Origin of the sequence: Pseudomonas sp. 22526 (genome assembly GCF_052044735.1) — a bacterium.
Taxonomy (GTDB): Bacteria; Pseudomonadota; Gammaproteobacteria; order Pseudomonadales; family Pseudomonadaceae; genus Aquipseudomonas; species Aquipseudomonas piscium.
Window position 1 is genome coordinate 167213 of sequence record NZ_JBQENK010000009.1, and the last position, 55277, is coordinate 222489.

54 protein-coding genes and 1 pseudogene (1 of these 55 cut by a window edge) are annotated in these 55277 nt (G+C 63.9%); 25 read left to right on the forward strand and 30 right to left on the reverse strand.

From position 1 onward, the window contains the following. Positions 1-27 precede the first annotated feature (27 nt). From ACTJKT_RS15795 to ACTJKT_RS15810, 4 genes are all read right to left on the reverse strand, one after another. Entirely contained in the window at positions 28-1926 is a 1899-nt protein-coding gene (locus ACTJKT_RS15795; RefSeq protein ID WP_440787719.1) for an FTR1 family protein, read from the reverse strand. Between the two features lie 252 nt (positions 1927-2178). Next, positions 2179-2811, reverse strand: coding sequence for a LysE family transporter (locus ACTJKT_RS15800; RefSeq protein ID WP_007926706.1), 633 nt, complete (start codon positions 2809-2811; stop codon positions 2179-2181). A 163-nt stretch (positions 2812-2974) separates the two neighbouring features. Continuing rightward, complete coding sequence (locus ACTJKT_RS15805; protein WP_440787720.1) at positions 2975-3556, reverse strand: mechanosensitive ion channel domain-containing protein; 582 nt, start codon at positions 3554-3556, stop codon at positions 2975-2977. After that, positions 3556-5466, reverse strand: coding sequence for an ATP-binding cassette domain-containing protein (locus ACTJKT_RS15810; protein ID WP_063433363.1), 1911 nt, complete (start codon positions 5464-5466; stop codon positions 3556-3558). The genes ACTJKT_RS15805 and ACTJKT_RS15810 overlap by 1 nt, the downstream gene beginning before the upstream one ends. A 50-nt stretch (positions 5467-5516) precedes the next feature. On the opposite strand from ACTJKT_RS15810, the gene ACTJKT_RS15815 reads away from it, so the two are divergent. Further along, the gene (locus tag ACTJKT_RS15815) at positions 5517-5981 is read left to right on the forward strand and encodes a TIGR02444 family protein (protein ID WP_440787721.1); all 465 of its coding nucleotides are present in this window, start codon (positions 5517-5519) and stop codon (positions 5979-5981) included. Here ACTJKT_RS15815 and ACTJKT_RS15820 read toward each other — a convergent pair. Continuing rightward, the gene (locus tag ACTJKT_RS15820) at positions 5978-7174 is read right to left on the reverse strand and encodes an AlgP family protein (protein WP_440787722.1); all 1197 of its coding nucleotides are present in this window, start codon (positions 7172-7174) and stop codon (positions 5978-5980) included. The genes ACTJKT_RS15815 and ACTJKT_RS15820 overlap by 4 nt on opposite strands. A 193-nt stretch (positions 7175-7367) precedes the next feature. Here ACTJKT_RS15820 and ACTJKT_RS15825 point away from each other — a divergent pair, with 193 nt between their 5' ends. Continuing rightward, on the forward strand, positions 7368-8033 hold the full coding sequence (locus ACTJKT_RS15825; protein WP_440787723.1) for an FKBP-type peptidyl-prolyl cis-trans isomerase: 666 nt from the start codon (positions 7368-7370) through the stop codon (positions 8031-8033). 63 nt (positions 8034-8096) lie between these two features. Here the strand turns inward: ACTJKT_RS15825 and ACTJKT_RS15830 are convergent, their stop codons facing one another. From ACTJKT_RS15830 to ACTJKT_RS15865, 8 genes and pseudogenes are all read right to left on the reverse strand, one after another. Next, complete coding sequence (locus ACTJKT_RS15830; protein ID WP_009051433.1) at positions 8097-8555, reverse strand: Rsd/AlgQ family anti-sigma factor; 459 nt, start codon at positions 8553-8555, stop codon at positions 8097-8099. A gap of 208 nt (positions 8556-8763) precedes the next feature. Then, positions 8764-9285, reverse strand: a complete 522-nt coding sequence (locus ACTJKT_RS15835; protein WP_440787724.1) for a disulfide bond formation protein B — start codon at positions 9283-9285, stop codon at positions 8764-8766. A 163-nt stretch (positions 9286-9448) separates the two neighbouring features. Beyond that, positions 9449-10687, reverse strand: a complete 1239-nt coding sequence (locus ACTJKT_RS15840; protein ID WP_440787725.1) for a heme biosynthesis protein HemY — start codon at positions 10685-10687, stop codon at positions 9449-9451. After that, positions 10684-11823, reverse strand: coding sequence for a uroporphyrinogen-III C-methyltransferase (locus ACTJKT_RS15845; protein WP_440787726.1), 1140 nt, complete (start codon positions 11821-11823; stop codon positions 10684-10686). The genes ACTJKT_RS15840 and ACTJKT_RS15845 overlap by 4 nt, the downstream gene beginning before the upstream one ends. 17 nt (positions 11824-11840) lie before the next feature. Further along, positions 11841-12608, reverse strand: coding sequence for a uroporphyrinogen-III synthase (locus ACTJKT_RS15850; RefSeq protein ID WP_440787727.1), 768 nt, complete (start codon positions 12606-12608; stop codon positions 11841-11843). Continuing rightward, a complete protein-coding gene (gene hemC, locus ACTJKT_RS15855; protein WP_440787728.1) occupies positions 12605-13546 on the reverse strand; it encodes a hydroxymethylbilane synthase in 942 nt (313 codons plus the stop codon). The genes ACTJKT_RS15850 and hemC overlap by 4 nt, the downstream gene beginning before the upstream one ends. 140 nt (positions 13547-13686) lie before the next feature. Further along, entirely contained in the window at positions 13687-14433 is a 747-nt protein-coding gene (locus tag ACTJKT_RS15860; RefSeq protein ID WP_016703190.1) for a LytR/AlgR family response regulator transcription factor, read from the reverse strand. Continuing rightward, positions 14430-14585 (reverse strand): annotated as a pseudogene (locus tag ACTJKT_RS15865) (sensor histidine kinase); the annotation flags it as partial. The pseudogene ACTJKT_RS15865 and the gene ACTJKT_RS15860, both read right to left, overlap by 4 nt. Before the next feature lie 440 nt (positions 14586-15025). Here ACTJKT_RS15865 and argH point away from each other — a divergent pair. Further along, positions 15026-16420 (forward strand): argininosuccinate lyase, encoded by a 1395-nt coding sequence (argH, locus tag ACTJKT_RS15870; protein WP_440787729.1) that lies wholly within the window; start codon positions 15026-15028, stop codon positions 16418-16420. Positions 16421-16489: 69 nt separating this feature from the next. On the opposite strand, the gene ACTJKT_RS15875 is transcribed toward argH, so the two are convergent. Next, a complete protein-coding gene (locus ACTJKT_RS15875) occupies positions 16490-17146 on the reverse strand; it encodes a glutathione S-transferase family protein (protein WP_440787730.1) in 657 nt (218 codons plus the stop codon). A 125-nt stretch (positions 17147-17271) separates the two neighbouring features. On the opposite strand from ACTJKT_RS15875, the gene ACTJKT_RS15880 reads away from it, so the two are divergent. The 3 genes from ACTJKT_RS15880 (at position 17272) to ACTJKT_RS15890 (ending at position 21026) form a co-directional block, all read left to right on the forward strand. After that, positions 17272-17568, forward strand: a complete 297-nt coding sequence (locus ACTJKT_RS15880) for a hypothetical protein (RefSeq protein ID WP_025807054.1) — start codon at positions 17272-17274, stop codon at positions 17566-17568. Positions 17569-17754: 186 nt separating this feature from the next. Beyond that, positions 17755-18000 (forward strand): TIGR02647 family protein, encoded by a 246-nt coding sequence (locus ACTJKT_RS15885; protein ID WP_097306515.1) that lies wholly within the window; start codon positions 17755-17757, stop codon positions 17998-18000. A 176-nt stretch (positions 18001-18176) separates the two neighbouring features. Further along, positions 18177-21026: a class I adenylate cyclase gene (locus tag ACTJKT_RS15890; RefSeq protein WP_440787731.1), complete on the forward strand. Its 2850-nt coding sequence runs from the start codon at positions 18177-18179 to the stop codon at positions 21024-21026. A gap of 17 nt (positions 21027-21043) precedes the next feature. Here ACTJKT_RS15890 and rnk read toward each other — a convergent pair whose 3' ends face one another. The 3 genes from rnk to cyaY all read right to left on the reverse strand — a co-directional run bounded on the left by rnk (position 21044) and on the right by cyaY (position 22175). Next, complete coding sequence (rnk, locus tag ACTJKT_RS15895) at positions 21044-21457, reverse strand: nucleoside diphosphate kinase regulator (RefSeq protein WP_007926672.1); 414 nt, start codon at positions 21455-21457, stop codon at positions 21044-21046. A 147-nt stretch (positions 21458-21604) separates the two neighbouring features. Then, positions 21605-21838: a DUF1289 domain-containing protein gene (locus tag ACTJKT_RS15900; protein ID WP_053263079.1), complete on the reverse strand. Its 234-nt coding sequence runs from the start codon at positions 21836-21838 to the stop codon at positions 21605-21607. A 4-nt stretch (positions 21839-21842) separates the two neighbouring features. After that, positions 21843-22175 (reverse strand): iron donor protein CyaY, encoded by a 333-nt coding sequence (gene cyaY / locus ACTJKT_RS15905; RefSeq protein ID WP_097306512.1) that lies wholly within the window; start codon positions 22173-22175, stop codon positions 21843-21845. 239 nt (positions 22176-22414) lie between these two features. On the opposite strand from cyaY, the gene lptM reads away from it, so the two are divergent. From lptM to ACTJKT_RS15935, 6 genes are read left to right on the forward strand one after another with little or no spacing between them, the layout of a single operon-like run. Next, positions 22415-22567: an LPS translocon maturation chaperone LptM gene (lptM, locus tag ACTJKT_RS15910; RefSeq protein ID WP_007926668.1), complete on the forward strand. Its 153-nt coding sequence runs from the start codon at positions 22415-22417 to the stop codon at positions 22565-22567. A 9-nt stretch (positions 22568-22576) separates the two neighbouring features. Beyond that, entirely contained in the window at positions 22577-23824 is a 1248-nt protein-coding gene (gene lysA / locus ACTJKT_RS15915; protein WP_440787732.1) for a diaminopimelate decarboxylase, read from the forward strand. Positions 23825-23828: 4 nt separating this feature from the next. Next, positions 23829-24659: a diaminopimelate epimerase gene (dapF, locus tag ACTJKT_RS15920; protein ID WP_440787733.1), complete on the forward strand. Its 831-nt coding sequence runs from the start codon at positions 23829-23831 to the stop codon at positions 24657-24659. Between the two features lie 13 nt (positions 24660-24672). Beyond that, positions 24673-25398, forward strand: a complete 726-nt coding sequence (locus tag ACTJKT_RS15925) for a DUF484 family protein (RefSeq protein WP_440787734.1) — start codon at positions 24673-24675, stop codon at positions 25396-25398. 2 nt (positions 25399-25400) lie between these two features. Then, positions 25401-26297 (forward strand): tyrosine recombinase XerC, encoded by an 897-nt coding sequence (gene xerC / locus ACTJKT_RS15930; protein WP_016703181.1) that lies wholly within the window; start codon positions 25401-25403, stop codon positions 26295-26297. Then, on the forward strand, positions 26297-27001 hold the full coding sequence (locus ACTJKT_RS15935) for an HAD family hydrolase (RefSeq protein ID WP_106698886.1): 705 nt from the start codon (positions 26297-26299) through the stop codon (positions 26999-27001). The genes xerC and ACTJKT_RS15935 overlap by 1 nt, the downstream gene beginning before the upstream one ends. A gap of 137 nt (positions 27002-27138) precedes the next feature. Here ACTJKT_RS15935 and sutA read toward each other — a convergent pair whose 3' ends face one another. From sutA to glnK, 4 genes are all read right to left on the reverse strand, one after another. Continuing rightward, entirely contained in the window at positions 27139-27462 is a 324-nt protein-coding gene (sutA, locus tag ACTJKT_RS15940) for a transcriptional regulator SutA (protein ID WP_007926654.1), read from the reverse strand. A gap of 102 nt (positions 27463-27564) precedes the next feature. Continuing rightward, entirely contained in the window at positions 27565-27990 is a 426-nt protein-coding gene (locus tag ACTJKT_RS15945) for a secondary thiamine-phosphate synthase enzyme YjbQ (protein ID WP_016703180.1), read from the reverse strand. A 211-nt stretch (positions 27991-28201) separates the two neighbouring features. Beyond that, positions 28202-29539, reverse strand: a complete 1338-nt coding sequence (locus tag ACTJKT_RS15950) for an ammonium transporter (RefSeq protein ID WP_097306507.1) — start codon at positions 29537-29539, stop codon at positions 28202-28204. A 35-nt stretch (positions 29540-29574) separates the two neighbouring features. Beyond that, positions 29575-29913, reverse strand: coding sequence for a P-II family nitrogen regulator (gene glnK, locus ACTJKT_RS15955; protein ID WP_002555808.1), 339 nt, complete (start codon positions 29911-29913; stop codon positions 29575-29577). A gap of 417 nt (positions 29914-30330) precedes the next feature. Here glnK and ACTJKT_RS15960 point away from each other — a divergent pair, with 417 nt between their 5' ends. From ACTJKT_RS15960 to ACTJKT_RS16000, 9 genes are all read left to right on the forward strand, one after another. Further along, positions 30331-30591, forward strand: coding sequence for an accessory factor UbiK family protein (locus tag ACTJKT_RS15960; protein WP_440787735.1), 261 nt, complete (start codon positions 30331-30333; stop codon positions 30589-30591). Between the two features lie 225 nt (positions 30592-30816). Further along, a complete protein-coding gene (locus ACTJKT_RS15965; RefSeq protein ID WP_440787736.1) occupies positions 30817-31878 on the forward strand; it encodes a CDP-glycerol glycerophosphotransferase family protein in 1062 nt (353 codons plus the stop codon). Between the two features lie 4 nt (positions 31879-31882). Then, positions 31883-32410, forward strand: coding sequence for an adenylyl-sulfate kinase (locus ACTJKT_RS15970; RefSeq protein ID WP_101336256.1), 528 nt, complete (start codon positions 31883-31885; stop codon positions 32408-32410). Continuing rightward, complete coding sequence (locus ACTJKT_RS15975) at positions 32404-32976, forward strand: hypothetical protein (RefSeq protein ID WP_440787737.1); 573 nt, start codon at positions 32404-32406, stop codon at positions 32974-32976. Before ACTJKT_RS15970 ends, ACTJKT_RS15975 begins: the two co-directional genes overlap by 7 nt. Beyond that, positions 32973-33701, forward strand: a complete 729-nt coding sequence (locus ACTJKT_RS15980; RefSeq protein ID WP_440787738.1) for a formyltransferase family protein — start codon at positions 32973-32975, stop codon at positions 33699-33701. The genes ACTJKT_RS15975 and ACTJKT_RS15980 overlap by 4 nt, the downstream gene beginning before the upstream one ends. Continuing rightward, positions 33698-36100, forward strand: coding sequence for a PEP/pyruvate-binding domain-containing protein (locus tag ACTJKT_RS15985; protein ID WP_440787739.1), 2403 nt, complete (start codon positions 33698-33700; stop codon positions 36098-36100). The genes ACTJKT_RS15980 and ACTJKT_RS15985 overlap by 4 nt, the downstream gene beginning before the upstream one ends. Beyond that, positions 36097-36729, forward strand: a complete 633-nt coding sequence (locus ACTJKT_RS15990) for a gamma-glutamyl-gamma-aminobutyrate hydrolase family protein (protein WP_440787740.1) — start codon at positions 36097-36099, stop codon at positions 36727-36729. Before ACTJKT_RS15985 ends, ACTJKT_RS15990 begins: the two co-directional genes overlap by 4 nt. A 6-nt stretch (positions 36730-36735) precedes the next feature. After that, entirely contained in the window at positions 36736-37485 is a 750-nt protein-coding gene (locus ACTJKT_RS15995) for a phosphocholine cytidylyltransferase family protein (protein ID WP_440787741.1), read from the forward strand. Between the two features lie 108 nt (positions 37486-37593). Beyond that, positions 37594-39087: a YifB family Mg chelatase-like AAA ATPase gene (locus ACTJKT_RS16000; RefSeq protein ID WP_440787742.1), complete on the forward strand. Its 1494-nt coding sequence runs from the start codon at positions 37594-37596 to the stop codon at positions 39085-39087. Positions 39088-39093: 6 nt separating this feature from the next. Here the strand turns inward: ACTJKT_RS16000 and ACTJKT_RS16005 are convergent, their stop codons facing one another. Beyond that, a complete protein-coding gene (locus tag ACTJKT_RS16005) occupies positions 39094-40308 on the reverse strand; it encodes an aldose 1-epimerase family protein (RefSeq protein WP_440787743.1) in 1215 nt (404 codons plus the stop codon). Between the two features lie 107 nt (positions 40309-40415). Beyond that, positions 40416-40991 (reverse strand): TetR/AcrR family transcriptional regulator, encoded by a 576-nt coding sequence (locus tag ACTJKT_RS16010; RefSeq protein WP_440787744.1) that lies wholly within the window; start codon positions 40989-40991, stop codon positions 40416-40418. Between the two features lie 114 nt (positions 40992-41105). Here ACTJKT_RS16010 and ACTJKT_RS16015 point away from each other — a divergent pair, with 114 nt between their 5' ends. Beyond that, positions 41106-42032, forward strand: coding sequence for an ABC transporter six-transmembrane domain-containing protein (locus tag ACTJKT_RS16015; RefSeq protein WP_440787745.1), 927 nt, complete (start codon positions 41106-41108; stop codon positions 42030-42032). Between the two features lie 4 nt (positions 42033-42036). On the opposite strand, the gene ACTJKT_RS16020 is transcribed toward ACTJKT_RS16015, so the two are convergent. The 3 genes from ACTJKT_RS16020 to ACTJKT_RS16030 all read right to left on the reverse strand — a co-directional run bounded on the left by ACTJKT_RS16020 (position 42037) and on the right by ACTJKT_RS16030 (position 46221). Beyond that, complete coding sequence (locus tag ACTJKT_RS16020) at positions 42037-43008, reverse strand: Ca2+-dependent phosphoinositide-specific phospholipase C (protein WP_440787746.1); 972 nt, start codon at positions 43006-43008, stop codon at positions 42037-42039. Between the two features lie 126 nt (positions 43009-43134). Beyond that, positions 43135-45111, reverse strand: a complete 1977-nt coding sequence (locus ACTJKT_RS16025; protein ID WP_440787747.1) for a Cache 3/Cache 2 fusion domain-containing protein — start codon at positions 45109-45111, stop codon at positions 43135-43137. Positions 45112-45300: 189 nt separating this feature from the next. Beyond that, entirely contained in the window at positions 45301-46221 is a 921-nt protein-coding gene (locus tag ACTJKT_RS16030) for a LysR substrate-binding domain-containing protein (protein ID WP_440787748.1), read from the reverse strand. A 157-nt stretch (positions 46222-46378) separates the two neighbouring features. On the opposite strand from ACTJKT_RS16030, the gene ACTJKT_RS16035 reads away from it, so the two are divergent. Beyond that, complete coding sequence (locus ACTJKT_RS16035) at positions 46379-47788, forward strand: NorM family multidrug efflux MATE transporter (RefSeq protein WP_440787749.1); 1410 nt, start codon at positions 46379-46381, stop codon at positions 47786-47788. A gap of 103 nt (positions 47789-47891) precedes the next feature. On the opposite strand, the gene ACTJKT_RS16040 is transcribed toward ACTJKT_RS16035, so the two are convergent. Then, a complete protein-coding gene (locus tag ACTJKT_RS16040) occupies positions 47892-49565 on the reverse strand; it encodes a putative bifunctional diguanylate cyclase/phosphodiesterase (protein WP_440787750.1) in 1674 nt (557 codons plus the stop codon). Between the two features lie 266 nt (positions 49566-49831). Between ACTJKT_RS16040 and rep the strand changes: the two genes are divergently transcribed. Together rep and ACTJKT_RS16050 are read left to right on the forward strand one after the other, a co-directional pair. Next, positions 49832-51841, forward strand: a complete 2010-nt coding sequence (rep, locus tag ACTJKT_RS16045; RefSeq protein WP_025807029.1) for a DNA helicase Rep — start codon at positions 49832-49834, stop codon at positions 51839-51841. A gap of 87 nt (positions 51842-51928) precedes the next feature. Continuing rightward, entirely contained in the window at positions 51929-52498 is a 570-nt protein-coding gene (locus ACTJKT_RS16050; protein WP_025807028.1) for a xanthine phosphoribosyltransferase, read from the forward strand. 103 nt (positions 52499-52601) lie between these two features. Here the strand turns inward: ACTJKT_RS16050 and ACTJKT_RS16055 are convergent, their stop codons facing one another. The 3 genes from ACTJKT_RS16055 to ACTJKT_RS16065 form a co-directional block, all read right to left on the reverse strand. Continuing rightward, complete coding sequence (locus ACTJKT_RS16055) at positions 52602-54527, reverse strand: acetyl-CoA hydrolase/transferase C-terminal domain-containing protein (RefSeq protein WP_440787751.1); 1926 nt, start codon at positions 54525-54527, stop codon at positions 52602-52604. A 134-nt stretch (positions 54528-54661) separates the two neighbouring features. Next, on the reverse strand, positions 54662-55075 hold the full coding sequence (locus ACTJKT_RS16060; protein ID WP_009046174.1) for a c-type cytochrome: 414 nt from the start codon (positions 55073-55075) through the stop codon (positions 54662-54664). A gap of 183 nt (positions 55076-55258) precedes the next feature. Beyond that, positions 55259-55277: the final stretch of a cupin domain-containing protein gene (locus ACTJKT_RS16065; RefSeq protein WP_007932420.1), read on the reverse strand. 530 nt of this gene lie beyond the right edge of the window; the window shows 19 of its 549 coding nt (coding positions 531-549); its start codon lies beyond the right edge, outside the window; the stop codon is at positions 55259-55261.

A 55277-nucleotide genomic window follows, 5' to 3' on the forward strand; every position in this document is an offset into this window, starting at 1 on the left:
CCCGCGATAATGCGCGAAGTGGATGCCTCAGGAAACCTGGGTCCGCCGTTTCTCGGTGATGCGGCTGCGACTGTAGAGCACGATGATCGCCACGATCGCCACCGCCTGCGCCGTCAGCGAGTAGGCATCGGCGTGAATCCCCAGCCAGTCGAAGTCGAAGAACGCCACTGGCCGCGTACCGAAGACTCCGGCCTCCTGCAACGCCTTGACGCCATGCCCGGCAAACACCACCGACAAGGCGCACAGCAATGCCGCGTTGATGCCGAAGAACAGGGCCAGCGGCAGCTTGGCCGAACCGCGCAGGATCACCCAGGCCAGGCCGAACAACAGCACCAGCGCCGTGGCGCCGCCAGCCAGCACTGCGTTGTGGCCAGCCGGGCCAGCCTGCAGCCACAGGGTTTCGTAGAACAGGATCACTTCGAACAGCTCGCGATAGACCGAGAAGAACGCCAGCACCGCAAAGCCGAAACGGCCACCGCCGCCCACCAGGCTGCTCTTGATGTAGTCCTGCCAGGCCGCCGCGTGCCGGCGGTCGTGCATCCACACGCCGAGCCAGAGCACCATGACACTGGCGAACAAGGCCGTGGCGCCTTCCAGCAACTCGCGCTGGGAGCCGCTGACGTCAATCACATACGCCGCCAGCGCCCAGGTCGCCAGACCGGCCAGCAAGGCCAGGGCCCAGCCGACGTTGACGCTGCGCACCGCCGATTGCTGGCCGGTATTGCGCAGGAAGGCCAGGATCGCCGCCAGCACCAGGATCGCTTCCAGGCCCTCGCGCAGCAGGATCAGCAGGCCGGAGATGTAGCTCAGGGACCAGCTCAGGCCGTCGCTGCCCAGCAGGCCCGCCGACTCTGTCAGCTTGGCCTTGGCGGCATCCAGGCGCTGCTCGGCCTGTTCTACCGGCAAGCCGTCCTGCAGCGCCTGACGGTAGGCCATCAGGGCTTTCTCGGTGTCCTTGCGCACATTGGCGTCGACGTTGTCGAGGGAGCTTTCCACCAGCTCGAAGCCTTCCAGGTACGCCGCCACCGACAGGTCATAGGCCTGTTCGCGGTCACCGGCGCGGTAGGCGGCCAGGCTCTTGTCCAGGGTCGAGGCGGTGTAGTCGAGCAGTTGCGCCGGGCCGCGCTTGACCTGTGGCGGCTGGGCGCGCTGGGCACGGAAGGTGGCCGCGGCCTGCGGGCCTTCGGCGGCCTGCACTTCGCTTGGGGTCTGGCGGGCCAGATCGGCGAGGTTGTAGCTCTTGTCGCCCTTCGCCGCGGCCGGGTCGGCAGTGAAACCGGCGATATAGGTCGCCAGGTCCCAACGCTGGCGGTCGTCCAGCTGATCGGCGAACGACGGCATGTCGGTGCCTTCGACGCCCAGGCCGAGGGTGTTGTAGATCGCGTAAAGGCTCAGGTGATCCGTGCGCGCCGTATCCCGCAGGTTGGCCGGTGGCGGCGTCAGGCCGACCCCGGCCGGGCCATCGCCGGCACCGGTGTCGCCGTGACACACCGAGCAGTGCTGGGCATACAAAGGCGCGCCACGGCTCGGGTCCGGGGTGATGATCGGGGCCTGGCTGACCTCATAGGCCACCGCCAGCTTGGCGCCCAGCTGCCGCGCCTGACGGGCGACAAGAGCGCCGTCCGCCTTGGCTTTGACCGCCTCATTCAGGCTGCTAATGCCCTGCTCCAGCTCGGCCTTCTCCGGCTTGGCCGGCAAATCGGCGACCAGTCCCTGCAACACGCCGAGAAACTCGACCTGCTCACGGTACTCGGAGTCATCAATGACCTTGCCCGCCTCGACCGTCGGTGGATAGTCCGCGCCAATGTAGTCGAGCAGGTGCAGCGCCTTGGGCGCGCCTTCTACGGTGTCCGCCAGCAGGTTGGCGCTGCACAGGGCCAATAGCGGCAGCACGAGCCACGCCAGGAAACGGGAGGGGGCAGTCATGAACGAATCTCAAATGGAAATACGAAGTAACACATTGTTCACTTCCAATGAGTTTCACTCAAGCTCTGTCATGCAGACACCCAGGCGCAACAGCACCCGATGACGGGCCAAGGCCTTGAATCACCTGGGGTCCGGAGCTTCCTGAACAAAGATGAAATAAATCCGGGAGCGGCTCAGGCTCACGAAGACTCGGTTGGGACGCACGTACAAAAAAGGCGCCCTCAAGGGCGCCTTTTTTGTGTGGCCCGTCTCTCAGACCGGCGCTTTGCGAATGGTCGCCAGCAATCCGGCGGCGCCGAGGAACAGACCGGCGAAGGTGCGGTTCATCCGGCGTTGCTGGGTGGGCGTGCGCAGCAGGCGCAGGACCTTGGAAGCCAGGCCGGTGTAGCCGGCCATGACGATCAGGTCGACGGCGATCATGGTCGCGCCGAGGATCAGGTACTGCTTCACCAGCGGTGCATGGGGGTCGATGAACTGCGGCAGGACCGCCAGCATGAACACCAGCGCCTTGGGGTTGCTGATGTTGACCAGGAATCCGCGGAACACCAGGGCCAGGGGTTTGCCGATCGGCCGGATCGCGGCGTCGTCACTCAAGTCGCTGGGCAGCGCGCGCCACTGTTTGACCGCGAGGTAGACCAGGTAGGCCACACCGAACCATTTGATCGCGTAAAAGGCAGTCGAGGATGCCGCGAGAATCGCCCCCACGCCGGCCGCGACAATCGCAATCTGCATGGCCAGGCCCAGTTGCAGGCCCAGGGCGTTCCAATAACCGCGCCAGAAACCGTATTGCAGACCGCAGGACATCGACGCAATCGCGCCGGCCCCCGGGGAAAGACTGATCACCCAGCAGGCGGCAAAAAACGCCAGCCATGTCTCAAGAACCATCGCACACCTCGGCTCGAATTCGTCGTAGACGCCTAAGCTAATGCGCCAGCGGGCGGATGACCATAGATTTTTGTCGGACAAGCCGATCCACTGTAGCCGCTGCCGAANTCCTTCGGAGCCGATCGCAGCCTTCGGCAGCGGCTACAGAGACGGCACAGGAGGGCTACTTCTCGCCGGAGCCCAGCGACAGCGCATCGCTGCCGCGCCAGCGGCGCACCGAGCGCTGGAAGAACAGGCTGTTGGGCACTTGCACCATGACGCCGCCGGTGCCGGCTTCCTCGGCCTCGATCAGCGAGGTGTACAGCAAGTTGATTGCCACCACCCGGCCCTTGATGCCCGGCTTGTCGAGGGTGTCCACCAACTCGACCACATCGCCGATGCGGAACGGGCCCACGGTAAAGATCAGGATGGCGCAGAGCAGGTTGGACAGCACGCTCCACATGGCGAAGAAGGCCACCGCCGCCACCGCGACAAAACCGGACAAGGCGGTCCAGAGCACCGTCGCCGACACCCCGAGCCGCTCCAGGACGAAGATCAGCGCGCTGCCCATGATCAGCCAGCGCAAGCCGCCGCGCAGCGGCATCAGCAGCTGCGGCGGGAACGGATAACGTTCACCCAGACGGGTCAGGCAGCGCGCGACAAAACGCTGGGCGATGTAGCCGGCCAGGAGGATCAGCAGGATTTGCACTGTGACCCACAGCGGCTCGATCCACATGGTTGGCAAAGGCAGCTTGAACGCTTCCATCAGGACAAGGCTTCCAGTTCCGCCTGCATGCTTTCCAGCAGTTCCAGGGCTTCCATCCAGGCCTCTTCCAGCTCGCCTTCGCGTACCTTCAGCTTGGCCTGCTCGGCCAGCAGGTCACGCAACTCATCCTTGCGGGCCGCTTCGTAGACACCACTGTCGCCAAGGCTGGCTTCGATTTTCGCCAGCCGCTCGTGGACCTTGCCCAGCTCGGTTTCCAGCTTGTCGGCTTCGCGCTTGTGCGGCGCCAGTTGCTGGCGCAGGGCCGCGGCGGCCTGGCGCTGGGCCTTCTTGTCGGTCTTGTCCGGGTTGACCGTGGTCGTGCTGACCGGCGCGTTGCGCTGGCGGTAATCCACCAGCCAGCGTGCGTAGTCGTCCAGGTCGCCGTCGAACTCCTCGACCTTGCCGTCGGCCACCAGGAAGAAGTTGTCGGTGGTGCTTTTCAGCAGGTGACGGTCGTGGGAAACCACCAGTACCGCGCCGCTGAACTCTTGCAGGGCCATGGTCAGGGCCAGGCGCATCTCCAGGTCCAGGTGGTTGGTCGGTTCGTCGAGCAACAGCAGGTTCGGACGGTCCCAGGCGATCAGCGCCAGGGCCAGGCGCGCCTTTTCGCCACCGGAGAAGTTCAGCACCGGCTCATCGATACGCGCGCCGCGGAAGTCGAAGCCGCCGAGGAAATCACGCAGGGTCTGCTCGCGCTCGGTCGGCGCCAGGCGCTGCAAATGCAGCAACGGGCTGGCCTTGGCGTCGAGCGAGTCCAGCTGGTGCTGGGCGAAGTAGCCGACCACGGTGTTCTCGCCACGGGTCAGGCGGCCGCCCAGCGGCGACAGCTCGCCGGAGAGGTTCTTGATCAGGGTCGACTTGCCGGCGCCGTTGGGGCCGAGCAGACCGATACGCGCACCCGGGGTCAGTTGCAGCTTGACCTTCTCCAGCACGGTCTTTTCGCCGTAGCCCAGGCGGGCATCGGACAGGTCGAGCAGCGGGCTGGAGATCTTTTCCGACTCGCGGAAAACGAAGTCGAACGGCGAGTCGACATGGGCGGCGGACAGCTCTTCCATCCGCTCCAGGGCCTTGATCCGGCTCTGGGCCTGGCGGGCCTTGGTAGCCTGGGCCTTGAAGCGCGCAATGTACTTTTCCATGTGCGCGCGTTGCGCCTGCTGCTTCTCGTAGGCTTGTTGCTGCTGCGCCAGGCGTTCGGCACGGGCCCGTTCGAAAGCGCTGTAGCCACCGCGATAGAGGGTGATCTTGCGCTGATCGACGTGAGCCACATGGTCGACCACGGCATCGAGGAAATCGCGGTCGTGGGAAATCAGCAGCAAGGTGCCGGGGTAGCCCTTGAGCCAGTCTTCCAGCCAGAGGATCGCATCGAGGTCCAAGTGGTTGGTCGGTTCGTCGAGCAACAGCAGGTCCGACGGGCACATCAGTGCCTGCGCCAGGTTCAGGCGCATCCGCCAGCCACCGGAGAAGTCGCCGACCTGACGGTCCATCTGCTCGTTGCTGAAGCCCAGGCCAGCCAGCAACTTGCGCGCCCGGGCGTCGGCGGTATAACCGTCGGCGCTGTCCAGCTCGGCATGCAGGCGTGCCAGGGCCGCACCGTCATGGGCCGCTTCGGCGGCGGCCAGCTCACGCTGCACCTGACGCAGGCGCAGGTCGCCATCGAGCACATAGTCGACCGCCAGCCGCTCGAGGGTATCGACCTCCTGGCGCATATGGGCGATGCGCCAGTCGGCGGGCAGGAAGCAGTCACCCGAATCCGGGTGCAACTCGCCACGCAGCAAGGCGAACAGGCTGGATTTGCCAGCACCGTTGGCACCGATCAGGCCGGCTTTCTGGCCGGCGTGCAGGGTCAGCTCGGCGTCTTCTAGCAGACGTTGCGGACCACGCTGTAAAGTCAGGTTCTGAAGTCGAATCATAATGGCGGCGGAGTCTACCAGCTTCGTTCGCAACTGGCGCGAGTAGCAATATGTCCTCTGACCTGTGGAGCTTCACCCTCAAGACCTACGCCCGCCCGGGCGTCGAAGAAGCCTGCCTGAACCTCCAGGCGGCCGGGGCCAATGTCTGTCTTTTACTCTGCGCGGCCTGGCTCGGCGCGCGCGGGGTGGCCTGTACCGCCCAGCGCCTGCAACAGCTGCAAACCCTGGGTCAGCCCTGGCACGACGAAGTCGTCAGGCCGCTACGACAGCTGCGCACGCAATGGCGCCCGGCCGCGAGCGCGGATCCGGAACTGGCGGTCTTGCGCGAACAGGTCAAGGCGTTGGAACTGGAAGCCGAACGGCAACTGCTGCTGCGCCTGGAAGCGCTGGCGGGGGAATGGTCGGAGGGTGAAACGCAGGATCTGACGGACTGGCTGGAAGGACTGGCGGCCGAAGCCGCCAACCTCAACCGCGACGCGCTGCAGACGCTGCGCGTCGCGGTGACCGGCGCTTAGGAAGCGCTGGTTGGCGTGGTGCTGGCAGGAGCGGTCGGAGCCGGAGCTGGCGCAGCAGTCGCCGCTGGAGCTGGCGAAGATACCGGTGCCGCAGGCTTGGCTGCCGGAGCTGCCGGGGTGGCTGGTTTGGCGGCCGCTGGAGCGGTGGCCGGTTTGGCAGCTGCAGGCTTGGCTGCGACTGGTTTCTTCGCAGCGGGTTTTGCAGCCGGCTTGGCAGCAGGTTTTGCCGCAGGCTTGGCGGCTGGTTTTGCTGCAGCCGGTTTAGCGGCTGCTGGCTTGGCGGCAGTGGAAGCCGCCGGCTTGGCTGCTGCAGGTTTGGCAGCGGGCTTGGCCGCTGGTTTGGCTGCAGGTTTAGCTGCGGCCTTCACCGGAGCTTTTGCCGCAGCCGGTTTGGCGGCCGGCTTCGCAGCAGGTTTTGCCGCTACCGGTTTAGCCGCTGGCTTGGCAGCTGCAGGCTTGGCCGCCGCGGTTTTAGCCGCTGGCTTGGCGGCGGGTTTGGCCGCAGGTTTTGCTGCTGGCTTGGCAGCGGGTTTCGCTGCAGCAGGTTTGGCAGCCGCTGCTTTCGCAACAGGCTTGGCAGCAGGTTTCGCAGGTGCTTTTGCAGCAGCAGGTTTAGCCGCTGGCTTGGCAGCTGCAGGTTTGGCTGCGGCGGTTTTAGCCACTGGCTTGGCAGCGGGTTTGGCGGCCGGTTTGCTGGCTGCTTTTGCCGGTGCCTTGGCAGCAGCTTTGGCAGGAGCTTTTGCCGCCGGCTTGGCTGCGGCTTTCTGTGCTGGAGCGGCTGCCGGTTTGGCGGAGCGAGTGCTCAGCACCTTGGCGGCGGCTTCTTTCACACGACCTACGCCCTGGGCCAGTTTCAGGCTTTCCTGAGCGTCGCGCTTGAGTTGCAGAATGTAGGCGCGGGTTTCGGATTGACGTGTCTTGAGTGCATCGAGCAGGTCTTCAAGTTCTTTCACTGCGTCCTTGGCTTTGGCTTGTGCCTTGGCCTTGCCGGCCGCCGCGGCGTCCTGCAATTTGGTGCGCGATTTGTGCAGTTTTTCCTGTGCCTTACCGCGTTGCTTTTCCAGTTTGGCGAGCAATTTCTCAGCATCAGCCAAGGCTTGGGAACAAGCGTTTTCCAAGTGCTCGAGCAGGCTGCCCGAAAGCTGTTGGAGCAAATGCAACGGAGTATTTACAGGCTTCTTATTGGCCGACATGGTTTACCTCCTGGCTGACGTGAGTTGCGGCTCATACTAGACCTCTGCTGCTACCGCCGCTAGGGCATGTTGACAGTATCGAATGCCATGCGTTGCAGAGGATTGAAAATCTTCTTCGCGCACAAGAAAGTTACTCACCAGCCGCCACATCCACACTGGCATAATCCACCTCGTCTCAGGCCGGAGAACGCCCATGTCGCGTTACCTTTTTTTATCCTTGTGTGTGTTGTTGCCACTGGCTCAGGCCGCCGAAGATTCGCAGAAAAACGATGCCCACGATCTCGCCTACAGCCTGGGCGCCAGCCTCGGCGAACGCCTGCGCCAGGAGGTGCCGGACCTGCAGATCCAGGCATTGGTGGAAGGCTTGAAACAGGCCTACCAAGGCAAGCCTCTGGCACTCAAGGACGAGCGTATCGAACAGATCCTCGCCCAGCATGAAGCACAGGTCGGCGAGCAAACGGACAAGCCGCGAGTCGAAGTAGCGCTGGAAAACGAACAGCGTTTTCTCTTAGCCGAAAAAGCCAAGCCGGGCGTACGCGAACTGGAGAACGGCATCCTGCTGACCGAGCTGGCACCCGGCAACGGAGTACGGCCGGGAGCCAATGGTTCGGTACAGGTTCGCTACACCGGGCGCCTGCCTGACGGCACGGTGTTCGATCAGAACCAGCAGCCGCAGTGGTTTCGCCTGGACAGTGTGATTGCCGGATGGCGCAGCGCCTTGCAGCAGATGCCGACAGGGGCGAAGTGGCGCCTGGTGATTCCTTCGGCCCAGGCTTACGGCGCCGACGGCGCGGGCGACCTGATTGCGCCTTACACGCCCCTGGTGTTTGAAATCGAGCTGCTGGGGGCTACCGGTTAGGGTATGGCAGAAACGAAAAACGGTGCGCAATGCGCACCGTTTCGGTAAGGCTTTCGCTGCAAGTCAGGCCTGAACGGCGGCCTCTTCCTTGTGAGCGTTGTGCAGCACTTCGATCAGGCAATCTTCCAGTTCGAAGCGCTCATGCAGCAGACCACCCAGCTCCTTGAATTTCTCCGCCACGCATTTTCCTTCGTCGCACAGGTCGTTGAATGCCAGCAGCTTTTCAGTGATGACATCGATCCGAGGATAAATGGTTTCGGCCAGTTCGAGCCCGCGCTTGTCGTTGAAGGCCTTGGCCTCGCCGGTCAGCTGTTCGTAGATTTCAAAGTGGCCGGCGGAAACGTAATCGACCAGAATTGCGCAGAACTCCTGCAACGGCTGTCGGTTTTCAGCCAGCGTCTCAGGCTCTGCGCCGAGAGCATCATAGGCCCGAACCAGTTCGTGACGCTCCTGCAACCAGCGATCGATCAGCAGATGCACTCCACCCCAGCGTTCCTGAGCATTCTGACAACTTTCGAGCATGGCGATCTCTCTTCCCTTATGGGTCATGCCGCTCTGAATCCGTCACTGGACTGAACATCAGCATCCGGCCAGGCAGAACAGCATCGAGCAACGTAATTGCGGTGACACGTGCGGGCCAGATTATGCCCGCTCGACAGCCGCTTCAAGGTACGCAGGAGATAAAGTTCATACAAGTGTTTAATCTTTAGCCCCGTCGCAAAACGACGATTCAGGTCGCAGCCGCCCTGCGTCGGCCCCGTGGTAGAAGCCGCGCCAGGCGATAAGCGCTCAAAATCATCACCGCGATGAAAAACAGCAGGCTCCACTCCGCGGCACTCATGTCCAGCAGCGTCCAGGTGACCTCCGCACACTGCGCAGTCCCGGTGAAAACCAGTTGCAAGGCCCGTCCCCAGGACAGGTTGCCAAGCATGAACGGCATGTCCGGCAAGCACGCCAGCAACTGATCCGAAGGAATGTTCTGCAACAGCACATGGCGCCCTGCCGTGACGACACCCGCCAGGCTGCAGAACAGTTCCAGCAGCCAATACAGGGCACTCGCCGGGTATTGTGGCCCCTGCAGAGCCGCGACCAGGCTGATCGAAGTCAACAGCAGCGCGAAGAAACGTTGCAGCACCCACAGCAGGCAAGGCTCGAGCCCAATCCCGTACTCCAGGTGAAACGAAGCCCACAGGGCCAAGGCACCGGTAACGAACACAAGGGAGAACAGCAAGCGTGAGCCGGCCAGCGACATGGAGTATCCACAACGGAAGAAACAGGCTGCCACGGTAGAGAAAGCGCTCGGCCCTTTCAAGGCGCGCCATGACAAGATCGAGCGCGGCAAACGGGCACAGTGGCCAGATCGGGGAGGTTCGCGGGACGGGCCGCCCCTCCAGGAACGGCCCGGCCCTGCGGGCTTATGCCCTGATGGGCACCGGCAACGGCGATGCCAGCAAGCGCTCGTCCAACAGCCCCAGGCCTTCCTGGAACAGCTGGTTACTGCGCTCGGTATCGCCCAGTTGCGCCAGCAAGCGGGCCAGCTCGGCGCAGGCCTCGGGGTTGCGCTGGATGCGCAGGCTGCTTTCCAGATAATCCCGTGCCTTGCCCCAGAGGCTGGTTTGCAGGCACAGGCGACCCAGGGTCAGCAGCAGGCTCGGGTCATTCGGATGGTCTTTGAGCCACTGCTCGGCGAACTGCAGTTGCCGCGCCGGATCACTGCCCCGCAGCAGGCCGTAAAGCCGCGCTAGATGGCTGTCGTACTTGCGCTTGAGAGCGACGCGCAGCACTTCTTCGGCCTCGGCCTCGGCGCCCAACTGCCGCAGTTGTTCGGCGTAGGCCAGCACCAGTTGCGGTTCCTGACGTTGAGCCGCAGTCAGTTGCTGCCAGGCGCGATTGAGCGATTGCAGGCCAGCCGCACCGTCTTCTTCGCGATGCGCCGCGAGGGTCAGGTTCTCGCCCCAGGCCCGACGCTCCAGCTCGGCCAGTTCGTTGGCGGGCAGGACCTTGTCCTTGCGCAGTTCGGGCAGCAGGCGGATCACCGCCGACCAGTCGCCCCGCTGCTGTTGCAGACGCTGCAACTGCCGCAGCACCTGGACACTGTGGGGGTGACGCTCGTGCATGGCTTGCAGGGTACTCAGGGCGCCTTCGGTATCGCCGCGATCGGTCTGCAGTTGGGCATGACTCAAGGCCACCGCCAGCTCGGCCTGGGGCTGCCGCTCGAGGGCACGCTCCAGCAGGCTGTCGCACTGCTCGTAATTCCCCAACTCATTCGCCGCCCGCGCCGCGCCGAGGTAGTACAGAAGAGGCTGACGCTCGGCTTCCGCGGCACGATGCAAATGTTTCTGTGCGCTGGCCCAGCGGCCTTCGGCAAGATCCATCTGGCCTTGCTCGATGGCGATCTGTACGCGCCGGCTGCGGTTACGCCGCGACCAGGGATTGACCACGCCGCTGGAGGCCATCACCAGTTCGATCAGCGCCTTGATCCCCCAGATCACCAGCCAGATCACCGCGACCAGCGCCAGGGTCGCCCACAGGCTCGACTCATAACGGAAGCTGTCGTAGGCAATCAGGATGTACCCGGAATGCTCGGCGATCGCCAACCCCAGCAATCCCGAGGCGGCGATCACCAGGAACAGAATCACATACAGGCGCTTCATGGGCTGGTCTCCTGCGGGGCATTCGCAGCAGGCTTGGCCAGTGGTTTCACCGACTCTTCAGCACTCAGGTTGCGCCGCTCCAGGTAGGCCTGAACGGCGCTCAGGGTCTTGGTCAGGTCCGGCGTCTGCACGGTGACCGGCTGTTTGCTCAGTTCGGACACGCGCTCCAGCATGAGCTTGCTCTGCGGGTTGTCCTGATTGAAGTTGCCCTTCAATACATCGCGGGCTTCCACCAGCGCCTGGGTGTACACCGGCGCCTGACCGTTCAACGCCGCCCATTGGGCCTGTTCCAGGGCCAGGCTCAAGGCCAGGCGTACCTGCGTCAGGCTTTGCCCGGCGAGCAGCGGCCGCACGTTCTTGTCCGCGTTGAAGTCGATACGAATGTAACGCGAGATCTGGTCCCACCATTGCGCCCAGCGGCTGGCGCCATCGCCGTCGGCGGTCAGGCCCAGCAGCGAATCGCCACGGTCGCGGTACTCGGGGGCCAGCTCGGTGAGTTCGGCTACCTGATCGCGCAGGGCGCCCAGTTGCAGGAACAGTCCGGTGCGATCCGGCTGCTCGGTGCTGCGCAGGGCCGCGAGGCTCTTGGCCAGTTGTTCGCGCGCGGCGAAAGAACCGGGATCGTTCTGCTCGCGCAGGATCTCATCGGCACCCTGCACCAGGGCCTGGGCGCTGCTGATGTCCTGCAAGGCCGAAAGACGCAGGCTGGCCAGACGCAACAGATGTTCCGCCTCGGCCAGACGCCAGTCCTTGCGGCTGGCACCCAGCACGCTTTCCAGCTTCTGATTGAGTCGCTGCTGGTCGCCCTGCAGCTGCGCCACCAGACGGCGGCGTTCTTCCAGTTCATCGGCCGCCGGCAACTGCTCCAGGCGTGCGGTCAGGCGCTGCTCGCTGAGCTTCAGGCTCTGCGCCTCGTCACCCAGGGCCTGCAACTGCCCCAGCTGCTGTTGATTGTTGGCCTGCAGGCTGCGCACCTGCCAGACACCCCAGCCGCCGGCAGCGACACCGGCCGCCCCCAGCAGCAGGGCGAGGATCGCCAACCCGTTGCCGCGGCGCTGCACAGCTGGGGTTGCGGGTTCAGCCGGCGCATCGATTACCGGCTGGACATCATCTTTAGGCAAGGCTGTTTCGCTCACGTATCCATCCTTTGCGTTTAGAGAACGGGCACGGGTTGCTCCCGTAACGCCGTTAGCAAGGCCGCGGCGCTCGCGCCACGACAATCCACAACTTTCTCGGCCCCGGCGACACGCGCCATCTCGGCGACCCGGGGGCTCGGTACAAACAACGGCAGCCGCGCCACCTGTGACCAGGCCTCGCCGGCCAACTGCTGCAAGTGCTCGAAACCCTGCCCACTGCTGACCACCAGCCCATTCAAGCGTTCCGCCTGGATGCGTTGCATCAGGACTCCGTCGGCATAACGCGGCAGGTCGCGGCGGTACAGCTCCAGATAGTCGACACTAGCACCTTGGTCGCGCAAACGCTCAGCCAGCAGTTCGCGGCCACCCTCCCCGCGCATGATCAGCACCCGTGGGCCGGATCGTGCAATAGCCTCGCGCAACTGGGGAAGTTCAAGCAAGGCTTCACTGTCGTCGCCTTGCTCGGGGAAAAAAACATCCAGGCCGTGATCGGCCAGAATCTGCGCCGTGCCGGCGCCCACACTGAACCAGCGCTGGCTCGGTGGCTGCGGCCAGAACTGCTCGAGCAGTTGCACGGCCATTCGCGCGGCTGGCTTGCTGACTACGATCACCGCGCAGTACAGATGCAGGTCAAGCACTCTGGCGCGCTGGGTATCGTCAAAAGGCAGGGCTTCGATTTCCAGCAACGGCAGGCTGCTGCTGAACACCCCCGCTTCGCCCAGAACCTCAGCCAGCAGCGCCGACTCGTCCGTGGGCCGGGTCAGCAGCACACGCCAGTCGCTCACTCTTCGCCAGCCTCGCCATAGACCGCGCGCAGGATATCGTCGGCGCCCTGGGCCAGTAGATCCTCTGCGACCTGCACACCAAGCGCCGCCGCCGCGCTACGTGGAGCACGGGCCTCGGCGCTGAGCAACACGCCGCCGCTCGGTTCGCCGACCAGGCCGCGCAGCCACAGCTGATCGCCTTCGAGCACCGCATAGCAGGCGATCGGTACCTGGCAGCCGCCATTCAGATGCTTGTTGAGGGCGCGCTCGGCGGTGACCCGATCCGCCGTATCGGCATGATGCAGGGGCGCCAGCAACTTATGGATCTCGCTGTCGGCCGTGCGGCATTCGATGCCCACCGCACCCTGGCCGCCCGCCGGAAGGCTGTCTTCGACGCTGATCGAAGAGCTGATGCGATCTTCGAAACCAAGACGGATCAGGCCGGCAGCGGCCAGGATAATGGCGTCGTACTCACCGGCGTCGAGCTTGGCCAGGCGAGTATTGACGTTGCCGCGCAGGAAGCGGATCTGCAGGTCTGGGCGACGAGCCAGCAGTTGCGCCTGGCGACGCAGGCTGGAGGTGCCCACCACGCTGCCCGCGGGCAGGTCGGCAAGACTGGAATAGGTATTGGAGACAAAGGCGTCGCGCGGGTCTTCGCGCTCGCAGATGCAGAACAGACCCAGACCTTCAGGGAAGTCCATGGGCACGTCTTTCATCGAATGCACGGCGATATCCGCTTCGTTTTCCAGCAGCGCGGTTTCCAGCTCCTTGACGAACAGCCCCTTGCCGCCGATTTTCGACAATGGCGAGTCGAGCAGCTTGTCACCGCGACTGACCATGGGCACCAGCGTCACGATCAACCCCGGGTGAGCGGCTTCCAGACGAGCTTTGACGTATTCGGCTTGCCACAAGGCCAAGGCACTTTTGCGGGTAGCGATGCGGATTTCGCGAGAGGACATGGATCAATCCGTACTGAAGAAAATACGGCAGATGATAACAGCTCAGCCAAATCAGCTTTGACTTGTATCAGCAACTACAGCCCCTCCCTGGCTGCAGGAACGTGGCGGGCGGGGTGCATGACCCACCCGGCCGCCCGGATCTAGAGCTGCTGCATCATCTTCCGCACGCCGGCCACATGCCGTCGGCTGACGATCAGCGCATCACCATTGAGGCCCTTGAGGAACAGCTGGAAATGCCCCAGCGGCGTACGCTGCAGGCGTTCGATGCGTTCACGGGCCACCAGGGCGTTGCGATGAATGCGAACGAAACGCTCGCCAAACTCGTCTTCCAGCGCCTTCAGGGGTTCATCCAGCAGGACTTCGCCGCTCTCATGGCGCAAGGTCACGTACTTGTGGTCGGCAATGAAATAGACGACCTGATCCAGCGGGATCAGCTCGATACCTTTGCGGGTCCGTGCACTGATATGGCTACGGGGGCCGCTGCCGCTTTCGGCGGCGGGCCGGGTCAAGGCCGCCAGCTGGACCCTGTTGGGGCGGTCGGCCTTTTTCAGCGCCTCGAGCAGATGCTCGGAACGCACCGGTTTGAGCAAGTGACCTACCTCGCTGACATCAAAGGCCTCGAGGGCGAATTCATCAGGGGCGGCACAGAACACCACGGCTGGCGGCGCCTCGCGCTCGCACAAACGGGCGGCAACCTGCAGGCCATCGAGACCCGGCATGCGGATGTCGAGAAGCACGATATCCGGTTTCAGGCTGTCGATCAGGGCCAATGCCTCTTCGCCATTGGTGGCGCTGGGCTCCAGGACACTGTATCCCTCAAGCTCACTGACCATGCGGCTCAGTCGCTCGCGGGCTAGGGGTTCGTCATCAACGATCAGGACATTCATATTGCGCTGGATTCCTGCGTGAGTCTCGCACAAGGATAGCGTAGACAGGTGAAGTGACGTCCGTCACGGCGATCCACGCTAAGACTAGTGCGAGGGCCAAAAAGTGCCCCACGACGGGCACCATTATTTACCCGGGCCTGCTCGATACCGTTCAAGGCCCACCACTGCACGACATGGTCATGGGGACTGCTGATACAGGACACAAACACCCCCTCTCTTATAGCCGGCTTCCACCCCGACCGCCTCCCTCGCGAATCGCGAGGTGGTGCCGGGACCGGAGCGCATGCGACAACGGTTGCGTGATCAGCGACCAGACTCGATGAAGCATCCGAGATTGCGCTGTTCCTTCAGTCCAACTGTAGACGGTTGCCAAGACGATATTGCTCTATCGATAAATATCGTTACATCACTCCTCGCACCCCGCCTTCGCTCGCCTAGTCTCTGCGCGCCCGAGGTCGGCGACAAGCGCCCGCGGCACCCATGGCAGAAATAAAAACCTGCCGACCGGTGCCAGCTACAGGATTGGCAACCCTGTTATTATCCGCGGCAACTTTTCACCTCATTTCCCTTCCAGCCGATCACGAGCGAATTCATGAGCACTGACAAGACCAATCAGTCCTGGGGCGGCCGCTTCAGTGAGCCCGTCGACGCCTTCGTCGCCCGCTTCACCGCCTCCGTCACTTTCGACCAGCGCCTCTATCGTCACGACATCATGGGCTCGATCGCCCACGCCACCATGCTGGCCAAGGTCGGCGTACTGACCGATGCCGAACGCGACAGCATCATCGACGGCCTGAAGACCATCCAGGGCGAAATCGAGGCTGGGACCTTCGACTGGCGCATCGACCTGGAAGACGTGCACATGAACATCGAAGCACGCCTGACCGACCGCATCGGCGTCACCGGCAAAAAGCTGCACACCGGCCGCAGCCGCAACGACCAGGTGGCCACCGATATCCGTCTGTGGCTGCGCGACGAAATCGATCTGATCCTGGCGGAAATCACCCGCCTGCAAAAAGGCCTGCTGGAACAAGCCGAGCGCGAAGCCGACACCATCATGCCGGGCTTCACTCACCTGCAGACCGCACAGCCTGTGACCTTCGGTCATCACATGCTGGCCTGGTTCGAGATGCTCAGCCGCGACTACGAGCGCCTGGTCGATTGCCGCAAGCGCACCAACCGCATGCCTCTGGGCAGCGCCGCGCTGGCTGGCACCACCTACCCGATCGACCGCGAGCTGACCTGCCAGCTGCTGGGCTTCGACGCCGTCGGTGGCAACTCGTTGGACAATGTGTCTGATCGCGATTTCGCCATTGAGTTCTGCGCCGCCGCCAGCCTGGCCATGATGCACCTGTCGCGCTTCTCCGAAGAGCTGGTGCTGTGGACCAGCGCGCAGTTCCAGTTCATCGATCTGCCCGACCGTTTCTGCACCGGCAGCTCGATCATGCCGCAAAAGAAAAACCCGGACGTTCCGGAGCTGGTTCGTGGCAAGAGCGGCCGCGTGTTCGGCGCCCTGATGGGCCTGCTGACCCTGATGAAGGGCCAGCCCCTGGCCTACAACAAGGACAACCAGGAAGACAAGGAACCGCTGTTCGACGCCGCCGACACCCTGCGCGACTCGCTGCGGGCCTTCGCCGACATGATCCCGGCGATCAAGCCCAAGCACGCGATGATGCGCGAAGCGGCGCTGCGTGGTTTCTCCACCGCCACCGACCTGGCGGACTACCTGGTGCGCCGCGGCCTGCCATTCCGCGATTGCCACGAGATCGTTGGCCACGCCGTGAAGTACGGCGTGGAAACCGGCAAGGACCTGGCGGAAATGAGCCTGGAAGAACTGCGCAAGTTCAGCGACCAGATCGATCAGGACGTGTTTGCCGTGCTGACCCTGGAAGGTTCGGTCAACGCCCGTGACCACATCGGTGGCACGGCCCCGGCTCAAGTCAGGGCGGCGGTGGTTCGCGGCCAGGCGTTGCTGGGCAACCGCTAAAGGCTATCGCGGGCAAGCCTCGCTCCTACAAGAGCGTGGCTTGCCTGTGATCAGCGCACTGCAACCTTCCTACTTCTTGCTGGCGATCATCGCCAGGAACTGCGGCATCGCCGCGTCCTTGTCCGCCGCGACCCGCTGCACATTGGGCATCTGCTCCAGCCGCGCCATCAAGGCCTTGGCTGCCGGCATCTCGGCCAGAAAATCCACAGCGAACAGCTTCTGCCCTACCGCACAGGCCAGGCTGACGCTGTACAGGAAATACAGATCCGCCACGCTCAGGCTGCTGCCCGCCACATAAGGGGCGAACTTGCCGTGCCTGGCCAGCGAGGCGAACCCCAGCACCAGCTCGTTGCGGGATTTCTCCTTGATGGCCTCGGGGACTGCCGTGCCAAAAAACGCCTCGCCGTAACAGGCCCGCGCCGGCAGCTCGATGTAAAGCTCGATCTCCTTGGCCAGCGCCAGCGCCTGGGCACGCTCGAACGGGTCGCTGGGCAGCAGCGCCAGACCCGGCTGGCTTTCGAGGTATTCGAGGATCACGCTGGTTTCATTGATGAATCCCTTCTCCACCCCCAGCACCGGCACCTTGCCGCGCGGGCTGATGGCCAACGCCTCAGGGCTTTGCCCGGCGTAGAACGGCACTTCTTCGAAAGGCAGAGCTTTTTCCAGTAACGCCAGTTTCACCATGTTGTAGTAATTGCTGACGGCGAATCCATAAAGCTTGAGCATCACGTAGCCTCCAGGCCGGGTACGGGGTTGGCAGCCACTCTTATAGATCCTCGACAGCCGACTGGCCAGCAGCATCAGGCTCCTGAATACGGGTAGACTGGCGACCTTTCCTTGAGGAGCCTGCCATGAGCGAGCCAATCCCCGACGCCAACCAAGACGATAACGACGAAGAAGCGTTCGCCGAAAACACCCTGATCGAAGCGATCGAAAACCAGATCGAAAGCGACAACCCGCCCGCGGCCAAGGCCACCTTCAACAAGCTGACCCTGGTTGGCTATGAGCGTGACGAAATCCTCAACCTCATGGCTCACGTCCTGGCGGTGGAAATCGACGCGATCCTCGAAGAAGACCGCGCGTTCGACACCCAATGGTACGAAGCCGCGCTGCGCGCCCTGCCCGAGCTGCCGCCCGAGAAGAAATAAGCCCGCCACGCCTCGCGCCCGCACCTGGCCGGCGCGATTGCGACCCGTGACTACACTGGTACGCGCCCTGCGGCCAAATACCGCCGCCCAGGGGCGTAAAAGTCCGCAGCGGACACTGGACAGGCTGCACAACTGCGGTCACCTTAAGGACGCTGTCGTCTAATTCCTAGAAAGTCTGGAGTCCTTATGTCGTATACCCCTGAGTTGGTTGCCGAACTGGAAATCCTTGTACTCTTCAACCTGGACAATTCCCAGGAAGGCCTGAAAATCCATCAGACCGCTGCCCCCCAAGCTATCGCCGCCGCACGACGCCTGTTCGAAAAAGAGCTCATTACCCAGCCCGATGGTGGTTACCTGACCAGCCTGGGCCGCGATGCCGCCGAGCATGCCCAAGGCCTGCTGACCATTCTGACGGTCAAAGAAGCCGCCTGAACGCTCTCCCCTACGGCCCTCGGAATCCCCGCCTGTCGGATTCCGCGGGCAAGCTCCAGCCATCCGCTGGAAATCTGACGTCAAAAATAAAAATCAGCTTAAAGCTCGCCCTCGACTGGCTGTAAACTCCTCCGCACATAAGACCGCCCACGTTCAAGCTTCGCGAGCCTGTTTGAATGACCCGCACCCATGAAATCCGCCCAGATCTGGACGAGGGAATCGATCGCAAGGTTCTCAGCCAACTTCGCGCGCGCTTTCTGAAGCTCAACGAAGGGCGCCTGGGCCGGGCCATGGAGGGGTTGTCGCCACGCCAGCAACTGGTGCTCAACCTGTTGCCGCTGTTCTTTCACGTCAATCACCCGTTATTACCGGGCTATGTGTCGGGCGGCACACCCGCCGGGCTGTCGAACTACGAGCCCGACACACCAACACTCAACGAAGCCCAGCGCCTGACCCGTTCGTTTTCCTACAAGGCCCGGCCCAGCAATGCGCCGCGACCTATCCACGGCCTGTTCCTGATGGGCAGCCTGGGTACCCTGGCCCAGGCCGACCAGAGCGATATGGACGTGTGGGTCTGCCATGCGCCCGACCTCGGCGAGAACGAACTCGCCGAACTGCGCAAGAAATGCCTGCTGCTGGAGGCCTGGGCCGCCAGCCAGGGCGCCGAGGCGCATTTCTTCCTGATCGACCCCAGCCGCTTTGTCCGTGGCGATCGCGACACCCAGCTGAGCTCCGACGATTGCGGCACCACCCAGCACTACCTGCTGCTGGACGAGTTCTACCGCACCGCCATCTGGCTGGCCGGACGTACGCCGCTGTGGTGGCTGGTGCCGGTATACGAAGAAGCCCGCTACCACCAGTACACTCACACGCTGCTGTCCAAGCGCTTCATTCCCGCCGATGAAAACCTCGACCTTGGCCACCTGGCCCATATTCCACCGGGGGAATTCATCGGCGCCGGGCTCTGGCAGCTGTTCAAGGGCATCGAGTCGCCGTACAAGTCGGTGCTCAAGCTGCTACTGACCGAGGTCTACGCCAGCGAACACCCGCGGGTGGAATGCCTGAGCCTGCGCTTCAAACAGGCCGTGTTCGCCAACCGCCTGGACCTCGACGAGCTGGACCCCTACATCGTGGTCTACCGGCGCATCGAGGAATACCTCAAGGCCCGCGGCGAGCCGGAGCGCCTGGAGCTGGTGCGGCGCAGCCTGTACCTGAAGGTCAACCGCAAGCTCACCGGCAACAACGGCGCGCGCAACCCGAGCTGGCAGCGCTCGCTGCTCGAACGGCTGGCCCACGAATGGGGCTGGGATCAGCGCCAGTTGGCGATGCTCGATAGCCGCAGCCAGTGGAAAGTCCGCCAGGTCAGCGCCGAACGCCGGGCCCTGGTCAACGAACTGAATTACAGCTACCGCTTCCTGACCCAGTTCGCCCGTACCGAGCAGACTCTCGGCCAGATCAACAAGCGCGACCTGAATGTCCTCGGCCGGCGCCTGTACGCGGCCTTTGAACGCAAGGCCGGCAAGATCGAGTTCATCAACCCCGGCATCGCCCCGGACCTGGCCGAAGACACCCTGACCCTGGTGCAGTCGCCCAACAAGAAAGAACCGGGGCAAACCCATTGGGGCCTGTACAACGGCAGCCTGAATGCCCTGGAATGGGAACACTTCGCGCCGATCAAGCGCAGCCGCGAGTTGCTGGAGCTGCTGACCTGGTGTCATCGCAACGGGGTGATCGACAGCAGCACGCGCCTGGCGCTGCATCCGGGCAGCAGCGACCTGAGCGAGTTCGAGCTGTTCAATCTGCTGGGCAGCCTGCAACAGACCATCGCCCTGCCCCTGGGCACCGTCAGCGAAGAACGCCTGCTGCACACCAGCGTGCCCAGCGAAGTGCTGATCCTGGTGAACGTCGGCCGCGACCCGCTCAAGCACCACCGCGACCTGAACATCCTGATGACCACCGAGCGCACCGACTCCCTGAGCTACGCCGGGGTGCGGGAAAACCTGGTGCTGACCCTCGACCAGGTGACGCTCAACAGTTGGAACGAAGTCTTGGTCGGTCGTTACGACGGCGCCCATGCCCTGCTCGACTGCCTGCGCGACTACCTCAACAACCTGCCGCGCGGCCCTGAGCAACCGACGCTGCGAGTGCGCTGCTTCTGCCACAACCGCGCCCAGTTCATCGCCCAACGGGTCGAAGAGCTGTTCGACACGGCGCAGAACCTGTTGCTCAGCCAGCTCAATCACCGCTACCTGATCCAGGTCCAGCAGCATTACCACGTGCTGGAGCTGGTGCCGGGCCAGGTCAACCATGTGGCGCTGGCGAGCCTGCCGGCGCTGATCGACTACCTGGGCGAAGAACAGTCCAGCTACAGCCCGCTGCACCTGGACCCGATGGCCCTGGAAGAACACGACCTGGCGCTGATCCTGCCGATGGGCCAGCCTGACTGCATCCAGGTGTTCTACCGCGTCGTCGAGGCTCAGGCCGAGCTGTACGTGCTGGATGAATTCGATGCGCTCTGGCAGCAACGCCTGCCCTACCACGATGAACAGAGCCTGCTGGCCCCCCTGCAACGCTTCCTGCAGTCGATCCTCTATCGGCGCGATGCCCAGCTGCCGATGGAGGCCTCCCAGGCCCTCGTGCCGCTGGACATTTTGTATTACCAGATATTGCCTTCAGGCAGCACAAGGGCTCGCCGGGTCGAGCCGCGCCCGGCGCCACAGACGCCGGCGAACAAAGCCTTTTATGACGTGCAGGGCATCATCGGCAAAGCCGCACCGGGGCAGGTGCAGGTCACCCTGTATTGCAATCAACGGGAGTTTTCCGAGCTGGAGCATGGCGACCAGTTGTTCGCCGCGGTCGCCCAGGAGATTGTCGGCCAGCGTCGCGAAGCCGAACGCTATCGCTGCTACATCACCGACCTGGACCTGTCCGGCCTGCTCGGCGACCACCACGGCTCAAGCAACCTTTACCTACGCTACAAAGCTGACCTGGAGCGCGCCTTGAACGACGCGCTCGAGCAGGTCTAGCCGGTCAGAGACGCCAGTCAGAGGTGAAAGTCGCCAGCCGCTTCGGGTTGGTATTCCACTTCCAGCAGGGTCAGCTTCAGGGTCTTGCCGCCGGGTGCCGGCCAGTCGATGTACTGCCCGACCTGCAAGCCGAGCAAGGCGCTGCCCACCGGCGCCAGGATAGAGATCCGGCCTTCGTCGGCGTTGGCGTCCTGTGGATACACCAGGGTCAGGTGATAGTCCTTGCCGCTGCCCTCTTCGCGGCAATGCACACGCGAATTCATGGTCACGACACCAGGCGGGACTTCATCGTGGCCCACCAGGGTTTCGGCGCGATCCAGCTCGGTCTGCAACGCAATGACGCCTGGCAGCGTGTCGTCCAGGCTGTCGATCAGGCGCTCCAGACGCTGCACGTCGAGGCGGGTGAGAATGATGGAAGGTGCGGTGCTCATGATCCAGGCAGACTCCTTTTTTCGGCACAAAAAAGCAAAACCCCGTCCAGATAAGACGGGGTTTTCACCGGCCTCGATGTGGCGAGGCGTAACCGGACACTACCACAGCAGCACAAATAAACAAGCCGCCGGGCTTTTGTGCCTGGGCTAGCCCATGCCGGGCGCCGCCGCCCGCTTGCGCTCCAGCGCCTGGCGGCAGATGACTCGCCGTCGCTCATCGTCCGCCGAGCGCCATTCGCGAATGTCTTCGACATGCCGGAAACAGCCCTTGCAGACTTTTTCCTCGTCCAGCCGGCACAGGCTGATGCAGGGCGAGGCCACCGCCGGGCTGACATTACTGTACAGCGGCTTGGGCGGACGCGCCGGGGCGGTTGGCGTCACGGTCTCAGAGCCCTTCGAACTCGAGCTTGATGTCGGCCTGCTCGAGAACGATGCGCTCGAGCATTTCGCCCAGCTGCTCTTCGCTCTTGTCGCACATCCAGCGTTCGCTTTCTTCGTCGTAGTCGAAGTGGAAACCGCCGGAGCGCGCGGCCAGCCACAGCTGACGCAGCGGTTCCTGGCGGCTGAAGATCACCTGGCTGCCGTTTTCGAACTTGACGGTGAGCACACCGGCGGAGCTCTCCAGATCGATATCCAGGTCACTCTCATCGAAAATGTCCTCCAGCATCTGCTGGGTGGCATCGACCAGGTCGTGGAAACGGGCTTCAGTCAAACTCATTGCGGGAACCTCGAAAAGTGTCTACTCACGCTCAAGCGCCGCAAGATACGGGCGCATCCGGGCGAATGCAAAGGATACCGATCAAGGGCGCGGGCAGCAGAGAAAATATCCCCGCAGCCGCCGCGCTCGGCTCCTGCGCCCGGGGCAAAGGCCCGCCGGACGGGTATTCCAGCGCATAGGCAAGCCGCTGGGTGGCCGGTATACTCGGGCGCAATTAACGCATTCTCAAGGATTTCGCCATGAAGCGCCTGATCTCTTCCCTTGCTGCGCTCGTCGCGGTTGCCTGCCTTGTCACTGCCTGCGGTCAAAAAGGCCCGCTGTATCTTCCCGATGACAGCAAATCCCCTGAAGACCAAGGTCACTCGCAGTCGCACAAGCACGACACCAACTAAGGGAACCCCATGGACGCTTTTAACTACCGCGACGGGCAGCTGTTCGCGGAAGGTGTAGCGTTGTCCGCCATTGCCGAACGTTTTGGCACGCCGACCTACGTCTATTCCCGAGCGCATATCGAAGCGCAGTACCACGCGTACGCCGATGCCCTCGCCGGCATGCCGCACCTGGTCTGCTTCGCGGTAAAGGCCAACTCCAACCTGGGTGTACTGAATGTCCTGGCGCGTCTGGGCGCCGGTTTCGACATCGTCTCCCGCGGCGAGCTGGAACGCGTCCTGGCCGCTGGCGGCGCGGCCGACAAGATCGTCTTCTCCGGTGTCGGCAAGACCCGTGACGACATGCGTCGCGCCCTGGAAGTCGGCGTGCACTGCTTCAACGTCGAGTCCAGCGACGAGCTGGAGCGCCTGCAACAGGTCGCCGCCGAACTGAATGTTCGCGCGCCGGTCTCGCTGCGGGTCAACCCGGATGTCGACGCGGGCACCCACCCGTACATTTCCACCGGCCTGAAAGAAAACAAGTTCGGTATCGCCATCGCCGATGCCGAAGACGTATACATCCGCGCGGCACAGCTGCCGAACCTGGAAGTGGTCGGCGTCGACTGCCATATCGGCTCGCAACTGACCACCCTGGCCCCCTTCATCGATGCCCTCGACCGCCTGCTGGACCTGGTCCACCGCCTGGGCGAGTGCGGCATCTACCTGCGCCACATCGACCTCGGTGGTGGCCTGGGCGTGCGTTACCGCGATGAAGAGCCGCCGCTGGCCGCCGACTACGTCAAGGCCGTGCGCGAACGCCTCGACGGCCGCGACCTGGAACTGGTCTTCGAACCCGGCCGCTTCATCGTCGCCAACGCCGGGGTACTGCTGACCCAGGTCGAGTACCTCAAGCACACCGAACACAAGGACTTCGCCATCGTCGACGCGGCGATGAACGACCTGATCCGCCCAGCCCTCTACCAGGCCTGGATGGACGTCAGCGCCGTACGTCCGCGCGATGGCCAGGCACGTACCTACGACATCGTCGGCCCGATCTGCGAAACCGGCGACTTCCTGGCCAAGGAACGTCAGCTTGCGCTGGAAGAAGGCGACCTGCTGGCCGTGCATTCGGCCGGTGCCTACGGTTTCGTCATGAGCTCCAACTACAACACCCGCGGTCGCGCTGCTGAAGTGCTGGTCGATGGTGAACAGGCTGTTGAAGTGCGTCGCCGCGAGACGGTAGCCGAGTTGTTTGCTGGCGAAAGCCTGCTGCCGGAGTAGAACCATGCTGCTGCGTTTTACCAAGATGCACGGCCTGGGTAATGACTTCATGGTCCTCGACCTGGTCAGCCAGCACGCGCACATCCTGCCCAAACATGCCAAGCAATGGGGCGATCGCAACACCGGTGTCGGTTTCGACCAGTTGCTGATCGTCGAGGCGCCGAGCAACCCGGACGTGGACTTCCGCTACCGGATCTTCAATGCCGACGGCTCCGAAGTGGAGCAATGCGGTAACGGTGCGCGCTGCTTCGCCCGTTTCGTGCTGGACAAGCGCCTGACCACCAAGCGCCAGATCCGCGTCGAGACCAAAAGCGGCATCATCGAACTGGATGTGCGCAACGACGGTCAGATCAGCGTCGACATGGGCGCGCCGCGCCTGGTGCCCGAGCAGATTCCGTTCGTGGCGCCGGCCCAGGCCTTGAGTTACCAGGTCGAAGTCGCTGGCCAGACCCTCGAGATGGCTGCCGTGTCCATGGGCAACCCCCATGCCGTGCTGCGGGTCAACGACATCAACAACGCGCCGGTGCATGAGCTGGGGCCGAAGATCGAACATCACCCGCGCTTCCCGGCCCGGGTCAATGTCGGCTTCATCCAGGTCATCGACCGTCAGCGCGCGCAGTTGCGGGTCTGGGAACGTGGCGCCGGGGAAACCCAGGCCTGCGGTACCGGCGCCTGCGCCGCCGCAGTGGCCGCGATCAGCCAGGGGTGGATGGATTCGCCGCTATTGATCGACCTGCCGGGCGGGCGCCTGTCCATCGAATGGGCAGGCCCTGGCCAACCGGTGAAGATGACCGGCCCGGCAGTGCGCGTATACGAAGGACAGGTGCGTCTTTGAATGAGCGAAAACCATGACTGATCAGCCTCAGGTACCAGCCGAACAGCCCGACGAATCTCCTTGCGAAAACCTCGAGGCGGCGGCGATCGCCGCGTATCTGGAGGCTCATCCGGACTTCTTCGTCGAGCATGAAGAACTGCTCCCGGCGTTGCGCATTCCCCATCAGCGCGGTGACACCATCTCGCTGGTGGAGCGGCAGATGAAGATCCTGCGCGAGCGCAACATCGAGATGCGCCACCGGCTTTCGCAGTTGATGGACGTGGCCCGCGACAACGACCGGCTCTTCGAGAAGACCCGCCGCCTGATTCTCGCGCTGATGGATGCCAACAGCCTGGAAGACGTGGTGATGAGCGTCGAAGACAGCCTGCGCCAGGACTTCCAGGTGCCGTTCGTGAGCCTGATCCTGTTCAGCGACAGCGCCATGCCGGTAGGCCGCTGGGTCACCGCCGCCGAGGCCCAGACCGCCATCGGCGGCTTGCTGACTGAAGGCAAGAGCGTCAGCGGTAGCCTGCGCGAGCATGAGCTGGACTTCCTGTTCGGCGAAGAACAGCGCCAGCAGATCGGCTCGAGCGCCGTGGTCGCCATCGCCCATCAGGGCATTCACGGCGTGCTGGCCATCGCCAGCCGCGACCCGCAGCACTACAAAAGCTCGGTGGGGACGCTGTTCCTCAGCTACATCGCCGAAGTCATGGGCCGCGTGCTGCCGCGCTTCACTCACTCGCTACGCTCGGTTCGCTGACCATGGAACGACAATTGGACGCCTACTGCGAGCACCTGCGCAGTGAGCGCCAAGTGTCGCCCCATACGCTGCAGGCCTATCGCCGCGACCTGGAAAAAGTGCTGGCTTTCTGCGCCAAGCAGCAGGTTTCCAGCTGGTCCGACCTGGACATCCAGGGCCTGCGCAGCATGATTGCGCGCCTGCACCAGCAGGGCCAATCCTCCCGCAGCCTGGCGCGCCTGCTCTCCGCCGTGCGCGGCCTGTATCACTATCTGAACCGCGAAGGCCTGTGCAATCACGACCCGGCCAACGGCCTGGCGCCGCCCAAGGGCGAGCGCCGCCTGCCCAAGACCCTGGACACCGATCGTGCGCTGCAACTGCTCGATGGCGCGGTGGAGGACGATTTCCTCGCGCACCGCGACCAGGCGATTCTCGAACTGTTCTATTCCTCCGGGCTGCGCCTGTCGGAGCTGACCAGCCTCGACCTCGAACAGCTGGACCTGGCCGATGGCCTGGTGCAAGTCCACGGCAAAGGCAGCAAGACCCGGGTCCTGCCGGTCGGCAAGAAGGCCCGCGAGGCGTTGCAGCTGTGGCTGCCGCTGCGGGCGCTGAGCAATCCGCCGGACGATGCGGTATTCGTCAGCCAGCAGGGCCGGCGCCTGGGCCCACGGGCGATCCAGCTGCGGGTCAAGGCCGCCGGCGAGCGCGAACTGGGGCAGAACCTGCACCCGCACATGCTGCGACACTCCTTCGCCAGCCACATGCTGGAATCCTCCCAGGACCTGCGCGCCGTACAGGAACTGCTGGGGCACTCGGATATCAAGACCACGCAGATCTATACCCACCTGGACTTCCAGCACCTGGCAGCGGTCTACGACAGCGCCCACCCACGGGCCAAACGCAACAAAGGCGGTGAGTAATGACGATCAAGCTGATCACCTTCGACCTCGACGACACGCTGTGGGATACCGCGCCCGTGATCGTCAGCGCCGAAGCCGTGCTGCGCCAGTGGCTGACCGACCACGCCCCGCAACTGGGCGGCGTACCGGTGGAGCATCTCTGGGCCATCCGGGAGCGGGTGCTGAACAACGAACCGGGGCTCAAGTACCGCATCAGCGCCCTGCGCCGCCGGGTCCTGTTTCATGCGCTGGAGGAAGCCGGCTACGACCAGGGCCAGGCCAATGCCCTGGCCGACCAGGGCTTTGAAGTGTTCCTGCATGCCCGGCATCAGCTGGATATCTTTCCCGAAGTGCAGCCGACCCTGGAAGCGCTGGCCAACCACTTCGCGCTGGGCGTGGTCACCAACGGCAACGCCGATGTGCGCCGCCTGGGGCTGGCGGATTACTTCAAGTTCGCCCTGTGCGCCGAAGACATAGGCATCGCCAAGCCCGATTCACGGCTGTTTCACGAGGCCCTGCAACGGGGCGAGGCGACGCCGGATACCGCCGTGCACATCGGCGACCACCCGGGCGACGACATCGCCGGGGCGCAGCAGGCCGGCTTGCGGGCCATCTGGTTCAACCCGGCCGGCAAGGTCTGGGAGGCCGAGCGGCTGCCGGACGCGGAAATCCGCAGCCTGACCGAGCTGCCGAAACTGCTGGCGCGCTGGCACAGCGGCGCCTGAGCGGATGTCGCGGCATGCAGGAGCGAGCTTGCTCGCGATCACCGCAACGCGGTGTCATCCCCTTCCGACCGCCGACAAGCGCCCATGAAAAAGCCCGCAGCGACGGCGGGCTTTTTCAGCAAGCAAGTGGCGGGCGCTTAGATAGGCCGGCTACCGTACTTGTTATCAGGCTTCTTGGGCGGATCGGCAACCACATTGGCCTCGACTTCCTGCACTTTACCGCCACGGGCCAGGAACTCCTCCATGGCGCGCGCCAGTGCATCACGCTCTTTGTTCTTGGCTTCGACACTCGGCAACTCGTCTACCGAGACGGCAGCCTTGGCCTTGCCTTTGGCGGTCGGGGCAGGAACATCACTGCCATCGTCTTCCGCCACATCGTCGGCGGCCGCTTCAAGACCTTCTTCGGTTTCGTCTTCGTCGCCTACTTCGAGGTCGTCGTTTTCCAGATCATCGTCGCTCATGTTCTACCTCATGACTTGCGAAAAGCAGATTAGTTATAGCCCAGCTGAGCCGACTGTCGAAGGCCGCTGGAAAAAAATCAACATCCACTGATAACCAGCGGCTTATGCCTTATCACCGTGCAAGGTGGCAAGGACTTTGCGGGCACCGCCATGATCGCGATGCTCGCCCAGATAAACGCCTTGCCAGCTGCCTAACGCCAAGCGACCCGCCGATACCGGCAAGCTCAATTGACAGCCTAGCAAACTGGCCTTGAAGTGCGCCGGCAGATCATCGGGCCCTTCGTCGTCATGTTCATACCCGGCCATGCCTTGAGGCACCAGGGTGTTGAAAAAACGCTCGAAATCACGACGAACCGCAGGGTCGGCATTCTCGTTGATGGTCAACGAGGCCGAGGTATGCTGCAGCCACAAATGCAACAGACCGACCCGACATGCCTTCAGTTCAGGCAGGCCGGCGAGTAACTCGTCCGTTACCAGATGAAAGCCCCGGGGCCTTGCCCGCAGGGTAATCAGAGTCTGTTGCCACATACAGTTCTCCGCACATTCGGCGCGCATTCTAGCGCGCTCTGGGAAAAAACAAAGTGTCGAATATTCCTCCAATGCTGTAAGTCATTGACCCGAAAAAAAAGCACTCGTCAAACTGGCTGACAAGCTCTGGGAAAAACCTTTCAGCTGTCTCGCAATGACAAAACGCAGGCAAAAAAATGCCCGGCAAGCCGGGCACTTTTTTCTGGCGCGATTACAGGTTGTAACCACGCTCGTTATGTTGCGCCAGGTCGAGGCCGACCGACTCTTCTTCCTCGGTGACACGCAGCCCGATGACCACATCCAGCACCTTGAGGATGATGAAGGTCACGATCGCGGTGTAGATCACCGTGAAGCCCACGCCTTTGCACTGGATCCACACTTGTGCGGCGATGTCGGTCACGGTGCCGAAGCCGCCCAGGGATGGCGCGGCGAATACGCCGGTGAGGATCGCGCCGAGGATACCGCCGATACCGTGCACGCCGAAGGCGTCCAGGGAGTCGTCGTAGCCCAGTTTGCGTTTCAGGGTGGTCGCGCAGAAGAAGCACACCACGCCCGCTGCCAGGCCGATCACCAGGGCGCCCATCGGGCCTACGGTGCCAGCGGCAGGCGTGATCGCCACCAGGCCGGCAACCACACCCGAGGCGATGCCCAGGGCGCTTGGCTTACCGTGGGTCAGCCACTCGGCGAACATCCAGCCCAGCGCCGCGGCGGCGGTGGCGATCTGGGTCACCAGCATCGCCATGCCGGCGGTGCCGTTGGCGGCGGCGGCGGAACCGGCGTTGAAGCCGAACCAGCCGATCCACAGCATGGCCGCGCCCATCAGGGTGTAACCCAGGTTGTGCGGCGCCATCGGGGTGGTCGGGAAGCCTTTACGCTTGCCCAGCACCAGGCAGGCCACGAGACCTGCGATACCGGCGTTGATATGCACCACGGTGCCGCCGGCGAAGTCCAGTACGCCCCAGTCCCACATCAGGCCGCCGTTGCCGGACCAGACCATGTGCGCGATCGGCGCATAGACCAGGGTGAACCAGATGGCCATGAAGATCAGCATGGCGGAGAACTTCATCCGCTCGGCGAAGGCACCGACGATCAGCGCCGGGGTGATGATGGCGAAGGTCATCTGGAAGGTGATGAACACCGCTTCGGGGAACAGCGCCGCCGGGCCGGTCACGCTCGCCGGGGTGACGCCGGCCAGGAAGGCCTTGCCCATGCCGCCGACGAAGGAATTGAAGTTGACGACGCCCTGCTCCATGCCGGTGGTGTCGAACGCGATGCTGTAGCCATAAATGACCCACAGGATGCTGATCAGACCGGTAATGGCGAAGCACTGCATCATCACGGAAAGAATGTTTTTCGAGCGCACCATGCCGCCGTAGAACAGCGCCAGGCCGGGAATGGTCATGAACAGCACCAGGGCCGTCGAGGTCAGCATCCAGGCGGTGTCGCCGGAATTGAGGACTGGGGCTGCCACTTCGTCTGCCGCCATGGCCAGGCCAGGCATTACGAGGGACAAAAGGGCTCCTAGCCCTGCGATTTTACGCAGAGTCATATTGTTTTCTCCTGGGGCGTTGGGTTTGGGGCGGCTTAGATGGCGTCGGTATCGGTTTCGCCGGTACGGATGCGAATAGCCTGTTCCAGATTGACCACGAAGATCTTGCCGTCACCGATCTTGCCGGTGTTGGCGGCCTTGGTTATCGCCTCGATGACCCGGTCAAGATCCTTGTCGTCGATGGCGACGTCGATCTTCACCTTGGGCAGGAAGTCGACTACGTACTCCGCGCCGCGATACAGCTCGGTGTGCCCCTTCTGCCGGCCGAAGCCTTTGACCTCAGTAACGGTAATGCCCTGCACGCCGATCTCGGACAGCGACTCGCGCACGTCGTCCAACTTGAACGGCTTGATGATGGCAGTGACTAGCTTCATGAAACTTTCTCCCGAATTGGTGGACTTGCCCCAGGAAAACAAACCCGACTCAAGTCTAAGCGCAGTGCCTGGCTTTGTAACGCATCGTCGGCCTTCCTCGACCAGACCGACGCCAGCTAACCGCTGCTGACGAAACACTTCCCCGCTCCGCCTGCCGCACTGCATTCGTCACAGCGACTGCATCAGTGCATGGGTCATCAGCGACTAAGCAGAAACCTTGCCATCTCGTGAAAACCCACTGATTTCAGTCCCTTGGCCGCCGCCACGGAAACCACTTCGCCATCATCGCCACGGATACGCACAACAACGGTGCGCCACTGCCCGGCGCGATGCGCGAAAAGCGTGCATCCCCGCCTGCCCGATTGACTATAGACAGTGCGTGATACACTGCCCGCCATTGTTTTCAGGACACTCCCCATGCTCGCGCCCAAAGACCTCCTCGATGCCCTGAGCGGCCATGCCGCCCGTCTGTTCAGCGGCGACACCCCACTGCCCCGCGCCGAAATCGAAAGCCAGTTCAAGGCCCTGCTGCAAAGCGGCTTCAGCAAGCTGGACCTGGTCAGCCGGGAAGAATTCGACAGCCAGATGGTCGTCCTGGCCCGCACCCGCGCCCGCCTGGAAAGCCTGGAGGCGAAGGTGGCCGAGCTGGAAGCCAAGCTCAATCCGAGGGAGCAGTAACCGCCTCGACCGCGCTCCTGCGCACAGGCTCGACCGGGCAACGCCTGCCATCGGTCGAGCCGAGCCCTGCCAGCAAAGATTTTCCGCCCCGCCCGTTCATTTCCCCCCTGCTCCGCCGATAACATGTCCAGCGTTTGCGATCCTGGCCCCCCTGGGCGAGCCATGCCCCGCAACACCGCCAAGCAACGCGAACGCTTGCCTCGACTTATTGCACCAGGTAGCCCTATGACCGCGCCAAAACCCTTCAGCCGCTTGGCCTTCTTCGTCCATACCGCCGAGATGTTCAATCACTATCAGGCGGTCTGGAGCCTGCTCGGGGCCGACGCTTTCGATGTGGTCCTGCATGGCACCCATGAAGAGCGCGCGCAAAGCCGCGAACTGATCGGTGGCCTGGGTTACAGCTGCCACGGCAGCCTGGATGTGATCAAGGCCAACCACCGCTATGACGTGGTGGTCTCCAACCACAGCATGTACGACCACGGCTCCCAGCCGATGATCAAGGCGCTGGGCCATCGGCAGGTGCGCTTCATGTACGCCCTGGGCAAGTACAAACACAACTTTTCCAGCTGGAACCGGCACTACGACCTGATTCTGTGCTTCGGCCCCTGGCAGGCCGAGCGCTTGCGCGAGTGCTGCGATGCCGTGACTTTCCAGATGGGTTACCCGCGCTACGACGCCTACTTCCGCGAAACCTCGCTGCAAGGCCAGCATCCGGCGGACCTGGGCCTGGATCCGACGAAAAAGACCGTGCTGTGGCTGCCGACCTGGCTGGAACTGTCGTCGATCAGCCGCTTCGCCGACGCCATGGCCGGGTTGTGCGATCGCTACAACGTCATCGTCAAGACCCACCCGCTGTCGGCCAATGCCGATCCCGAGGCGCTGAAACTGCTCGAGCAATACCCGTTCACCGCGGTGATTACCCGCGTCTACGACAACCTCACCCTGTTCCGTTGCGCCGACTATGTGGTTTCGGACTACGGCGGAACCGCATTCGGCGCCCTGTACCTGGACAAGAATCTGCTGCTGTTGAACGTGCCGGACGCCGAGCAGGATGCGCTGACCGGCGAGGAATCGCCCGATGTGCTGCTGCGCAACGACATCGTCAACCTCGACCCCGAGGCGCGCTGGCAACTGGCCGACCTGCTGGGGGACGAGAGCCTCTGGCAGCAGCAGGCCGCAGTCCGTCAGCGCCTGCGTCGCCATTACTTCGCCCCCAGCTATGGTTTCTCGGCGGAGCTGGCGGTACTGGCGCTGGGCAACATCGAAAACATACTCAAGCAGGGGTGAAGCCATGGTGATCTGGCTGGTCGGCATGTCAGGAGCGGGCAAAACCACGATTGGCCGGGCCCTGTATGCCAGCCTGAAAGCGCAGCGGCCGCAGACTGTGTTCGTCGACGGCGACGAGATTCGCGCGCTGTTTCGCCATGACCAGCGGGCGGACGCCTACAGCGTCGCCGGACGCCGGGTCAACGCCGAACGGATCCAGGCCCTGTGCGGCTGGCTCGATAGCCAGGGCATCGATGTGGTCTGCTGCATCCTGTCGATGTTCCAGGACATCAGCGACGACAACCGCCAGCGTTTCTCCAGCTACCGGGAAGTGTTCGTCGATGTGCCGCTGAGCACCCTGATCAGCCGTGACAACAAGGGGCTGTATCAGTCCGCCCTGCGGGGCGAACAGAGCAACGTGGTGGGCGTGGACATCGAGTATCCACCGCCGCAACGCCCGGACCTGGTGCTGCACAACCGTCACGAGCCAGACGACATCCCGGGCTATGTGGAACGCATTCGCCAGCTCTGTGGGTATCCACCATCATGCTGAACTACGCCTACAGCGACGGGGATCTGCTGGAAAACCCGCAGACCTACCGCTACAGCAGCTTCCAGGGCGAAGCTTTCGTCGACGCCTGGCGCGCCTCGCGCCTGGCCGCATGCGCCCACCTGCCGGCGCCGGCCTTGCCCACGCTGCATCCACAAGGCCCGGCGCACGCCGAGGACAGCACGGCGCTGCTGGGCCATCTGTGCCTGGAAATGCGCGCGGGCGCTGGCGTCTCCGGCCCGCTGGCGGCCTACTGGCTGCCGCGCCTGCTGAAGAAATTCGAAGTGAACAAACGCCTGTATGCCGGCTACGAAGCCGAGGCTCCGCACCGTCCGCTGCCCCATGGCGGCTATGGGTCCGTACCGCCTTACCTGTTGCTGGCCGAGTGCATGCTGCACGGCTGGCAGGCGAGCGGTGCGGCCTATTACCTCAGTGGCCTGCTCAAGTTGACGGATACCCTGGTGTCGCAGCAGGGCCGCCTCGACCCGGACCAGGGTGCCTACCTGGCCTGGCTGTTGACCCAGGAACAACAGGTGTTGGCCACCGTCGCCCGGGAGGCCGGCCTATGAGTCGCGCGCGCCTGCTGATCCTCTGCGCCCGCACCGCGCGCTCGGTCGCCTACCTGCAAGGCTTGGCGGCCGCCGGTATCGAACCTGAAGCGGTGATTGTCTACGGCCAGGGCGGCGGCGCGTTGCAAACCACTCGCGAGTTGCAGGTACAGCCACTCGCCGGGCTGTTCTGCCCGGACCTGAGCCAGGACCTCGACACCTGCCTGGCCGCCCTGGACTGGCCCCACGAGGTGTGCCCGGCCCAAACTCTCGACGACCCGCAACTGCTCGCGCTTATCGCCCGCCAGGCGCCGGACCTGGTGGTCTACTCCGGCTACGGCGGGCAACTGGTGCCGGCGGCCCTGCTGAGTCGCTACCCGGTGCTGCATATCCACTCCGGCTGGCTGCCGGACTATCGCGGCAGCACCACCCTCTACTACCAGATCATCGAACAGCGCGAATGCGCCGCCAGCGCCCTGCTGCTCGATGAGCAGATCGACACCGGCCCGGTGCTGGCGCGCAAGGCCTATCCCCTGCCCCCGCCAGGCATGGACGTCGACTATCTGTATGACAATGCGATCCGCGCCGACCTGCTGGTGGAAGTCCTCAGCCACTGGCGACGCGAAGGCGCACAAGCCCTGCGGCCCCTGCCGGCCGAGACCGAAAAGCCGCCCTACTTCATCATTCACCCGCTGCTCAAACACCTGGCCCTGCTGGCGGTGGACAAGCACGAGGACACGCCATGAATCGGGCTGCCGAAAACATCGTTCGTTTCGGGACCAAGTCCGAAACCCTGGAGCGCCTGCAGCCGCGGGTCACCCGCTCGCAGATCCTGCCGCTGTACTTCTTCACCGCCCGGCAATGGCGGGATGATCCCGATGACGTGCTGCAGAACATTGCCCGGCTGGAACATGGCGGCTTTTTCGTGATCGTGCGCAGCAGCGCGCAGAACGAAGACGGCTTCAACAGTTCGATGGCCGGCCAGTTCACCAGTTGCCTGAATGTCAGCGTCACCGACCCTCGGGCCTTGAGCGTCGCCATCGAACAGGTGATCGCGTCCTTTGCCGAGCACTGCTGCGAGGACAACCAGGTCCTGATCCAGCCGATGCTGACCTCGATCCAGATGAGCGGCGTGGTGATGACCCACGACCTGGAGCATGGCGCCCCTTATTACGTGGTGAACTACGACGATGAGAGCGGCCTGACCGATACCATCACCGGCGGCCAGGGCATCCAGAAAACCGTGCTGGTCTACCGCGACACCGAGAGCGCCCAGCTGCGCTCGCCACGCCTGCAGGCGGTGATCGATGCCTGCCGGGAGCTGGAACTGCTCTGTGGCAACGTGCCGCTGGACATCGAATTCGCCGTCGACCGCCACCAGCAGGTGTATGTGTTGCAGGTACGGCGCATCACCCTGTGCAACACCTGGCACCCGGTCACCGAACGGCGGGTGGCGCGCCAGCTCGAGCACATCCAGCGCTTCCTGGCCAAACGCCTGGCGCCCCAGGCCGGCCTGTATGGCGACAGCACCCTGCTGGGGGTGATGCCCGACTGGAATCCGGCGGAAATCATCGGCACCACCCCACGCCCGCTGGCAGCCTCGCTGTATCGGCGCCTGGTGACGGATTCGACCTGGCGCGAAGCCCGCGCCCTGATGGGCTATCACCACCCGCGGCACCAGGCCCTGATGGTGATGCTCGGCCATCACCCGTATATCGATGTGCGCTGCAGCTTCAACTCATTCCTGCCGGCGGGACTGGAGCCGGGGTTGTGCACTAGGCTGGTCAACGCCTGGCTGCAGCGCCTGCTGACCCACCCGCAATGGCACGACAAGGTCGAGTTCGAAGTCGTCCAGACCTGCCTGGACTTCACCTTCGACGCCGACTTCGCCGAGCGTTATGGCGACAGCCTCAGCGCCGCCGAACAACGGGCCTATCGCTCGGCCCTCGACCAACTGACACTGCGGGCGCTGAGTGGTGACGGCACCGGCGCCCTGCTGCCCTTGCTGGATCAGGTGCGCGCTCACGAGCGCCAGCAGCAAAGCCGCCGTCTCGATACCCTGCCGGCCGACCTCGACAGCATCCACCGCCTGCTGCTGGACTGCCGCGAGCAAGGCACGCTGCCGTTCGCCATGCTCGCCCGGCACGCATTCATCGCCGAAGCCCTGCTGCGCTCGGCCTGCCGCCGCGGCGCCCTGAGCAACGAGCGCCTGCTGGCCTGGAAACAGTCGATCCACACCGTCACCACCGAACTGACCCGCGAATACGCCCAGGTCTGCGCCGACGCCCGGACCCTGCCGGCCTTCGTCGCCAAGTTCGGCCATCTGCGCCCTGGCACCTACGACATCACCTCATTGCGTTATGACGAACGCCACGACCTGTTCGCTGCCGCGACCGTCGAGCTGGGTCATGGCGAGAGCCCGCAGGCGGCATTCCAGCTGCAGCCCGAAGAACGCCAGGCCCTGCAACGGCTGATCGATGAACAGGGCTGGCCGCTGTCGACCGAACATTTGCTGGGCTACGCCAGCCAGGCCATCCAGGCCCGGGAATACGCCAAGCTGGTGTTCACCCGAGACCTGTCCGATGCCCTGCAACTGCTGGTGAACTGGGGCGCCGACGTCGGCCTGGCCAGGGAAGACCTGTCCTTTCTCGATATCCACCCGCTGCTCGACAGCCTCACCGCACCGCTGATGGACGACACCGACCGGGTCCTGCTGGAGGCGGCCAGCCAGGCGCGGCGCAGCTATGAACAGGGCATCTCGCTGAAGCTCGGGCACCTGATCAGCGCGGTCGACGATGTGTTCGTCGCGCCGCTGCATCGCAGCCTGCCCAACTTCATCACCCGGCAGAACGTCGAAGCCATCGGTATGGAATTGCGCCAGGACACCCCGGCCTCGGCGCCGCTCAAGGGCAAGATCCTCTGCATCGAAAATGCCGACCCCGGCTACGACTGGGTCTTCACCCGCGGCATCGCCGGGCTGGTCACCCAATACGGCGGGGCCAACTCGCACATGGCCATCCGCTGCGCCGAGTTCGGCATTCCGGCGGCCATCGGCTGCGGCGAACAGCTGTTCAACCGGATCCTGCGCAGCCCGCGCATCGCCCTCAATTGTCGCGACAAGACCCTGAACCCGGTGCAGCCATGAAACGCCTCGGTATCACCCTGAGAACCTGCAACCCGCAGGCCTACCACGAACCGCGCGATGGCCTGGCCAGGGACTGGTACCGCTTTTTCGCCGAGCTCGGCTGCGGCAATCAATGGCTGCTGCTGCCCAACCTGGGCGAGGACACCGTGGCTTATGCCCGTGCCCAGGGCGTGCAAGGCGTGATCTTCAGCGGTGGCGACGACCTCGGCGGCGACCCGTTGCGCGACCGCAGCGAACAGGCGCTGCTGGCCCACTGCGTGGCCGAGCGGTTGCCGGTGCTGGGGGTCTGCCGCGGGCTGCAACTGATCCACAGCTTTTTCGGCGGCCGGTTGGCCGATGCCGACCGCGACGTGCACGTCGCACAACGCCACCTCATCACCTTGCTGGCCGCCGACGAGCTGCCCTGGCTACAGGGCCAGGCCGCTTCGCGCTCGGTCAATTCCTTCCACGGCAAACAGTTGCTCGACCCGCTGCCCGCCGCCCTGCGCCCCTGGGCCCTGGACGCTGCCGGGACCTGCGAGGCCCTGGTGCATGCCAGCCTCAAGGTGGCCGGCATCATGTGGCATCCTGAGCGCGAAGCAGCGCTGGACGAAGCCGATCGACAACTGTGCCAATGGCTCTTTGAGTGACCTGACATGAAAGCCGTAATTCTCGCCGCCGGCCGCGGCTCCCGCCTGAAAGACCTGACCGCCGCGCAACCCAAGCCCCTGGCCCGCCTGGCCGGCAAGCCGCTGCTCGAATGGCAGCTGCAAGCCCTGGAAAGCGCCGGGGTCGAGGAGGTGCATCTGGTCAGCGGTTATTGCAGCGAAACCCTTGAAGGCTATGGCCAGAGCCGGCTGTACAACCCGCATTGGGCCAGCAGCAACATGGTGCGCAGCCTGATGTGCGCCGATGCCCTGCTGTCCAGCGAACCGACCCTGGTGTGCTACGGCGATATCGTCTACCGCCCGGACATCGTCCGTGACCTGATGGCCTCCCAGCCCCCCCTGAGCATCACCTACGACCTCGACTGGTGGGACCTGTGGTCGGCGCGCTCCGATGATCCCCTCAGCGACGCCGAAAGCTTCCGCCAACAGGCCGGCCAGCTGCTGGGTATCGGTGAAAGGGTCGCCAGCCGCGAGGAAATCGAGGGCCAGTACATGGGCCTGCTGAAATTCACCCCTGCAGGATGGAGCCAGGTCCAGGCACTGCTGTCCGGCATGAGCGACCAGCAGATCGACAAACTGGACATGACCAGCCTGCTGCGGGCCCTGCTCCAGGCCGGCACCACCATCGCCACCGTGGCCATTCGCGGCGGCTGGGTGGAAGTCGACAATCAGTCGGACATCGCCCTGTACGAACAGCGCATCGCCCAACCGGGCTGGTCCCACGACTGGCGCGGCTGAGCCGCCCGCCGCAACATCCTGAGTCTATTTGCTGGTGCGGCGTAGCCTCGGCCGGGGCTAGGCTTGCACCACCGCAGGACGCGGTTTCCCAGCCTCAAGGAACGAGTCATGTCTCTGGCCATTGTCCACAGCCGTGCCCAGACCGGCGTGCAAGCACCGGCCGTGTCGGTCGAAGTCCATCTGGCCAACGGCCTGCCGGCTTTGACCCTGGTGGGCCTGCCCGAAGCGGCGGTCAAGGAAAGCAAGGACCGGGTGCGCAGCGCCATTCTCAATGCCGGCTTCGATTTTCCAGCCCGGCGCATCACCCTCAACCTCGCCCCGGCCGACCTGCCCAAGGACGGCGGGCGCTTCGACCTGGCAATCGCCCTAGGCATTCTCGCCGCCAGCGTGCAGGTGCCGACCCTGGCCCTGGAGAATGTCGAGTGCCTGGGCGAGCTGGCGCTTTCCGGCGCGGTTCGCCCGGTGCGCGGCGTGCTGCCGGCGGCCCTGGCCGCGCGCCAGGCCGGACGCATGCTGATGGTGCCGCGCGCCAATGCCGAGGAAGCCTGCCTGGCCTCGGGACTGAAGGTGATTGCCGTCGAGCATTTGCTGGAAGCCGTCGCCCACTTCAACGGCCACACGCCGATCGAGCCCTATGCCTCGGACGGCCTGCTCTACCAGAACCGGTCCTACCCCGACCTGAATGAAGTGCAGGGCCAACTGGCTGCCAAACGGGCGCTGCTGGTGGCCGCGGCCGGTGCGCACAACCTGCTGTTCAGCGGCCCGCCGGGCACTGGCAAGACCTTGCTGGCCAGCCGCCTGCCCGGCCTGTTGCCACCATTGGAGGAACAGGAAGCCCTGGAAGTGGCCGCCATCCAGTCGGTCACCAGCCACATTCCCCTGAGCCATTGGCCGCAGCGGCCGTTTCGCCAGCCTCACCACTCGGCCTCGGGGCCAGCACTGGTGGGCGGAGGCTCGAAACCGCAACCCGGGGAAATCACCCTCGCCCATCACGGTGTGCTGTTCCTTGATGAGCTGCCGGAGTTCGATCGCAAGGTACTGGAGGTGCTGCGCGAGCCGCTGGAGTCGGGGCAAATCGTCATTTCCCGGGCTCGTGACCGGGTGCATTTTCCCGCACGCTTCCAGCTGGTGGCGGCAATGAACCCTTGCCCCTGTGGATATCTTGGCGAGCCCAGTGGCCGTTGCCGCTGCACCCCGGAGCAGATCCAGCGTTATCGCAACAAGCTCTCCGGGCCGCTGCTCGACCGCATCGACCTGCACCTGACCGTGGCCCGGGAAAGCACAGCCCTCAACCCCAAGCCCCAGGCTGGGGATAACACCGCGCAAGCCGCGGCCCTGGTGGCCCGCGCCCGGGAGCAGCAACAACGGCGCCAGGGCTGCGCCAATGCCTTTCTCGACCTGCCGGGCCTGCGCCGGCATTGCCAGTTATCCACAACCGACGAGCGCTGGCTGGAAACCGCCTGCGAGCGCCTGACCCTGTCCCTGCGCGCCGCCCACCGCCTGCTCAAGGTCGCCCGTACCCTGGCGGACCTCGAGCAGGTCGAGCAGATCAGTCGCGAGCACCTGGCCGAAGCGCTGCAATACCGGCCGGCCGCGAGCTGAGGAGGATCACTCCTTGCTCAGGTCCACCAGCGGCGTCGGCCGTACTTCGGTCTGCCGGCCGTTCTGGATCTGGCTGATCTCGGCCAGGGACTTATCCACAGCCGCCTTGTCGGCCAGCAGGCTGTAGCGGATCTGGAATTGCTTGCTCTGCCTGGCCTCTATGGTCGGCACCAGGCCCAGCGGGCGCTGGTAGCGACGGTTGTAGGAGAAACTGGTGCCCGGCTCCAGGCCGGTCACATAGCCCTGGCCCCGGGTGTCGGTGTTTTTCCACAGGGAGAACACCGGCAACTGCCGGGTATTGAAGCCCACCGCCACGCCGAGGCTGCCGGCCTTGTTGTGCAGCACCGTCAGGGTGTCGCCCTGGGCATCGGCGTAAGGCACCAGGTTGTAGACGGTCTCGTCGTAGTCCCGGGTCGGGCCGCGGTAGGTCTGCCAATCCGCTAGGTCGGCCTTGGCCTTGTCATTGAAGGGCGAAACCTGCTTCACCGGTGCGGCGAACTGCGCGCCCTCTTCGAGGAACGGTGTGCTGAAGTTGCTGTGATACAGCGCCTGGTATTCCTTCGGATAGTCGCCGTTGTTGGTCAGGGTGTCGTTGAGGGCAAAACTGACGCTGCCCGGCTCGGTCACCAGCTCGGTGGCCACCGAGAAATCGACCTTCTTGAACGCCTGCTCCTTGAGCTCGCCCCGCAGGCTGATGGCGTACGGCGGCTTCTCGTCAATATGCAGGGTGACCTTGTTCGCCGGGATGTTCGCTGCGCGACCGTGCAGGGTCAGCAGCTCGCCGTTATCCATGCCCGGATGCCCGACCCACTCGTAGCCGCAGCGGGTCACCAGTTCGTTGAAACCTTCCAGCCAACCCAGGCCGCCACGACCGTTGAGTTCGATGAACGCCGGGTTGACCACCTCCTTGACCGGCGAGTCCCAACCCATGCGCACCGTGCCGACCGAGGCCTGCAGCACGTTCATGCCACGGGTCGGCACCACCGAGAGCTGCATCGCACCATTGTCGATATCGACAATGCTCACCCCCTCCTGCCGCCCGCCATGCAGGGTGCGCAGGGTCACGGAAAAGGGCTTGGCGGTTTTCACCCCCAGCTGCGCGCTGGTGATATGGAAGTCCTGGGCGGCCTTGTCGGTATCGAGCAGGACATAGTCCCAGGCCATGGCGTGGGAAGCAGCGGTGAACGCGGAAAGAGCGACCAGCAGTCTGAGCGGTGTCATGGGGGGTGTGCCTTTATTGGAGTTGTGGGATTTTTATAGCGCTGATGAATCGCTTCAGCAACCTAATTTCCGCAACCGGCCGGCACACCCGAACACCTCTCCAGGGCTCAGCGAATCTTCAATAACAACTCGACCACTTCCATCACCTCATCCATCGCCGCTGCGGCGGCCTCGGCCGAGGGTCGCAGCAGCAGGCCGTCGGCATAACCCATGATCTGGGCGAAGATCTGCCGGGCTGCGCGCGCGGGGGATGCGCACTGGAACACCTGGGCCTGCACGCCGGCTTCGATGATGCTGGCGAGCATGGCCTGCCACTGCTCATCCACCTTCTGGTAGGCCTCGGCCAGCGCGGTGTCGTGCATGGCTTCATCCCAGGCATCGAGCCACAGCGCCCAGCTGTCTTCGGCAGAAACCGGCAGGCAATCGCGCAGGAATCCATGCAGGGCCGCAAGCGGCGGCAAGCCAACCAGAGGCGCGCCTACGGCGTCCAGTTGCTCGTTGGCAAAACGCACGAAAGCTTCGCGACGCAATTCATTCCAGTCGCTGAAGTAGTGATAGATGTGGCTGCGGGACAGGCCGGCATAGTCCGCCAGGTCACGGGTGGAAACAGCGGCGAAGCCCTTGCTGAGAAACAGCTCCAGGGCGGCGGTGATGATCTGGTCTTTGCGGTCGGTACGGGACATGCGGGCATTACCTCTGGGCGCCAGTGGATCAACGGCGCTTGCGTTTTGAGCGATCGCTCAAATACTATTGAGCAGTCGCTCAATAATAGCCTTTATCTTCCACCCGGTGCACTCATGTCAGCCGTTACCCCGCAAGTCCTGATCGATGAAAGCAAAAAAATCGGCCAGCAATCCGCCAGCCAGACCCTGAAGGCCATCGCCCGCGCCTACCCCGGCAAGCTGTTCTGCACCCTGTCGCTGGTGGCGCTGGAGAACGCGTTGCTGCTGGCCTACCCATTGTTTGCCGGGTTTGCCGTGGACTCGATCATTCGTGGCGACGCCGGCAGCGCATTGTTCTATGCCCTGGTGGTGCTGGCGTTCTGGGTGGTCGGGGCCGCGCGGCGGGCGGTGGATACCCGCACCTTCACGCGGATCTACGCCGACCTGGCGGTGCCGGTGATCCTCAACCAGCGCCTGCAGAACCAGAGCACCTCCACCGCCGCGGCGCGGGTGGTGCTGGCCCGGGAGTTCGTCGACTTCTTCGAGAAGCACGTACCGACCATTGCCACCGCCCTGGTGTCGATTGTCGGCGCGGCGGTGATGCTGCTGGTGATCGAACCCTGGGTCGGCCTGGCCTGTCTGGTGGCCTTGCTGCTGTGCGTGACCCTGCTGCCGCGTTTTGCCCGGCGCAATCAGGAGCTGCATGAGCGCCTGAACGACCGGCTGGAAAAGGAAATCGGCCTGGTGGCCAAGGTCGGCGCCACGTCCCTGCAACGGCACTACCGGCTACTGTCGCGGCTGCGGATCTGGCTGTCGGACCGCGAGGCGGCGGCCTATCTGCTGCTCGGCTCGGCGGCCGCGCTGCTGTTCGTGATCGCCATCAGCCAACTGGCCCTGACCGAAGGGGTCAAGGCCGGGCATGTGTACGCGGTGATGACCTACCTGTGGACCTTCGTCAGCAGCCTGGATGAAGCGCCGACCATGGTCGATCAACTGGCGCGCCTGCGGGACATTGGCAAGCGGGTGGACCCGGGGCTCGCCGAACCGGCCGAGCCCCGCTGAAACATTAGAACGGCCGGATGCGATAGCCGTTGCCATCCTTGGCCTCGGCGAACTTGTAATACGCCGACAGATTGACCTTCTCGGCGATGTGTTGGGTGAATGGCACGCCGTCATCACCCCACACCCGACCGATATGGCTGTAGGCAAAGGCTTGCGCGGCCCACTGTTTGTCGCCCTTGCCCATGTTGTTCATGGCCACGTAACCGGACGACGCCCTGGACATGCCGCTGACCTCGCCACTGACATCGTTCTGGCCGTTGGTGACCGGTGAAATGAACACCTTGGCGCTGGTGGTTCGGGCTTCGGCGTATTGCGAGAGCTTCTGGTTCTCCGAGTGGTTGAGCACCAGCAGCACCTTGCCCTGCAGTTGGCTGGCGGTCGGCCAGGACTTGCCCTTGAGCGAGCCCTGCAAGGCACTGCTGCTGACACCCAGGTGCTGGGCCAGGTCGCTCGGGGTGTAGAGCTTGCCCTGGAAAATCCGGCTGACCAGATCATCGAAGTCTTTCGGCGTACGCCCGGAGCTTTCCTTCGACCAGCCCTGCTTCTTGTCGAGGATCAGGGTAATCGGGAAGTGCCCGGGATGGCTGTCGCTCCAGAGTTTGATGTCGTTGAGGCAGGCCTCGAGATCATTGGTGCCTTTGCCGTCGCCGGTGCAGTTGTTGTCATTGCCGGACTGGAACAGGGTGCCGGGGTTGTGCCGCACGAACCAGTGACCGGCCGAACCACCGGTGACCGCATCGCGCTGGTCCCAGAAGTCCAGCTCCAGGGTGCGCACGCTGTCGAGCACACTGGTGAAGGTGCTGGCGTACTGTTTTTCGTAGCAGTTATGGCACGCCACCTGGGCGATAGCATTGAAGGCGCTGTACCAGGACGCCGGGGAAATGAATCCCGCGGCCTCCTGGCTGGACGCCATCTGGCTGGCCAGCGCCAGGGGCAGCACGGCTGTACGGAGGGCAAAACGAGTGAGACGGGACATGTCAGCTCCTGCCGGGAAGGCATCCTGTAGGGAAATCGCCCCTATGGTTTAGCCCAGCCCCGCGCATTTGCAATCAGCCTCCCCGCCGGTGCCCAGCGGCCACAAGATCGGAGCACGCAACCGGTATCAACGGAACCGGTCGACCTCCTGGCGCAAGTCTGCCGCCAGCTTCTCCAGTTCCTTGGCGGTGATCGCCAGGTTCGACACCACTTCGCGCTGTTCGCTGTTGGCCAGGGCAATGCTCTGCAGGTTGCTGCTGAGCAGGGTCGCGGTGCTGCTCTGCTCCTGGGTCGCGGTGGTGATCGCGGCGAACTGCTGGCCAGCCGAACGGCTCTGCTCGTCGATGCGGGCCAGGGCCGAGGCGACATTGGCGTTGCGCGACAGGCCTTCCTGCATCAACACATTGCCCTGCTCCATGGTGGCGATGGCGTTGCCGGTTTCCTGCTGGATGCTGTTGATCATTACCGAGATTTCGTCGGTGGCTTCGCGGGTCCGCGAGGCCAGGTTGCGCACTTCATCGGCGACCACGGCAAAACCGCGGCCTTGTTCGCCGGCCCGCGCGGCTTCGATGGCGGCGTTGAGCGCCAGCAGGTTGGTCTGGTCGGCAATCGCGGTGATCACCCCGACGATGCCGCCGATCTCCTCGGAACGCTGGCCCAGGGTGTTGATCACGGTGGCGGTGCTGTTCAAGGCGCCGGCGATCTGCTCCAGCGAGGCCGAGGCCTCTTCCATCGAGGTACGGCCGATCCGGGTCTGCTGGGCATTTTCCTGGGCCAAGCGTTCTGTGTTGCCCATGTTGTCGGCGATGTTCAGCGAAGTGGCGCTGAACTCCTCCACCGCCCCGGCCATGCTGCTGATCTCGCCCGACTGCTGTTCCATGCCCTCATACGCCCCGCCCGACAGCCCGGACAGCGCCTGGGCCCGGCCATTGACCTCCTCGGCGGCCTTGCGGATGTGCTCGACCATGGTCGACAGGGCCTGGCCCATCTGGTTGAAGCTGCTCGCCAGCTGGCCGATTTCATCCTGGCTGGAGACATTCAGGCGCGCGCTCAGATCGCCTTTGCCCAAGGCGTCGGCCTGGCGCACCAGGTCGCCCAGGGGCGCAAGCTTGCTGCGCAGCAGCCAGACCGTGGCGCCCACCGCCAGCAGCATCGCCAACAGGCTGCCGATGACCAGGCGCGTACCGACGCTCCAGGTCACCGCACGGATCTCGGCCTTCGGCATGCTCGCCACCACCGACCAGGGCCCGCCTTCGAAGGGCACGGCGACGCTGTAGAAGTCCTCGCTCTGGTCGCTCCAGAAGCGGCCCTTGCCCGGCTGCTTGGCCAGCTCGACGATGGTCGTTGCCGACTGCTCCAGGGCCTGCACGCCAGCCGGCGGGACCAGCCATTTATGCTGCTCGTCGAGCAACGCCAGGGAGCCGGTCTGGCCGATGCGGAAGCGCTTGAGGTTGTCGAACTGGGCGTTCTGCGCGTCGGTGTAGTCGAAGCCGACGAACAGCACCGCAATCACCTTGCCGGCGCTGTCCCGCACCGGCGTGTACTGGGTCATGTACAGGCGTTCGAAGAGCAGCGCGCGGCCGACATAGCTCTGCCCTGCCATGAGTTTCTGGTAGGCCGGGTGCGCGTGGTCCAGCAGGGTGCCGATGGCGCGGCTGCCATCCTGCTTGCTCAGCGAAGTGCTGACGCGGACGAAGTCGTCGCCGCTGCGCACGAACACCGTCGCCACGCCGGCGGTCATCTGCTTGAACTCGTCGACTTCCTCGAAGTTGTTGTTCAGCACCACGTCCCCCAGGTGCAGGCCCGGGGTCTGGGTACCGGCCACGGTCACCGGCTGGTCCGGGTGCAGGCTCAGGCCGCCGCTGAAACGCTTTTCGAACAGCCCGCTCAGGCGTTGGGTGCTTTCACGCAGGGTGCTGTGGAAGGTATTGAGCTGGTCGGCCAGCAGCCGTGCCTCACTGGCCAGGTGTTCTTCCCGGGTGGCGAGGTTGGCGGCGTCCAGCGAGCGCAGGGCGAAGACAGTACTGCCGCTGATCACAATCGCCAGTACCACGGCGAGTGCGAGACCAAGCTGCGAGGCGATCCGGGCACGAGGTTGAGGCATGACAGCTCCTGGCCGAGAGACCGGATCGTCCTGATCTCGTCACACGCTCGGCAATGGTTCTAATAAGAATGAGATGTCGGAACCGATCAGAACGAAGGTTCCACTTCCAAGGATTCGGCGGCGCCGATCAATACTTGAGCGCATCGGACAGGTATTGCGCGAGCCCCTTGTCACGGGGTTTTCATCGTTTCAGCCGAGACGCTCCACGGCGGGCAATTGCATGGCCCGGACCTCGTTCTGGAGAAAATCGCTGAGGCGGCGCAAACGTTCGCCTCCAGGCCGGGTCTTGGGCCAGACCAGGTAGTAATTCTCGCCACTGGCCACCGCCGTCGGCCAGGGCAGGCTCAGGCGTCCCTGGGCCACATCCTCGGCCACCATCAGCAGATCGCCCATGGAAACCCCGTAGCCCCGGGCCGCGGCGATCATGCCCAGTTCCAGGGTGTCGAACACCTGCCCGCCCTTGAGCGATACCTGCTCGGACAGGCCCATGCGCTCCAGCCAGTTGCGCCAGTCGCGGCGATCCGGGGTCGGGTGCAGCAGTTCGGTAGCGGCCAGTCGCGCCACATCCCACGGCTGGTCGTTGAGCAGGTTCGGCGCGCCCACCGGGATCAGCAATTCCGGAAACAGGAAACTGGCCTCCCAGTCCGGCGGAAAGTGGCCATTGCTCAGCAGCACCGCGCAGTCGAAGGGCTCCTGGTTGAAGTCCACCGAATCGACGTCCATCCAGGCGCTGGTCAGTTGCACCTCGTTGCCCGGCTGTAGATGACGGAAGCGGCTCAGGCGCGCCAGCAACCAGCGCATGGTCAGAGTCGAGGGCGCCTTCATGCGCAGGATGTCGTCTTCCGCGCGTAGGGTATTGCAGGCGCGCTCGAGGGCGGTGAAGCCTTCGCGAATGCCTGGCAGCAGCAGGCGCGCGGCTTCGGTCAGTTGCAGGTTGCGCCCGCTGCGCTGGAACAGCCGACAGGCGAAGTGGTCTTCCAGGGTGCGGATATGCCGGCTGACCGCGCTCTGGGTGATCGACAGTTCCTCGGCCGCGCGGGTGAACGAGCTGTGTCGTGCTGCAGCCTCAAAGGCGCGCAGGGCATACAGGGGCGGAAGACGACGGGGCATGGCAGCACTCCACAGGCGCAATGGCGCCAAGTTACCAGAATCCGTAAAGCATGAGTTTTAATCATGCTACCAATCGTTTTTATCTCTTTGTGCAACTCGCCGCGAGCGCCGAGAATCAACCCTCCTGACTCCCTCCCCCGTATCGAGACCGATGACCATGCAGCATCCAGCACGCACCGAACTCTGGGCCATCCTGCGGCTGGCCGGGCCGCTGATCGCCTCACAGTTGGCGCACATGCTGATGGTGCTGACCGACACCCTGATGATGGCCCGCCTCAGCCCGGAAGCCCTGGCCGGCGGCGGTCTCGGCGCGGCCACCTATTCGTTCGTGTCGATTTTCTGCATCGGCGTGATCGCGGCGGTCGGCACCCTGGTCGCGATTCGCCAGGGCGCCGGCGACATCGAAGGCGCCACCCGCCTGACCCAGGCCGGGCTCTGGCTGGCGTGGCTGATGGCGCTGGTCGCCGGCCTGCTGCTGTGGAACCTCAAGCCAGTGTTGCTGCTGTTCGGCCAGACCGAAACCAACGTGCAGTCCGCCGGCCAGTTCCTGCTGATCCTGCCATTCGCCCTGCCCGGCTACCTGAGCTTCATGGCCCTGCGCGGCTTCACCAGCGCCATCGGCCGCGCCACGCCGGTGATGGTCATCAGCCTGGCCGGCACCCTGGCCAACTTCCTGCTCAATTACGCCTTGATCACCGGCATGTTCGGCCTGCCGAAACTGGGGCTGGTGGGGATCGGCCTGGTTACCGCGATCGTCGCCAACTGCATGGCCCTGGCGCTGGCCTGGCACATCAAGCGCCACCCGGCCTATGCCGCCTACCCGCTGCGCCAGGGCCTGGCGCGGCCCAATCGCCACTACCTGCGGGAACTCTGGCGCCTGGGCCTGCCCATCGGCGGCACCTACGCGGTGGAAGTCGGGCTGTTCGCCTTCGCCGCGCTGTGCATGGGCACCATGGGCAGCACCCAGCTGGCGGCGCACCAGATCGCCCTGCAGATCGTCTCCGTGGCCTTCATGGTGCCGGCCGGGATCTCCTACGCGATCACCATGCGCATCGGCCAGCACTACGGCGCCGGGCAGCTGCTGCACGCGCGCATGGCCGGCCGGGTCGGGATCGCCTTTGGCGGCGCAGCCATGCTGGGCTTCGCCATGGTGTTCTGGCTGCTGCCGAACCAGTTGATCGGGCTGTTCCTCGACCACAACGACCCGGCCTTTCGCGATGTGATCAACCTGGCGGTCAGCCTGCTGGCGGTCGCGGCCTGGTTCGAGCTGTTCGATGGCACGCAAACCATCGCCATGGGCGCAATTCGCGGGCTCAAGGACGCCAAGACCACCTTCCTCGTCGGCCTGGGCTGCTATTGGCTGATTGGTGCACCGACAGCCTGGCTGATGGCCTTCACCCTGGGCTGGGGCGCGACCGGTGTGTGGTGGGGCCTGGCATCGGGGCTGGCGTGCGCCGCCATCAGCCTGACCCTGGCCTTCGAATGGAAGATGCGGCGGATGATTCGTCGGGAAGGTGCGGAGCCCGACCTGCGGGATAACTTCCAGGCGGTCCGGGACTCCCTGTAGCTGCAGGAGCTCGATTGCTCGCGGTAGCGGACTCACAGTCAACATCGGCGTTGAATGTATGTCCGCTATCGCGAGCAAGCTCGCTCCTACAGGGAAAGGGGCGTCAGATGACCTCGCCGACCAGGATCTGCTGGCTTCTGCCAAACGTCAGGTATTCCACCAGTTCCGCCAGCGGCAGCGGCTTGCTGATCAGGTAGCCCTGCGCCTGATCGCAACCGAAGCTGCGCAGCAGCGCCAGTTGCTCGGGGGTTTCCACGCCCTCGGCCACCACCTCGAGATGGAGGTTGTGGGCCAGGTTGATCATGGCGTGCACCAGCTTGCGGTTCTCTTCGCGCTGCTCCATGCCACCGACAAAGCTCTTGTCGATCTTGAGCAGGGCAATCGGCAGGCTGTTGAGGTGCACGAAAGACGAGAACCCGGTGCCGAAGTCGTCCAGGGAAAACCGCACCCCCAGCCGCCCCAGCGCGTCCATGGTCTGCTTGACCAGGTCGCTGCGGCGCATCACCGCGGTTTCGGTCAGCTCGAATTCCAACCATTGAGCCTCGACACCGCGCTCGGCAATCAGCCGGCTGAGGGTCGACAGCAGCTGGCTGTCCTGGAACTGGCGGAACGACAGGTTGACCGCCATGTGCAGCGGCGCCAGGCCGCGTTCGCGCAAGGCCTGCATGTCGCGCAGCGCCCGGGAAATCACCCAGTAGCCCAGCGGCACGATCAGGCCGCTCTGCTCGGCCAGCGGCACGAACTCGCTCGGCGGCAACAGCCCGCGCTCGCCATGGCGCCAGCGCACCAGGGCTTCGAGGCCGACGATCTGCCCGTCATGCAGGTTCAGGCGTGGCTGGTAGTGCAACTCCAGCTCGTCGCGGCGCAAGGCCCGGCGCAGTTCGCTTTCCAGGTCGGCGAGGCTGCGGGCATTGCGGTTGATGCGTTCGTTGAAGATATGAAAGGTACAGCCCTGGGTACTTTTGGCCTGCTGCATGGCGATGTGCGCGTGCCACATCAGCGGGTCGGCGCCGGCATTCGCCTTGGCATGGGCGATGCCCAGGCTGCAGCCGATCAGCAGGCTTTCGCCGTCGATCCAGTACGGCTCGGCCATGACTTCGGCGATGCGTTCGGCCATCCACTCGGCGCGTTGCGGCGCCCGGCGGGTATCGATCAGCAGGGCGAACTCGTCGCTGCCCAGGCGCGCCAGCTGGTCCCCGGCCTCAAGCTGGCTCTTGAGCCGCGAGACCACTTGCAGGATCAACCGGTCGCCGGCCTGGTGGCCCAGCGCATCGTTGGCATGCCGGAAGTTGTCCAGGTCCAGGTGCCCCAGCGCCAGCCCGCGCCCTTCGTTTTCCGCCAGGCGCGCTGCCAGCAGGGTCTGGAAACCCTGGCGGTTGGCGATGCCGGTCAGCGGGTCCTGCTCGGCCAGGCGCAACAGGGTGCTTTCCAGCACCCCGCGCTCACGCACATGGCGCAGGCAACGGCGCACTGTATCGGCGCTGAGATTTTTATTCACCAGCCAGTCGCTGGCGCCGGCTGGCGTGTTCAGCGGCTCCTGCTCCAGCAGCAATACCGTGGGCAGGCTGCAACGACCGGGAGCCGGTTGCAGTTGGGGAACGGTTAACAGAATCGCAGAACGATCTTCGTCGAACAGACGGCTGACAGATTCCCAGGTCGGCGCACTGATCAGCACCACCGAGTCTCCCAACGGAGCGAGACACTCGCGCAACAACGCTGCCCACGCCGGCTCTTCGGCCAGCAGCAGCAAGCGCAAGGGTTCGACAGGCTTAGACAAGCTAGCTCCCTAGACTCTGTAATAGAAGTTGGCGGCGGGCATTATGACGCGTAGATAAACAATGACAAATGATATTGATTATCAAACGCAATTTCTTGTACCGCTCTAACTCGAACATTAGACGCATATTCAGCGCGCATCCTGAGGGAAAGTATCAAAACCGGCAAATTTAGATAGCGTGCTGCGTCACAAGTCGGAGAGAGCAGCAGAATCCGTTCATCCTGTTAAAATGCCCGCCCATTTCGTTACAGACCCCTTTTTTCGTCATGTCCCGACTCAATCCCCGGCAGCAAGAAGCCGTGAACTACGTCGGCGGCCCTCTTTTGGTGCTCGCCGGTGCTGGCTCCGGCAAGACCAGTGTAATTACGCGCAAGATCGCCCACCTGATCCAGAACTGCGGCATTCGCGCGCAGTACATCGTCGCCATGACCTTCACCAACAAGGCCGCGCGGGAGATGAAGGAACGGGTCGGCACCCTGCTGCGCAGTGGCGAGGGCCGCGGCCTGACCGTGTCGACCTTCCACAACCTGGGGCTGAACATCATCCGCAAGGAGCATGTGCGGCTGGGCTACAAGCCGGGCTTCTCGATCTTCGACGAGACCGACGTCAAGGCCCTGATGACCGACATCATGCAAAAGGAATACTCGGGCGACGACGGCGTCGACGAGATCAAGAACATGATCGGCGCCTGGAAGAACGACCTGATCCTGCCGGCCCAGGCCCTGGAAAACTCGCGCAATCCCAAGGAACAGACCGCGGCCATCGTCTACACCCACTACCAGCGCACGCTCAAGGCGTTCAACGCGGTGGACTTCGACGACCTGATCCTGCTGCCGGTGAAGCTGTTCGAAGAGCACGCCGACATCCTGGAGAAGTGGCAGAACAAGGTGCGCTACCTGCTGGTGGACGAATACCAGGACACCAACGCCAGCCAGTACCTGCTGGTGAAAATGCTTATCGGCAAGCGCAACCAGTTCACCGTGGTGGGCGACGACGACCAGTCGATCTACGCCTGGCGCGGCGCCCGTCCGGAAAACCTGATGCTGCTCAAGGAGGACTACCCGTCCTTGAAGGTGGTGATGCTCGAGCAGAACTACCGCTCCACCAGCCGCATCCTGCGCTGCGCCAACGTGCTGATCTCCAACAACCCCCACGAGTTCGAGAAACAGCTGTGGAGCGAGATGGGCCACGGCGACGAGATCCGCGTGATCCGCTGCCGCAACGAGGACGCCGAGGCCGAGCGGGTGGCCATGGAAATCCTCAGCCTGCACCTGCGCACCGACCGGCCCTACAGCGATTTCGCGATCCTCTATCGCGGCAACTACCAGGCCAAGCTGATCGAGTTGAAGCTGCAGCATCACCAGATTCCCTATCGCCTGTCCGGCGGCAACAGCTTCTTCGGGCGCCAGGAAGTGAAGGACCTGATGGCCTACTTCCGCCTGATCGTGAACCCGGACGACGACAACGCCTTCCTGCGGGTGATCAACGTGCCGCGCCGGGAAATCGGCTCCACCACCCTGGAAAAGCTCGGCAACTACGCCACCGAACGCAAGATCTCGATGTACGCCGCCACCGACGAAATCGGCCTGGGCGAGCACCTGGACAGCCGCTTCACCGACCGCCTGGCGCGCTTCAAGCGCTTCATGGACAAGGTGCGCGAGCAGTGCGCCGGCGAAGACCCGATCTCTGCGCTGCGTAGCATGGTCATGGACATCGACTACGAGAACTGGCTGCGCACCAACAGTTCCAGCGACAAGGCCGCCGACTACCGCATGGGTAACGTGTGGTTCCTGATCGAGGCGCTGAAGAACACCCTGGAAAAAGACGAAGACGGCGAAATGACCGTCGAAGACGCCATCGGCAAGCTGGTGTTGCGCGACATGCTGGAGCGTCAGCAGGAAGAGGAAGACGGCGCCGAGGGCGTGCAGATGATGACCCTGCATGCGTCCAAGGGCCTGGAATTCCCTTATGTGTTCATCATGGGCATGGAGGAGGAAATCCTCCCCCACCGCTCCAGTATCGAAGCCGATACCATCGAGGAAGAACGCCGCCTGGCCTACGTGGGCATCACCCGCGCGCGCCAGACCCTGGCCTTCACCTTCGCCGCCAAGCGCAAGCAGTACGGTGAAGTCATCGACTGCGCCCCCAGCCGCTTCCTCGACGAATTGCCGCCGGACGACCTGGCGTGGGAAGGCAACGACGACACCCCGACCGAAGTCAAAGCCGTTCGCGGCAATAATGCGTTGGCGGATATACGGGCGATGTTAAAGCGCTAGAATTGAACACTTTTTAGCCGAAGCATTTTTAACCGAACACCTTTTATCAGAGCTCAGGCGCCCAAGGCGTCAACAGAGGAAAGCTTCATGGAAGCACTGCACAAGAAAATTCGCGAAGAAGGCATCGTGCTTTCCGACCAGGTCCTGAAAGTCGACGCCTTTCTGAACCACCAGATCGACCCGGCCTTGATGAAGCTGATCGGCGACGAATTCGCCACGCTGTTCAAGGATTCGGGCATCACCAAGATCGTCACCATCGAAGCCTCGGGCATCGCTCCGGCGATCATGACCGGCCTGAACCTGGGCGTTCCGGTGATCTTCGCGCGCAAGCACCAGTCCCTGACCCTGACCGAGAACCTGCTGTCGGCGACCGTCTACTCGTTCACCAAGCAGACTGAAAGCACCGTGGCGATTTCCCCGCGTCACCTGACCAGCAGCGACCGCGTGCTGATCATCGATGACTTCCTGGCCAACGGTAAGGCGTCCCAGGCGCTGATCTCGATCATCAAGCAGGCGGGCGCCACTGTGGCCGGCCTGGGCATCGTGATCGAGAAGTCGTTCCAGGGCGGCCGCGCCGAACTGGACGCGCAAGGCTATCGCGTGGAATCCCTGGCCCGGGTCAAGTCCCTGGCCGGTGGCGTGGTGACCTTTATCTAAAGAGGCTTTGCCTCTTTATCGCGAGCAAGCTTCGCTCCTACAGAGAGAGTGTGTGTTCCTGTAGGAACGAAGCTTGCTCGCGATGACGCCGCCAGGCGTCTGCCTATAGCTGCGCCGTCTCCCGCAACGCCGCCAACAGCAGGCGCTGGTACACGTCCTCGCGCCAGCCATCGGGCGCCACCAGGCGCATCCGCTCCAGGTGCGCCGGGAAGGCTTCGGGCGGTGGCGCATCCAGCGCCGCCTTGCCCAGTTCGAGAATCTCGCTGAGCTTGAACTTGCTCTTCAGCCAGTTCAGCGCCCGCAGCAAATCCCGCTCCTCTGCACTGAAGTCGCTGCCCAACGGATATTCCGGGAACAGATGCCGGTGCTGTGCCTGGATCGCCAGCAGGCGCTGCGGGTGGTTGTCGGTGAAACGTGGATCGAGGCGGAAATCCTTGGGCAGCTTGCCGGCCTTCTGCGCCTGTTCGATCAGGCCCGGCTGGAACCGCGAGTCGCTGATATTGAGCAGCGCTTCGATCACCTTCGCATCGGTCTTGCCGCGCAGATCGGCGATGCCGTACTCGGTGACCACAATGTCCCGCAGGTGCCGCGGGATGGTGCAGTGGCCGTATTCCCAGACGATGTTGGAGCTGACCAGGCCCGCGGATTCGCGCCAGCTGCGCAGGATCAGGATCGAGCGCGCGCCTTGCAGCGCATGCCCCTGGGCGACGAAGTTGTATTGCCCGCCGACGCCACTGAGCACCCGGCCGTCTTCCAGCTGATCCGCCACCCCGGCCCCCAGCAGGGTGACCATGATCGAGCTGTTGATAAAGCGCGCATCCAGGCGCTGCAGGCGCTTGAGTTCTTCATGGCCGTACAGCTCGTTGATGTAACTGATGGCGGTCATGTTGAACTCGCCGAGCTTGCTCTTGGGCAGGTCCCTGAGGCGCTGGTAGAAGCTGCGCGGCCCGAGGAAAAAGCCGCCATGCACTGACACTCCGCCCAGCGCCTGGGCTTCATCCAGCGTCCCGGCGTTGGCCTGTTGCTGCAGGGCCACCGAGGGATAGACCTTGCGCCGCACGATGCCGGCATCGGCCAGGGCCAGCAGGCCGTTGACGAACATCTCGCTGCAGCCATAAAGGCCCTTGGCGAAAGGCTCCACCCCGCCTTCGCGCTCGATCAGCGGCTTCCAGCACTGGATCTCCAGGTCCGCCAGCAGCGCCCGATAGCCATCGTTGTCCGCCTGGCGCGCCAGCAATGCCGCTGTCAGCGCATCGCCCATGGAGCCGATGCCGATCTGCAGGGTGCCGCCATCGCGCACCAGGGTGCTGGCGTGCAGGCCGATAAAGTGATCCTGGAACCCCACCGGCATATTCGGCGTGGAAAACAGCGTGCTGCCCTCCTCTTCGTCGATCAGCAGGTCGAAGGTGGCGGCCTCGACCTCGGCGTCCCCCGGCATGTAGGGCAGGTCGCGATGCACCTGGCCCAGCAGCAGGATGGTTTCACCGGCGGCACGCCGTTCGGCGATCATCGGCAGCAGGTCGAGGGTGATGTCCGGGTTGCAACTCAGGCTCAGACGGTCGGCCTGTTGCGGGTCCCGGGCCACCAGTTGCGCCACCAGGTTCAGGCCGGCGGCATTGATGTCGCGCGCGGCATGACTGTAGTTGCTGCAGACGTAATCCTGCTGCGCCGTCGCGCTGTTGAGCAGGCTGCCGGGCTGCATGAAGAACTGTTCGATATGGATATTGGCCGGCACCTGGTTGCGGTGCAGGTCGGCGAGGAACTCCAGTTCGGGGTAGTCGCCGAAGACCTGTTCGATAAAGGGTTCGAGGAAGCGCCGTTGCAGGCCATCGCCCAATGGCGGGCGGCCCAGGCTCAGGGCGGTGTAAATGGTCAGCTGACGCTCGGGCAACTGCGCGACCCGACGATACAGGGCATTGGCGAAGCGGTTGGGTTTGCCCAGCCCGAGGGGCATGCCCATATGAATATGCGCCGGCAAGCGTGCCAGGACCTCATCGACCGCTCGCTCGATAGAAGATGACTGCACCATCCGATCCTCCAGAACCTTCCATGAATTGAGGTTGGACCGAGCTTGCCGGGTCTTTGCTGCAATGAACAGTCCCGGCCGAATCGCAGGCATGAAAAAAGCCGCTCGTAAGCGGCTTTTTTGCGGAAGATACGGGCTTATTTCAAGCCGGACATCTTCTGGATAGCGCCCTTGAGCTCTTCATCGGAGCAATCGGCGCAGGTGCCTTTAGGCGGCATCGCGTTGATACCGGTAATGGCCTTGGCCAGGATGCCGTCGAGGCCGCCCTGGTGATCCGCGCGCTCTTTCCAGGCAGCGGCGTCGCCGATTTTCGGCGCGCCCAGCAGGCCGGAGCCGTGGCAAGCATTGCAATGCTTGGCAATCACTTCGTCTGGAGTCTTCGCACCACCGCCACCGGCGGCAACTGCGACTTCCATGCCCTTGCATTCCTGACCCTGGACGCAGACCTGGCCAACCGGCTCGAGGCGCTTGGCAATGTCGTCGTTGGTCGCAGCTTGAGCGCTGACAGCCCAGAGGGCCAATACGGTTGCTGGTGCAGCCAGCATTTTCATAATTAGGTTCACGCGTACACCCTCAATGGTGGCTAGTCACGCCCACGGCCACGGTTTCGCGGGCGGGCGCAAGTATAGCGGTTAGCCCGCCACTCTGAAACAACCCTAGATTCAAAGGGGGATTAGAGAGAGGCGAAATGCTGCTTCGGGCACCGCTGCAATCCTTGCAGGACGCCTCTTCTGTTAGAAGTTCGCGGGCGTG

Excerpts from the sequence above, each read along its gene's own strand:
- ACTJKT_RS16025 (WP_440787747.1), bottom strand. The coding sequence starts at position 45,111 with ATGCCTCAACCTCGTGCCCGGATCGCCTCGCAGCTTGGTCTCGCACTC.
- ACTJKT_RS15935 (WP_106698886.1), top strand. The coding sequence starts at position 26,297 with ATGACGATCAAGCTGATCACCTTCGACCTCGACGACACGCTGTGGGAT.
- ACTJKT_RS15840 (WP_440787725.1), bottom strand. The coding sequence starts at position 10,687 with ATGAAGCGCCTGTATGTGATTCTGTTCCTGGTGATCGCCGCCTCGGGA.
- xerC (WP_016703181.1), top strand. The coding sequence starts at position 25,401 with ATGGAACGACAATTGGACGCCTACTGCGAGCACCTGCGCAGTGAGCGC.
- ACTJKT_RS16060 (WP_009046174.1), bottom strand. The coding sequence starts at position 55,075 with ATGAAAATGCTGGCTGCACCAGCAACCGTATTGGCCCTCTGGGCTGTC.
- ACTJKT_RS15980 (WP_440787738.1), top strand. The coding sequence starts at position 32,973 with ATGAGTCGCGCGCGCCTGCTGATCCTCTGCGCCCGCACCGCGCGCTCG.
- ACTJKT_RS15970 (WP_101336256.1), top strand. The coding sequence starts at position 31,883 with ATGGTGATCTGGCTGGTCGGCATGTCAGGAGCGGGCAAAACCACGATT.
- dapF (WP_440787733.1), top strand. The coding sequence starts at position 23,829 with ATGCTGCTGCGTTTTACCAAGATGCACGGCCTGGGTAATGACTTCATG.
- ACTJKT_RS15825 (WP_440787723.1), top strand. The coding sequence starts at position 7,368 with ATGTCGCGTTACCTTTTTTTATCCTTGTGTGTGTTGTTGCCACTGGCT.
- ACTJKT_RS15925 (WP_440787734.1), top strand. The coding sequence starts at position 24,673 with ATGACTGATCAGCCTCAGGTACCAGCCGAACAGCCCGACGAATCTCCT.
- ACTJKT_RS16055 (WP_440787751.1), bottom strand. The coding sequence starts at position 54,527 with ATGGTGCAGTCATCTTCTATCGAGCGAGCGGTCGATGAGGTCCTGGCA.
- cyaY (WP_097306512.1), bottom strand. The coding sequence starts at position 22,175 with ATGAGTTTGACTGAAGCCCGTTTCCACGACCTGGTCGATGCCACCCAG.
- ACTJKT_RS15990 (WP_440787740.1), top strand. The coding sequence starts at position 36,097 with ATGAAACGCCTCGGTATCACCCTGAGAACCTGCAACCCGCAGGCCTAC.
- ACTJKT_RS15810 (WP_063433363.1), bottom strand. The coding sequence starts at position 5,466 with ATGATTCGACTTCAGAACCTGACTTTACAGCGTGGTCCGCAACGTCTG.
- hemC (WP_440787728.1), bottom strand. The coding sequence starts at position 13,546 with ATGTCCTCTCGCGAAATCCGCATCGCTACCCGCAAAAGTGCCTTGGCC.
- lptM (WP_007926668.1), top strand. The coding sequence starts at position 22,415 with ATGAAGCGCCTGATCTCTTCCCTTGCTGCGCTCGTCGCGGTTGCCTGC.
- ACTJKT_RS15950 (WP_097306507.1), bottom strand. The coding sequence starts at position 29,539 with ATGACTCTGCGTAAAATCGCAGGGCTAGGAGCCCTTTTGTCCCTCGTA.
- ACTJKT_RS15835 (WP_440787724.1), bottom strand. The coding sequence starts at position 9,285 with ATGTCGCTGGCCGGCTCACGCTTGCTGTTCTCCCTTGTGTTCGTTACC.
- ACTJKT_RS16005 (WP_440787743.1), bottom strand. The coding sequence starts at position 40,308 with ATGACACCGCTCAGACTGCTGGTCGCTCTTTCCGCGTTCACCGCTGCT.
- rep (WP_025807029.1), top strand. The coding sequence starts at position 49,832 with ATGTCCCGACTCAATCCCCGGCAGCAAGAAGCCGTGAACTACGTCGGC.
- glnK (WP_002555808.1), bottom strand. The coding sequence starts at position 29,913 with ATGAAGCTAGTCACTGCCATCATCAAGCCGTTCAAGTTGGACGACGTG.
- ACTJKT_RS16030 (WP_440787748.1), bottom strand. The coding sequence starts at position 46,221 with ATGCCCCGTCGTCTTCCGCCCCTGTATGCCCTGCGCGCCTTTGAGGCT.
- ACTJKT_RS15805 (WP_440787720.1), bottom strand. The coding sequence starts at position 3,556 with ATGGAAGCGTTCAAGCTGCCTTTGCCAACCATGTGGATCGAGCCGCTG.
- ACTJKT_RS15985 (WP_440787739.1), top strand. The coding sequence starts at position 33,698 with ATGAATCGGGCTGCCGAAAACATCGTTCGTTTCGGGACCAAGTCCGAA.
- ACTJKT_RS15830 (WP_009051433.1), bottom strand. The coding sequence starts at position 8,555 with ATGCTCGAAAGTTGTCAGAATGCTCAGGAACGCTGGGGTGGAGTGCAT.
- argH (WP_440787729.1), top strand. The coding sequence starts at position 15,026 with ATGAGCACTGACAAGACCAATCAGTCCTGGGGCGGCCGCTTCAGTGAG.
- ACTJKT_RS15965 (WP_440787736.1), top strand. The coding sequence starts at position 30,817 with ATGACCGCGCCAAAACCCTTCAGCCGCTTGGCCTTCTTCGTCCATACC.
- ACTJKT_RS16020 (WP_440787746.1), bottom strand. The coding sequence starts at position 43,008 with ATGTCCCGTCTCACTCGTTTTGCCCTCCGTACAGCCGTGCTGCCCCTG.
- ACTJKT_RS15890 (WP_440787731.1), top strand. The coding sequence starts at position 18,177 with ATGACCCGCACCCATGAAATCCGCCCAGATCTGGACGAGGGAATCGAT.
- ACTJKT_RS15995 (WP_440787741.1), top strand. The coding sequence starts at position 36,736 with ATGAAAGCCGTAATTCTCGCCGCCGGCCGCGGCTCCCGCCTGAAAGAC.
- ACTJKT_RS16035 (WP_440787749.1), top strand. The coding sequence starts at position 46,379 with ATGCAGCATCCAGCACGCACCGAACTCTGGGCCATCCTGCGGCTGGCC.
- sutA (WP_007926654.1), bottom strand. The coding sequence starts at position 27,462 with ATGAGCGACGATGATCTGGAAAACGACGACCTCGAAGTAGGCGACGAA.
- ACTJKT_RS15880 (WP_025807054.1), top strand. The coding sequence starts at position 17,272 with ATGAGCGAGCCAATCCCCGACGCCAACCAAGACGATAACGACGAAGAA.
- ACTJKT_RS15975 (WP_440787737.1), top strand. The coding sequence starts at position 32,404 with ATGCTGAACTACGCCTACAGCGACGGGGATCTGCTGGAAAACCCGCAG.
- ACTJKT_RS16015 (WP_440787745.1), top strand. The coding sequence starts at position 41,106 with ATGTCAGCCGTTACCCCGCAAGTCCTGATCGATGAAAGCAAAAAAATC.
- ACTJKT_RS15795 (WP_440787719.1), bottom strand. The coding sequence starts at position 1,926 with ATGACTGCCCCCTCCCGTTTCCTGGCGTGGCTCGTGCTGCCGCTATTG.
- ACTJKT_RS15800 (WP_007926706.1), bottom strand. The coding sequence starts at position 2,811 with ATGGTTCTTGAGACATGGCTGGCGTTTTTTGCCGCCTGCTGGGTGATC.
- ACTJKT_RS15815 (WP_440787721.1), top strand. The coding sequence starts at position 5,517 with ATGTCCTCTGACCTGTGGAGCTTCACCCTCAAGACCTACGCCCGCCCG.
- ACTJKT_RS16000 (WP_440787742.1), top strand. The coding sequence starts at position 37,594 with ATGTCTCTGGCCATTGTCCACAGCCGTGCCCAGACCGGCGTGCAAGCA.
- ACTJKT_RS15945 (WP_016703180.1), bottom strand. The coding sequence starts at position 27,990 with ATGTGGCAACAGACTCTGATTACCCTGCGGGCAAGGCCCCGGGGCTTT.
- ACTJKT_RS16010 (WP_440787744.1), bottom strand. The coding sequence starts at position 40,991 with ATGTCCCGTACCGACCGCAAAGACCAGATCATCACCGCCGCCCTGGAG.
- ACTJKT_RS15820 (WP_440787722.1), bottom strand. The coding sequence starts at position 7,174 with ATGTCGGCCAATAAGAAGCCTGTAAATACTCCGTTGCATTTGCTCCAA.
- ACTJKT_RS15960 (WP_440787735.1), top strand. The coding sequence starts at position 30,331 with ATGCTCGCGCCCAAAGACCTCCTCGATGCCCTGAGCGGCCATGCCGCC.
- rnk (WP_007926672.1), bottom strand. The coding sequence starts at position 21,457 with ATGAGCACCGCACCTTCCATCATTCTCACCCGCCTCGACGTGCAGCGT.
- ACTJKT_RS16050 (WP_025807028.1), top strand. The coding sequence starts at position 51,929 with ATGGAAGCACTGCACAAGAAAATTCGCGAAGAAGGCATCGTGCTTTCC.
- ACTJKT_RS15860 (WP_016703190.1), bottom strand. The coding sequence starts at position 14,433 with ATGAATGTCCTGATCGTTGATGACGAACCCCTAGCCCGCGAGCGACTG.
- lysA (WP_440787732.1), top strand. The coding sequence starts at position 22,577 with ATGGACGCTTTTAACTACCGCGACGGGCAGCTGTTCGCGGAAGGTGTA.
- ACTJKT_RS15885 (WP_097306515.1), top strand. The coding sequence starts at position 17,755 with ATGTCGTATACCCCTGAGTTGGTTGCCGAACTGGAAATCCTTGTACTC.
- ACTJKT_RS15875 (WP_440787730.1), bottom strand. The coding sequence starts at position 17,146 with ATGCTCAAGCTTTATGGATTCGCCGTCAGCAATTACTACAACATGGTG.